Here is a 56,182-nt window from a genome sequence, read left to right as displayed (position 1 = left end):
GGGTTGCCTCTCCTTGGCAACATTCCCAAGACAAACCCGCAAACTAATCTCCGCTTAGAGCGAGTGGTGAAAGGCAATTCAGGACTGTGGCAAGTAACCCAAGTGCTACCTTCTGTAGGGGAAGGGGTCAAATTTCAGGAAGCCTTTCACCATGTGTTTGCCAACCTCCAAGCCGTGGGCTTAGGGCATTCGTTGGCTGTAATTTCAGCCCTACCCGCCGATGGGCGCACCACCATTGCCCTCCATCTTGCCCTAGCTGCCGCCGACACCGGCCAGCGGGTTCTCCTCATTGATGGGGATTTGCGGCGTCCCCAGATTCACCGCTATCTTGGCCTCAACAATGAACAGGGTTTAGCGGATTGGCTCATTCAGCGGCAGCGCTGGTATAGCGTTGCTCAGGCTCGACGAGGTTTGGCAATTTTAACCGCCGGGGAGTTGCGGCAACAGCCGATGCGGCTCCTCAGTCAAGACATGCTTAAGCAGTTCATGGGGTATCTCAAAAACTACTTTGATCTGGTGATTGTGGATACACCCCCTTTGGCCAACTTTGCCGATGCTAAGCTTTGGTCGGGACTGGTGGATCAGACCCTTGTGGTGGTGAATCTGAAGGCAGCCCAAGAGCCTGTGCGATTAGCCTTAGCAGATTACAGTTTAGGGAATGTCGGTGCTTTGGGCGTTGTGGTGAATCTCGCCTGATGAATTATTCCTCAAAAAACCAGAGTTCTTTGTTAATGCTGTCATCCAAGACTTGGGAGGGGCGCAGAACGAGCAGGAGTTGTCCCAGAATCGGAACTGTAGGCGGTTCAGGAAACCAAGCCAGTTGGACAGTGTTGCTAGAGGCAGATGGGATCAGGAGATAGCGATCGCGATCCCACTCTTGAAGCCCACGCTCTACAATCAGGAGAACCTGTTCAATAGGAAGCCCCTCAGGAGTGGGGGGTAATTCCGTGGGTAAGTCTGCCACCGGCCAAAGTACTGCGACAGGATCAACAGCATTCAGGAGAACCTGCCAACTGGGGAGAGCTACCACCGTCATAGGTTGAGAGACAGAGACGAATTGAAAGGCGCCTGTGGAGGTTAACTGGGGCACTTGATGAAACGCTACGGCAGTGAGGGGAGCTGTGCCGGCCACGGGAACTAGGTAGGGTAGATCTTCGGCGGAGTCCAAGCGGTAAAGGGGCAGGCGGGGTTGCCTAACAGCAGGGACAACGGTAAAGTCCGTCAGTAGTTTTTCGAGGGCTTGGCGACCTGTGGCGGATTCCACAAAGCGAAAGCCCTGAGCAATGAGGCGCGATCGCTGGGCGAGATCTCGTTGCTGCCGCGCCAGTTGCCAATAGTAGCGGCCAATGCGATCGCCCACACTCTCACCAAAGCCTTCATTGTCATCCTTTTGATAGCTCACCGCCTTGAGGGCACGACACACCTCATGAACCGCCGTGACATCCAGTTGCTTCTCAACAATCAGCTTGGCAACCGCAAGGCGATCGCCCGCCGACAACACCCGCAGTTCATAGAGCAGATCGCTGCCCTGGGTTTGAAAATAGGCACGTACTGATTCAGGGGCGTCCCGCAAACTCTGACTCACTTGCAAGGCAATAATCAGTTGATTTTGCTGAATCGGCTCGATGCCTGTGGCCTCAAAAATCCCTTGGGGGGATAGTCCTTGTTGTCGCAGTTGTTGGCATCCTGCCCCCCAGTCCTGCCAAGTTCCCTCCTTACGGCGTAGGCGTTGAATCACTTCCGTTGTCAGATCCTCCTGTTCTTGACTCATCAGACCACCTCCTAGGAGCAGGGAAACATAGAATTAATTGACTGTCTAGCGATCGCGCACCGTTGTCCCTTGGCGGTGAATTGCGAGTATCTCCACCCGTGCCTGCACACCAAATGTTGCCCAAGTGTCCTTAAGGGCAGTGGCAATGGCTGAGGCGGTAACGGGATCCCCAAGAGCCAAGAGGGTGGGTCCCGCTCCACTAATGACCAGACCATAGGCACCCGCCTCAAGAGCCGCCTGGTGGAGAGCGGCATAGCCTTTGATCAGACCTTGGCGGTAGGGTTGATGCAGGCGATCACCCAAGGCCAGTTGCAGCCACTCCCGTTGACCCGTTTCCAAACCCCGCAGCAGAGCACCAAGGTGACTGATATTAAAAACCGCATCCGCATAAGTACAGTGGGGTGGCAGCACTTGCCGCGCCGTTGCCGTGGCTAGCTCAAAGTCTGGAATCGCCACAATGGGCACCACATCCTGATCCCAAGGAATCTCTAGCCAATGCCATCCCCCTGCACTCTCTTGGACGGCAAGGCGACAGCCCCCAAGCAAAGCAGGCACCACATTATCGGGGTGGCCTTCCATTTCAATCGCTAATTCCAACACCTCGTGAGGACTGAGGGGAAAGCCCGCCAGCCGATTTGCTCCCACCAAGCCACCAATAATTGCTGTAGCTGAACTGCCCAAGCCTCGCGCGAGAGGAACCCCCAGATCAATTTCTAGATACACGGGTGGCGCTTCACGCCCGAGATATTGATAGAGACGATTGTAGGCGCGATAGGCCAAATTGTCGGAACGACTGCTAACAGTGGCTGCTTCTCTACCCCGCACACTGACATGGGGGCGATCGCTCAGGGAAAAAGTGAACGTATTGGTGAGGGTCAGAGCAGCCCCTAAGCAATCAAACCCTGGCCCCAAGTTCGCTGTTGTCGCCGGCACCGTAACCACTGTCATCATGGGTTATGCTTCCTCCCCAGTACCAAAGGCGCGATCGCCGGCATCTCCCAAGCCGGGCACAATAAAGCCCTGCTCATTCAATTTTTCATCAATGGTGGCGGCATAAACTTGGACAGCGGGAAAATGGGCACCGAGTTTCTGCAACGCTGGGGGAGCTGTGACCACGGAAATAATGCGCACCAAGGCTGGATCAATCCCCCGCTGCACCAATTCTTGCATTGCTGTCATGATAGAACCTCCCGTTGCCAACATCGGCTCACTAATGAGGACACGGGTATGCGGGTCAAACTGGGGGGGCAACTTATTGAGATAGCAACTGGGTTCAAGGGTGGCCTCATCCCGTACAATCCCAAGATGGTATGTTTTTGCTGTGGGTAAGACCCCTTGGGCACCGTCGAGCAAGGCCAAACCCGCCCGTAGAATCGGTACCACCACGACGGGTACTTGGGGATTCACCACCAACGCCCTACAGGAGGCAAGGGGGGTTTCAACCGCTGTTTCCACTGTTGGCAACCATTCCCGTGCCGCCTCATAGGCTAGCCACCGCCCTAACTCCATCATCGCTACCCGGAATAAAGGGGTGGGCGTGTTGCGATCGCGAGCAACCGTTAACCAGTGCTGAATCAGGGGATGGGGGGGGACATAAATGCGCAATTGGGGGGTCACAGTATCGCTCCAATACCTACCCGGCGGGCTTTCCTATTCTCCACCGAAACCGTCCCCTTTAGACACGGCCAAATCGCCGCTGTCGCTGTTGATAATCCCGTAGCGCCTCATGGAAAGCAGCGCGGTCAAAATCTGGCCAGAGGGTCTTGGTGACGTAAATTTCTGAATAGGCCACCTGCCATAGCAAAAAGTTACTGACGCGCATCTCGCCACTGGTGCGAATCAGCAAATCGGGATCCGGAAGGCCACCGGTGTACAAATGCCGCTCAAAGAGCACTTCATCAATATCCGCAGGGTCAAGGAGTCCAGCTTTTACTTGAGCTGCAATCGAACGGCAAGCGTGGATAATTTCCCGCCGTCCACCATAGTTTGTCGCCACCACAAATTTAATTGTTTGATTATTGGCTGTGGCTCTCATTGCCCGCTCAATTTCTGCTTGCAGGGATTTCGGCAAACACGCCAAGTCACCTACGAAGTGAATTTGTACCCCCTCAGCCACCATTTCCTCCAGTTCTCGCCGCAACACCCGCTCAAAGAGGGTCATCAGAAAATCTACCTCTGGCAGGGGGCGCCCCCAATTTTCCGTGGAGAAGGCATAGGCTGTCAGGGCTTCGATGCCCCAATCTTTGCAACAGCGCAACAAATCCTTGAGGGTGTCCACCCCCCGTTGGTGCCCCACCGTACGCGGTAAATTGCGTTGCTTTGCCCAGCGGCCATTCCCATCCATAATCACCGCCACATGGCGAGGTAGGCGATCGCGATCCAAATCATCGGGTAACTCAATGAGTGAATGGGGCTGTTGCGTCATGGACACATCCTACTGGCGGAAATTAGCGCAGTGGCCATACAGTCTTCCAGAACTTTAAGTGGTGCCGACGTGGACAGGGTTGGGAGGTTCCTGTCCCCGGGTTCTGCACATATTGGCGTAACAATTCCCCTAGTTTACTGCTTGTGAGGGGGCGTTGAAGCTCCCCCTTAAAGGCAAGGGAAATTGACCCCGTTTCCTCAGAGACCACCACACAGACACAGTGGCTAATCCGTTCAGTAATCCCTAGGGCAGCGCGATGGCGAGTGCCCAACTGCCAAGGCCCCGTGCGATCCGAGAGGGGCAAGATCAACTTTGCGGCAATCACTTCAGCCCCCCGCACCCAAATCGCCCCATCGTGCAGGGGAGAACTCACCTGAAAAATGGAGGTAATCAATTCTGGCGAAAGGCGGGCATTGAGTGGGATGCCTGCATGGGTAAAATCTTGAGGGCTGAGCTTTGCATGGGTTTCCAGCAGAATGAGTGCCCCCGTGCGATCCTGAGATAACCCCTTCACTGCTGTCACAATTAGATCAACAGCATCATTGGTCAGACTCGACTCGGCCACGGGCTGCATAAAGCCCAAAAACTGCCCCCGTCCCAACTGCTCCAGAAAAATGCGAATTTCCGATTGCAGAATCACAGCTAAGGCCACGGCAGAGCCAATGACTAAGTTGTGAAGAACAAAGCTCAAAAACTGTAGCTCAATGGCACGACTGAGGGAGGTCGCCAAAAGCAGGAAGATAAAGCCCCGTATCATCCAGAGGGTTCGCCGCTCAGCCACAACCCGCAAAATAGCGTAGGTTAGGGTCAAGACCAAAACCACATCCACAACAGTTCGCACCTTGGCCAATGTCTCCGAGGACAGCAGCAGCCATGGTAAATTACCCAAGAGGCTTATCATCCCATCTGTTGTGTCACCTCCTAGGGGGCGGGGGCGCTCAATCGCAGTGGTAACACATCATGGGCTACCAAATCAGCGTAGGTTTCCCGTTGCAATATTAGGTTGGCTTCACCCTCCCAAACCACCACCGCTGCCGGGCGGGGCACGCGATTGTAGTTGGAGGCCATGCTGTAGTTGTAGGCACCTGTGCTGGCCACCACCAAAATATCGTTGGCTTGCAGGGGGGGCAGGGTGACTTGGGGCAGCAGAATATCTCCCGATTCGCAGTGCTTGCCGGCCACCCGTACGGTTTCGGTGGCGGCCGTGGTCAGGCGATTGGCACACAGGGCGGTATATTGCGCCTGATAGGTAATGGGTCGCGGATTATCGGACATGCCGCCGTCCACGGCAATGTAAGTGCGCAGTTCAGGAATCACCTTACGGCTACCCACGGTGTAGGCAGTTACTGCCGCCGGCCCCACAATGGAACGACCCGGCTCGCAAAGCAGCTTTGGCAAGGGAAGATGGCGTTCCTGACAGGCTTGGCTCAGTTGCTGGCTAATAGCCTTTGTCCAGTGGGCGATCGCCGGCGGATGATCCGATTCTACGTAGCGAATACCGAGTCCACCTCCCACATTCAGTTCCCGCATGGGTAGCATCGCCTCACGGGCTTGAGCCAGCCAATCCACGAGGACATCACAGAGGTCTAAATGGGGTTGCTCCTCAAAAATCTGTGAGCCAATGTGGGCATGCAGTCCGACCCAGTCCAGTTCTGGATGCGCCTTGGCAAACTGAAGCAACGCTGGCAACTGTTGCGGGTCAAAGCCAAATTTGCTATCGAGATGCCCGGTGCGGATATATTCGTGGGTGTGGCATTCAATCCCCGGTGTCAGGCGCAACATTACTCGCGGTGGCGTCGCAAGATCATGCTCCTCAACATAGGCAGCAAGGCGTTCTAGTTCTAGCCAGTTATCAGCGACAATCGTGCAATTAACCTCAAGGGCATAGAGGAGTTCTTGGGGAGACTTGTTATTGCCGTGGAAGTAGATGTGGCTGGCAGGGACGCCAGCACTCAAAGCAGTATAGAGTTCGCCGCCGGAGGCCACATCAATGCCTAGGCCTTCGCTGTGGGCAAGGGCGCAGGTGGCCAAGCAGTTCCAAGCCTTAGAGGCGTAGAGCACTAAAAATTCACCGCTATAGGTTTGCTGGAGGGTGTCTTGATATTGACGGCAAGCGGTGCGAAAGGTAAATTCATCAAGGATATAGAGGGGAGAGCCAAACTGTGCCACTAACTCCACCACATCACATCCGCCAATGGTGAGATGGCCACGGTCATTGGTTTCAGCCGTTAAAGGCAGGATTTGTTGATTCACAGCAAGAGGGACAGGGGTGGAGATCATGGGTCAATATCACCAGCAATCAGAGAATAATAAAAAAGAATAATAAGGACAAATCACTATTCTCAATTCTAGGGGGATTTGGCCGATCGCTCCTGTGGATCAGTGGATCGAAGACGCCCTTACCTACTTTTCAGTGCTCCAGTTGAGCAAAAAGGGGGGCAGCCCTTCCTTGCCATTGAGCACAATCACTTGGGGCACTTGGGCACCGCCTTCTCGCCATGCTTCGATTGCTTCCTTTTGCAGGACTAACTGTCCCCCCGGTGCGTTGAGAGTTTCGGCCAGCAGACGTTGGGCTTCCGCTTTCCCCCGGGCACGGTTAATTTCCGCTTGCGCCTGTTGAGCTGCCTCTTGGGCAATATAGACCGCCCGTTGTGCCCGCTGCTCGGCAATTTGCTTATCCTCGACCGCCTTGGAAAATTCCTCCGAAAAGTCAAGGTTAACAACACTGGTATCTAGGACAAGAATGTGGTACTTCGCCAAGCGATCGCCAAGGGCGTGATCAAAATCCTCTTTGAGTTCATCCCGCTTGGTAATCGCCTCCTCTGCGGTACGACGGGCAGCAGCAATTTTGAAGGCCTCTTGGGTCTGAGGAGCAATAATTTTAGCCACAATATTTTCTAGGGTTCCTTGGGTGCGACGCACATCCACGATGGCCATGGGGTCTAGGCGAAAGTTAATGGCAAAACTGGCCTTAATGTCCTGCAAGTCTTTGGTGGCACTTTCCGCCGGCACTTCAAACTTCTGTACGGTTACGTCATAGACATCCACGCTGGCAATAAATGGGGGCTTCCAGTGAATCCCCTCGAGGAGGGGGGTATCCTGAGCTTTGCCCAAAATACTCAGCACCCCTGCTTGGCCGGGATTAATAATCACCACGGCATTCAAAAGGATGATCAGTAGGACAATGGCGACGGCTAGTACCCAAGCGACCAACTGCGAACCGGGTTGTTGACGCATGCCCAAAGAATTTCATCTCCCTCAACGGCTGATTTGATTATAGAGGGTGTCCTCCCCCGATCCCGACGGCAATTCCTTGCTAGAGTACAGATAGTCTGTCATTTGCTGAGCGTCCTATGCGGTTGCCCATTACTGCTGCCCAAGCGGCCTACTATGGCGATGCTTACTATCGCACCCCACCCCCTGATCTCCCTTCACTACTGTTGAAGGAACGGATCGTCTATCTAGGTATGCCTCTGGTGCCAGCGGTCACGGAGCTGATCATTGCGGAACTGCTCTATCTGCAATACGACGATCCCGAAAAACCGATCCGCATTTACATTAACTCGACGGGTACCTCCCGCTACGATGGCGAACCCATTGGCTTTGAAACGGAGGCCTTTGCCATCTGCGACACCATGCGCTACATCAAGCCTCCGGTTCACACGATCTGCATTGGTCAAGCCATGGGGATGGCAGCTATGTTGCTCTCCGCCGGCACAAAGGGGTGTCGCGCCAGCTTACCCCATGCGACGATTGTCCTCCACCAAACCAAAAGCTATGCCCAAGGGCAGGCCACCGATATTCAAATTCGCGCCCGCGAAGTCTTGGCAAACAAAGCCATGATGGTGGAGATTTTGGCGCAAAACACGGGGCAACCCCCTGAGCGTATCACCCGCGATATGGATCGATTGCTCTATATGACGCCACAAATGGCCAAGGAATACGGCATCATTGACCGCATTCTCGCACCCGAGGCTGTGAAGAAGAAACTGCCCGCAACCTTGACCTAGTGCAAGACAGCTGCCCAGTCGCGACCAATGCGAATTGTGATATCCGATGACAGCACACCGGTGGAGTTGGCCGACACTCGTCCCATGCCAAGAACAGAGCGGATCATTTGCGCCGCCCCTAGATCTCCCTGTTGAGCCACGATTTCCGTTTCAGCGGCTTGCTGATACCACTCTTCGCCAATGATCACGTTGGTATAGCCGTGGTGGGCGAGAAAATCGGCCATGTCTTGGGCAGCATCGCGACTTCCGGAGGCATTTTGCAGGGCAATGCGCAGCGTCTCTGTTTCCCTCCATGGATGGTTGACGAGTTTCGAGGGGCGATCGCTAAAATGTTCTGCCACCACCTGCTTAATCCGTTCCTCATCAGGCAGCCAGTAGCTGACCTCATAGCCATCGCCACCAAAACGCCCCGGCAGCAGGATCAAGCGGAGATTGTCCGGTTCAATGCGCAGACTAAACTGGGCGATCGCCATCAGTTCGGCAAAGGTTAAATCCGTATCCACATATTTTTGGAGGACGCTGTAGATTTTCGGCAACTGGGTCAACATGACGGGATTGGTCAGTTTCTTTTGCAAAGCCTTGATCAACATCTGCTGCCGTTGGGCACGGCCAATATCCCCCAATTCATCGTAACGAAAGCGAACAAACCCCTCCGCTTGCTCTCCATTCAGAGTTTGCAGCCCCGGTTGAAGATCAATGTAGAGTTTTTGGGTGTGATCGGTATAAACCATTCGCTTCGGCACATTCACCTCGACGCCGCCCACCAGATCTACCAGTTCCCGAAATGCCCCCGTATCAATGCGAATGTAGCGATCAACGGGGGTATAGTTGAGGGTTTCACTGACCACCCGCACCGTTAGATTGACTGCCCCATAAACATTGGCTGCATTAATTTTGTCAATGCCATATCCGGGAATTTCCACGCGGGTATCACGGGGAATACTCAAGACCGTAATCGTACCATTTTCAGGGTTAAACCGCGCCAGCAGCATTGTATCCGTGCGACCACGGAACCGTTCTGGAGAGCCTTCAGGGGCATCCAAGACTTTATCCACCCCCAGCACGAGGAGATTCACTGGCCGACTCATGCCATACTGGAACCCCCGTGTCATCATTTCTAGCCAAGAGAGACCGCCCTGTCCCCGATGACTCGTCCCTTGAAATGGCGATATTAAAACAAAGGTCATGCCCACAAAGGCCGAGACCAAAGACACAGTGCCAAAAGCAGCAATCCAACCAAGGGTATGCCAAGGAGAGGGGCGCGATCGCTGGATAGTCCTTTTGGGGGTTAGTTTTGGATTACCCTGACGACCCACAGTAGAACTCACCGGTTTACGCTGTTTGACGCCTCGTGCCACAATTCACTCCCACACCAAAAACAAGTCATGGGTTCGCCGGGTGGATGTTCCCCCTGTGTTTAGTGTAGGGGATTCTCTCCTCATCCCGCACTTATACCATTGATCTGCACTTGGTCTGCACTTAAGTAGGGCTATTTCTATTCTATTTTTTAGTTTTCGTTTACTGCCGCAGATTTATGCGCTGCGCATCAGAACTCGTTTGCCTCGCAACTCAATACAGTCGCTCAAGAACATAATCCGTTAACCGGCTAAGGGCTTGGCGCGCTTCTGAAGGGGGAAGCACTTCAAGGGCCGGTAGAGCCGCCTGGGCATATTCCTTAGCTAAGTTACGGGCATCTTCAATGGCACCGCTTTGGCGCACCAAGTTGAGGGCCGTTTCCAGATCCCCTTCTTCACTTAACTCCCGTTCAATGAGGGTCTGGAGGTAGGGAACCTTCGGCAAGGCAAAGAGCACAGGGGCAGTCAGGTTGCCATCGCGTAGATCTGAGCCGGCGGGTTTGCCCAGTTCTGCGGTGGAGCGGGTAAAGTCCAAGATGTCATCCACGATTTGAAAGGCCAACCCCAAATTTTTGCCGTAGGTGTACATGGCTTCGATGGTTTCTGGGGGTGCTTCGCTGAGAACGGCGGCGGCCTTGGCACTGTTGGCAATCAGGGAGGCGGTCTTGTAGTAGGTTTTCAGCAGATAGTCGTCTAGGGTAATGCTGGTGTCAAAACGGTTAAAGCCTTGGCGAATTTCCCCTTCAGCAAAGTCTTTGATCACTTGGGAGAGGAGCTTCACCACTTGCAGGTTATCCAAATCGGCTAAGTACCAAGAGGCTTGGGCAAAGAGAAAGTCTCCTGCTTGAATGGCCACCCGATTGCCAAAGACACTGTTGACGGTGGGCACCCCCCGCCGCAGTTGCGCTTGATCCACCACATCATCATGAAAGAGACTAGCGGTATGAATCATTTCCGTAATTTCTGCCAAGCGGCAGTGCCGGGGGGTAATTCCCTGATCGGGAAGCGTAGCTCGCGACACCAAAAAGACAATGGCGGGTCGGATACGCTTGCCACTGGCGGCAAAAAGATGTTCGGCGGCAGCAGAGAGTACGGCGTGTTGTGCTCCAATCAGTGCCTTCAGGTTCTCTGTCAGTACACAGAGATCTGCTTCGACAGGTGAAAAAAGAGAGGTTACCGAAGTCATGGAGGGGCTGGCCGCAGAAGTTACGAAATTTTACAGAATCCTAGTTGTATTCTAAGCGAACCCACCAATCTTGGGTAAGGGTACCGAGGAATTTTCAGCAAGGCTCAAAATTGAGGGCTGCCCCGGTCGTGGGGTCAAAAAGATAAAGATGACTGACCTGCAAGTAGAGAGGGTCACCCATTTGAGGGACTTGATGACTAGAAGCTAGCCACAGCAGTTCTTGGGTACTATTCATGAGGCGACAGCGAACAATGGCTTCGCGGCCAAGGGGTTCAACGAGAGTGGCGATCGCCCCCAACCCGGTCTCAGCGATCTGCAAATGCTCTGGACGAATTCCCACGGTGAGGGTCTGTTCACCTTTCAGCGGCCAGTGGGGAGTATCAGGACAGAACAAAGGTTGCTGCCCTATCCAAAAGCGGCTGCCATCCCAGCGAGCGGGCAGGAGATTCATCGGTGGGGTGCCGAGAAACCGAGCCACCATCGTATTTGCGGGTCTTTCGTAGAGGTCGGCAGGGGTGCCGATTTGCTGGATTTGACCGCGATCCAGTACCACAATGCGATCGCCGAGGGTCATGGCCTCTACTTGATCGTGGGTGACATAGAGGGTGGTAATCCCCAGCTGTTGATGCAGTTGCTTCAATTCCGCACGGGTTTGCTCCCGCAGTTGGGCATCAAGGTTAGAGAGGGGTTCATCCAGCAGAAAGATCCGGGGCGATCGCGCCAAGGCTCTTCCCAAGGCCACCCGCTGCTGCTGACCGCCAGACAGTTGACGTGGTTTGCGCTGAAGCAAAGACTCAATCCCTAGGAGCTTCGCCACCTGAAGAATCCGTTGCTGCCGTGTGGCCGGATCAACACCGCGCATCTTTAGGCCAAAGCCCAAGTTTTCGGCCACGGTCATGTGCGGATAAAGCGCATAGTTCTGAAAGACCATGGCCACGTCGCGATCGCGCCCACTGAGGCCGTTGACACAGGTATCGCCAATGTAGATTTCCCCCTCGGTAGGCTGCTCTAGGCCGGCAATGAGCCGCAAGAGGGTGGATTTACCACACCCCGACGGTCCGACAATCACCCAAAGCTCCCCGGCCGGTACGGTGAAGGAGAGCGGGCCAATCCCCACCCCCGGCGCAAAGCGCCGCGTGACTCCCGCTAGGCGCAGTGGTGCCGTCACAGCCTATCGCAACCCCAGCCACGTAAAGAAATCTTGGCCGGTGATCCACTCCAGCACTAGCAGCGCAGCAAACCCAATCATGGCAAAGCGGCCGTTGATCAGCTCTGCGTAGCGCGACCAACCGAATTGGGGGGTTAAATCCTCGGGCGTCGGTTCACTCATGGCGTTAGGAATGGAAAACAACTTCTTTAGCTTGGCATAAGGCCTTCATCATTGTCTCCGCGTATCTCCTATTTTAGAGAAGGGCTGTTTGTGCGGTAGGGGGGTGATCCCTGCCTTAATTTGCGCTTGACCTGCCGACTTTTCAAACCGCAGCGAAAACTTGCTGCGCCGCAACAACCGCCAGCCCAAAGGCTCACAACTCCCCTGATGTCTCGAAAGCGATTGCCCACCCCCGTAGGCCAAATGGCCGCCCCCCTTACGAGCTTCAAGAGCACTTGACAATAGCACAGGGGACGGCCTTGATTGCCGGTTGCTGGCCAATGTAGTTTCTAGGTTATAGCAAGCACAAGGGTGATGAAAGTAGCGAAATCCTTACTTTATTTTCTAATCACCGGCCTACTTGAGCTGGGGGGAGCCTATCTTATCTGGCTCTGGCTACGGGAGCACAAAAGTATTTGGCATGCCATCGCAGGGGCAGTCGTACTTTTTATCTATGGGATGGTGCCAACCCTTCAACCTGCCCATTTCGGTCGTGTTCAGGCAGCCTATAGTGGCATCTTCCTACTGGTGGCGCTGTTCTGGGGCTGGGGAATTGATAAAGTGCGCCCCAATAAGTTTGATCTGCTCGGTGCCGGGGTTGCCCTCCTCGGAACGCTCATTATCATGTACGCGCCAAGAAGCCATTGAGCGGGGGCGATCGCCGGCGATAAAACACCGGTTGCCGCCCTTGACAATCCCCCTGCTTATTTCCTAGACTAAGTTACTACTGCGGGTATAGCTCAGTGGTAGAGCGCAACCTTGCCAAGGTTGATGTCGCGCGTTCGAATCGCGTTACCCGCTTTAGTCAATTGCCTGTTAGATTAGGTATTTCCCCTAGGAGAAAGGACAAACCCTTGCCCTAGGGTTCTCCATGCCTATTTCCCAAGAAGTGGTCAAGGGGAAGGATCAAAATCATTGTGAAAGTAGCGGTAAATTTTTTCCGCTAGGCGGGGGCCAACCCCATGCACCTGCGCCAACTGTTCGGGGGTGGCCATGCGGATGGAGTCAATGGAGCGGAAGGTGGCAAGCAGTTCCTTTTGGCGCCGATAGCCCAAGCCCGGAATTTGGTCGAGGTGCGATCGCCGTTGACGTTGGGCGCGTTTTTGGCGGTGGAAGTTGAGGGCAAAGCGGTGAGCCTCATCGCGAACCCGCCGCAGCAATTGTACCCCCGGTTGCTCCGGATCGGTTGGGAGGGGCTGGGATTGATGGGGGAGGAAAATCTCTTCCCGCTGTTTGGCCAAGCTGAGAAGGGTAAGATCGCCCAAGAGAGGCTCCAAAACCTGAACTACGGCGGAGAGTTGTCCCTTGCCGCCATCAATGAGGATCACATCGGGCCAGTCATCGGTTTCTAGGGGGTTACTTTTTCCCTCTAGGTAGGGGGCAAAGCGGCGGTGGAGAATCTCGGCAAGGCTGGCAAAGTCATCGGAGTGGCCGAGTTTCACCGCGGGGTGGCGGATGTTGTAGTGGCGATAGTGCTGCTTGGCGGGCAAACCATCAATAAAGACAACCCGTGCGGCCACCGCATCAGACCCCTGAAGGTGGGAAATGTCGTAGCCCTCAATGCGATGGGGAAGGGTGTCAAGGCCAAGGAGTTGGGCTAAATCTTCAAGGGCAGCTTGGGTGCGATCGCCGGCCTGTTGAATGCGGGCCAGTTCCAGTTCGGCATTGCGCTGCACCATGGCAATCAGTTCGGCTTTGGCCTGCCGTTGGGGAACGGTGAAGGTAACGGCGCGGCCTTTCTTTTCACTTAAGTAGGTGCGCAGCAGGTCTGCCTCAGGCAGAGGATATTGCAGCAAAATTTCACCGGGAATTTCTACATCCTCCACTTGGGCATAGTGTTCTTCGAGCACCCGCTGCAAAATGGTGGCGGGGCTGCCGCTCTGGGCATCGGCAACGAAAGCTAAACGCCCCACCAGGCGACCGCCGCGAATTTGAAAGAGTTGAACGGCCGCATAGCGATCGCCCACAGCTAGGGCAATGGCATCCCGCGACACCGTATCATCGGGGAGGGACACTTTTTGATCAACGCCCAACTGCTCCAAGGCGCGAATTTGATCCCGCAGGCGTGCCGCCAACTCAAAATTAAGCTCCGCTGCCGCTTGTGCCATCTGGGTCTGCAACTGCGCCACCAGTTCCCCCGTGCGCCCCTGAAAGATCATTGCTACCTTCTGCAACGTTTGCCGATACTCCTCGGGTGAAATCAGGCCTTGGCAGACCCCCGGACAGCGCCCAATGTCGTAGTTGAGGCAGGGGCGATCCTTAAAGAGGGGGCGGGGACGTTGCCGCAGCGGAAACAGCCGCTTCACAAGGGCAAGGGTCTGGCGCAGGCGAAAGCTGTCCACATAGGGGCCATAGTAGCGATCCTTAGGAGAATCCCTACCGGTCTCGCCGACATTGCCAAACTGGCGTTTGCGGGTAATGAAAATGCGGGGATAGGGTTCTGACCAAGTAATACAGACGTAGGGATACTTCTTGTCATCCTTGAGGAGAACATTGAAGGGGGGCTGGTGCTGCTTGATTAAATTGGCTTCGAGGGCAAGGGCTTCGGCTTCCGTATCGGTGACGATGAATTCAATGTCCGCCACCTGATAGACCATTAATTCAAGGCGCGGCCCCAGTTGGGCCGGCTCACGAAAGTAGGAGCGCACCCGCGATCGCAGGCGTTTGGACTTGCCGATGTAGAGAATCTGATCCGTCTTGTCCTTGAAGAAATAGACACCGGGGCACAGGGGAAGTTGTCGCAGCATCTGCTCTAGGCGATCGCGATTCTGCAGCAAGGGCTGAAGCACTCCGCCACCTCCCCTAAAGCTGTGCTGCGGTGGCTCCCAACCAGGCTGTTAAATGGGCGCGCTGCGCCGGCGTGGCATCCGCACGGCACTGCACCTGATAGTGGGGTTGTGGTTCTCCTAAAACCAAGGTGCCGGTGTGCAACTGCTGATCGTGGAACCAGGTCAGCTGGATTGTCTCCCCCGCTTGGCACTCCCGCAGGCGCTCTGACCAGTCCTCTGCCCTGATGCGCCAACCGTTGAGGGCAATGATTTCATCCCCGGCCGCCAAGCCTGCCTGTTCAGCAGGGGAGTTGCGCAGAACCGCTTTGACCTGGAGAGAACCATGCTCCTGCTTGAACTGAAGCCCCGTGTAGGGGAGGGCGTCTTGGGGAACCAGCTCCAGACCGACTTTGGCCAGCCACTCCTGAAGGGGGAGTTCCACCGTGCCGTCAATGAACTGCTCGCGCCAGGTTGCCAAGTTTTCATCGGCAACGGTTTCAATTGTCTGCCACAGCTCATCGGGGGTGTAGCCCTGACCTGTCTCACCATAGTGCTGCCACAACCGCCGCAAAACATCGAGGAGCGATCGCCCGTGATTGAAGTTAAGGCGAATCCGCAAATCCAGCAGCAGGGCGACCAACTCCCCTTTGAGGTAGTAGGACATCTGCGAATTAATGCTGTTTTCATCGGGGCGATAGAGCTTAATCCAAGCATCAAAGCTGGCGGCACTCAGGGATTGAACAAACCGACCCGGCGTTTGCCAATAGCGATTGAGGCTCTCACCGAGGAGCTTCAGGTAAACCTTGGCATCAAATAGCCCTGCCCAGAGGGGAATGAGCTGATCGAAGTAACTGGTCACCCCTTCGGCAAACCAGAGACTTGTGGTGTAATTCTCACCGTCGTAGTCAAAAACCTCAAAGGCTTGGGGGCGAATCCGCTTCCCATTCCAGAGGTGGAAAAACTCATGGGCCACCAAACAGAGAAAGCGGCGATACTGCTCCGCTTGCTGAAAGCCAAAGCGGTCAAAAATCAAGGAGCAGCCGTTTAGGTGCTCAAGACCGCCATAGCCCCTGTGGGTGAGGTGCAAGATAAAGACATAGCGCTCGTAGGGCAGACCGCCAAAAAGAGCGGCTTGGGTTTCAACAATTCGTTGAATATCGGCGATCGCCCGCGGGGGATCGAAATTTCCCTTTCCCCACACCGCCAATTCATGGGGTTTGCCCGCCACCTCAAAGGTGTAAACAGGGTGCGTGCCCACCTCAAAGGGGCTATCCACCAACAGATCGTAATTTGCCACCCAAAAGGTGCAGCCATCCTCGCCCAAGGGTTGGAGGGGAGTGGTCACCCGCCAATTGGGAGGGGCTTCAACGGTCACCGTGAGGGGCTGATCGCGATATTCCGGCACATAAAGACACACCGCCGCGGGATTAAAATAGGCGTGGCTGCTGTCAAAATGGTTGGTGCGCACCGAGAGTTCATGGGCATAGACGGCATAGCGCACCTGCAGTGCCAGCGCCGGCGTACAGGCCACCTGCCAGCGGTTTTTGGCACACTTCCACCACTCAAGGGGAGTACCGTCGGCAGCCGTTGCCGTAAAGTTCTCTAGATGCCGTGCATATTCGCGCACAAGGTAGGAGCCGGGCGTCCACACCGGCAAGTGCAGATCAAGAACATCGGTTTGGGGTGCCGTTAGCCGCAGCGTCACCCACAAAAGATGGCTATGCCCCTGCCGGCAGTTAATCCAATAGGCCATGGCAGGGGGCTGCAAAGAAGACTCAGAAGGTGAGGGATGAATAACTGTATGCGTCATATCCCTCAGTGTAGTGAACTTCGGCACCGCTTACAATTTCACTTCAATATCCACCCCCGCCGGCAAGTCCAACTTCATCAGGGCATCAATGGTTTTCGGGGAAGGTTGGTAAATGTCGAGGATGCGACGGTGGGTACGGGTTTCAAAATGCTCCCGCGAGTCCTTATCAATGTGGGGCGATCGCAGGACACAGTAAACTCGTCGCCGCGTCGGCAGAGGAATCGGCCCCACCGGAGAAGCACCGGTTCTTTTTGCGGTTTCCACAATGCGATCGCAGGAAGTATCGAGTAATCGGTGATCAAAGGCTTTAAGGCAAATACGAATTTTCTGTTGTAAAGCAGCCATAGGAATCTTCCTTACTTGTCAAGGTTCAGAGAGAATCAAACAAAAATTCAGACAAAAAAGGCCGCCAACACAACAGAAAGGCTAGCGGCCATCAAGATCAACTACTTGATGATTTTCAAGACAACGCCCGCACCAATCGTACGGCCACCTTCACGAATAGCAAAGCGCATCCCTTGCTCAATAGCAATAGGCTGGATGAGTTCCACAGTCATTTTGATGCGGTCACCAGGCATCACCATTTCAGCAGGGCTACCATCGTCAGCGGTGAAGGAGGTAATCGTACCGGTCACATCGGTGGTACGCACATAGAACTGAGGACGATAACCCGCAAAGAAGGGCGTTTTACGGCCACCCTCTTTTTCAGTGAGCACGTACACTTCACCCTCAAATTGAGTGTGGGGCGTAATGGAGCCGGGTTTGGCAATCACCATCCCCCGTTCCACATCCTCTTTTTTCAGGCCGCGCAGCAGCAATCCAGCATTGTCACCGGCAATCCCCTCTTCGAGACTCTTCTTGAACATTTCAATACCGGTGACCGTTGTTGTCCGAGTTTCCCGCAGGCCCACAAGTTCCACGGTTTCGTTGAGTTTAATGCGACCCCGCTCAATCCGCCCTGTGGCCACCGTACCACGACCGGTAATGGAGAACACGTCTTCTACAGCCATCAGGAAGGGCTTATCCACATCCCGCTCAGGGGTAGGAATGTAGTTGTCCACGGCGTCCATTAGCTCGTAGATTTTATCTACCCACTCATTTTCACCGCGTTGGGTTTTCGGGTTGGCAGTCATCGCTTCAAGGGCTTTCAGGCCCGAACCACGGATGATGGGCACTTCATCACCGGGGAATTCATATTCGCTGAGGAGTTCCCGCAGTTCCAGTTCCACCAGTTCCAACAGTTCTTCGTCGTCCACCATATCCACTTTGTTCAGGAAGACAATGATGCTGGGCACCCCCACCTGACGTGCCAAGAGAATGTGCTCTTTGGTTTGGGGCATGGCACCATCGGTAGCGGCCACCACGAGAATGGCACCGTCCATTTGAGCAGCCCCTGTAATCATGTTTTTCACATAGTCGGCGTGGCCGGGGCAATCCACGTGAGCATAGTGACGTTTCTCGGTCTCATACTCCACGTGAGCCGTGTTGATGGTAATCCCACGGGCTTTTTCCTCAGGTGCAGCGTCAATTTCATCATACCGGCGAGCCTGAGCTTTCCCTTGGGCAGCCAGTGTCATGGTGATGGCTGCGGTCAGTGTGGTTTTACCGTGGTCAACGTGACCAATTGTACCAATGTTAACGTGGGGTTTGGTTCGTTCAAATTTAGCGCGTGCCATGTTGTTCCTCGTATAGACTATGCGTTCCCTTTATTTTTGGCAATGATTGCCTCAGCCACATTCCGGGGGACTTCCTCGTAATGGCTGAATTCCATCGAGAAAATTCCCCGACCTTGGGTATTCGAGCGAATGTCAGTGGCATAGCCAAACATCCGTTCGAGAGGGACTTTTGCAGTTACTTTGGCAATGCCATTTTCCACAGTTTGTCCCTCAATTTGACCGCGACGGGCAATCAAATCTCCCATCACTGTCCCAAGGAATTCTTCTGGAACCTCGACCTCGACCTTCATCATTGGCTCTAGGAGCACAGGGTTCGCTTTCATAACTGCTTCTTTAATTGCCATGGAGCCAGCAATCTTGAAGGCCATTTCTGAGGAGTCCACCTCGTGGTAGGAGCCATCCACTAGGGTAACTTTAAGGTCAATCACGGGGTACCCTGCCAAAATTCCTGATTCACAGGCTTCCTTCATCCCTTGTTCAGCAGGTGGAATGTACTCCTTAGGTACGACACCGCCGACAATTTTGGAGACAAATTCAAACCCTGTACCAGGTTCAGCAGGCTCAACTTCAATCACAACGTGACCATATTGGCCTTTACCCCCACTTTGACGGATGAATTTGCCTTCGGCACGAACGGGTTTGCGAATCGTTTCGCGGTAGGCCACTTGGGGTTGCCCAATATTGGCTTCCACTTTGAACTCCCGCTGCATCCGATCCACAAGAATCTCAAGGTGCAATTCCCCCATGCCCGCAATCACGGTCTGGTTGGTTTCAGGATCAACACTAACGCGGAACGTGGGATCCTCCTCAGAGAGGGCTTGCAGGGCTTTGGAGAGTTTTTCCATGTCCTGCTTGGTTTTGGGTTCCACAGCCACGGAAATGACCGGCTCTGGAATATACAGGGATTCAAGGATCACAGGGGAGTTTTCGTCGCAGAGGGTATCCCCCGTGAAGGTTTCCTTCAGACCTAGAGCAGCACCGAGATCCCCTGCTCGCAGTTCATCCACCTCAATTCGCTCATCCGCTTTGAGCACGATCAGACGAGAGATACGCTCTTTTTTACCTTTGGTGGCATTGAGCACATAGCTGCCTTTTTTCAGAACGCCAGAATACACGCGGACAAAGGTGAGACGACCATAGGGATCCGACATGATCTTAAAAGCTAGTGCCGCAAGTGGTTGATCATCATCGGCAGCCCGCTCTACTCCTGTGCCATCGGGAAGATGACCTTTAATGGCAGGAATATCAATAGGCGAGGGCAGATAGTCCACGACGGCATCAAGGAGCAACTGCACGCCTTTATTTTTGAAGGCGGAGCCACAAAGCATTGGCACAATGCTGCCTGAGATTGTCCCTTTACGTAGGGCGGCGCGGATTTCCTCTTCCGTGAGATCTTCCCCCTCAAAGTATTTTTCCATGAGGGCATCGTCGGTTTCAGCAACGGCCTCAATGAGCTTGGTGCGGTACTCTTCCGCCAGTTCGGTCATCTCGGCAGGAATTTCGGTGTCTTCGATTTCCTTACCAAGGTCGTCTTTGTAGATTTTGGCGCGCATCCGCACGAGATCAACGATGCCTTTGAACTGATCTTCAGCACCAATGGGCAACTGAATCGGCACAGCATTCGCCCGCAGGCGATCGCGAATCTGATCATAGACTTTATAGAAGTTCGCCCCGGTGCGATCCATCTTGTTGACGAAGACAACACGCGGGACGCCGTAGCGATCGGCTTGGCGCCACACAGTTTCTGACTGGGGTTGCACACCACCGACAGAACAAAAGACAGCAATCACGCCATCGAGAACCCGCATGGAACGCTCGACTTCAATCGTGAAGTCCACGTGACCGGGGGTATCAATAATGTTGATCTGGTGATCTTTCCAAGAGGTGCTAATGGCGGCGGCTGTAATGGTGATGCCCCGCTCCCGCTCCTGTTCCATCCAGTCGGTAACCGTGGTACCCTCGTGCACTTCGCCAATTTTGTGCACCACACCGGAATAGAAAAGAATACGCTCAGTTGTGGTTGTTTTACCCGCATCAATATGAGCGGCAATCCCGATGTTTCGCACTCGCTCTAGCGGGGTCGTCCGTGCCACAGCTACCTCCTTGTTTGTTGCATTACGTTAGAATTCTTAAATAATTGTATCCAACTCTTGAACCGTGTGACGGTTTAGTAGCGATAGTGGGCAAAGGCTTTGTTGGCTTCTGCCATTTTGTGGGTTTCTTCTCGTTTACGAATGGTGCTCCCGGTTTCGTTGGCAGCATCCATCAATTCATTGGCCAACTTGGCGGACATCGAACGACCAGACCGTTTGCGGGAAAATTGCACTAACCAGCGCAAGGCCAAGGCAACGCCGCGATCAGGACGCACTTCCATGGGGACTTGATAGGTGGCACCCCCCACACGGCGGGCTTTCACTTCCACTAGAGGCGTTGCATTTTTTACTGCACGCTCAAAAATTTGCAGAGCATCCTCGCCGGTACGCTCCTGTACGGTTTTCATCGCGTCATAGACAATGCGGCTGGCAAGGGATTTTTTGCCGTTGAGCATAATTCGCTGGATCAACATATTCACCAGCACGTTGTTATAGACCGGATCAGGGGCAGTAGGACGTTTTTGAGCGCGATTGCGACGAGACATAGGTGTTTGCTGTTTGCTCTAGTGAAGTTTAGGGTTTCAAGGGTGGACTCAAGGAGATAGGAGATAGGAGAGCGGAAATTATTTTTTCTTGCCAGTAGCAGCAGCCTCACCAGGTTTGGGACGCTTGGCACCGTACTTGGAGCGACCTTGCTTACGGTCTTTGACACCAGCAGTGTCCAGCGTGCCACGAATAATGTGGTAACGCACACCGGGCAAATCTTTAACCCGACCGCCGCGAATCATCACCACGGAATGCTCCTGCAAGTTGTGGCCAATTCCTGGAATATAAGCGGTCACCTCAAAGCCAGAGGTCAGGCGTACCCGTGCCACTTTGCGCAAGGCGGAATTGGGCTTTTTGGGCGTGGTGGTATAAACCCGTGTACAAACCCCACGCCGTTGAGGACAGCCTTTGAGGGCAGGAGATTTTGTTTTCTTTTTCAACAGTTCCCGCTCTTGGCGGATCAGTTGCTGGATGGTGGGCATTGCTGCTTACGTTAATTTCACCGAATTTCCAGTGTACCGAGGTAGCTGTCGCATTGTCAATGCTGTTGTGCAGTTGGACAGTGCCTCTCGCTGTAATGGCTCACTAAGGTCAGGCTGGCGATCGCCGCCGTGACGGCCCTCAGGGTACGCCGACCCAAGGAAAAGGCTTGCCAACCGGCGGCCAAGACCTGCGCCAGTTCTGACTCTGTCCATCCCCCTTCTGGCCCGATCGCCAGATAAATGGGTCGAGACAGATCCATCTGGGGCAAGCAATCCCACAGTAACCGGGAAGCCTGCAAACTGGCGATGTAGCCCTTGGGGGTCAGCTTTACCATGTCGGCAACAGACAGCGGATCGCCGAGGGTGGGCACATACAGCCGCTCGCTTTGCTCGGTGGCCTCTTGGAGAATGCGCTGCCAGCGTCGGTATTTATGGGGACTAGGTTGCAGGAGCGATCGCGCCGTGTGAATCGGAATGATGCGCTTGACCCCCAATTCCGTTGCCTGTTGCAACACTTGCTCGAAGCTGGCCGCCTTCAATAGCGCTAAGCAGAGAATAATCTCGGTGGAAAGTTCCGTCTCAGGGCAATCAGCGCGTAATAGTTTAACGGTGTTTTCCTGAATTTCCCCCAGCCAACGCCGACCCCGACCATCTAGGATCCAGAGTTCATCGCCTGCTTTAAGACGCAACACATGGTACAGATAATGCCGCTGCTCAGCAGTCAAGGTGACGCACCGATCTCGAATTTGGTCGGCTTGCACAATAAGCCGTTGGGGCGATCGCATTCAGTTACTACTGACTAAGACGGCATAGCCACTCCACCAGTGTGCGCACGGGATACCCGGTTCCACAGGGATTATTGTAGCCATCCTCCTTTTCTGCCCAGACGGGGCCGGCAATATCTAGGTGTGCCCAAGGGGTGTGATCGACAAATTGCTGGAGAAAGAGGGCAGCAGTGATTGAGCCTGCCGATCGCGGGCCGGTGTTTTTCATATCCGCCACTTGGGACTTCATGCCCTCAAAGTATTTATTCTCAAGGGGCATCGGCCACAATTTCTCACCGGCGCGATCGCCGGCCTGTTGCAGCGCTTGCGCCAATTCGGAATTATTGCTCCACAGACCGGCAATGTTATCCCCCAAGGCAACAATACAAGCACCTGTCAGGGTTGCCAAATCCACAATGGCATCTACGCCCAGTTTCTCGGCATAGACAAGGGCATCGGCAAGGGTGAGGCGGCCTTCGGCATCGGTATTGTTGACCTCAATGGTTTTACCGTTGGAAGCGGTAAGAATATCCCCCGGATGCAGGGCATGGCCGCTGATCATGTTTTCCGTGGCGGCAATGATAAAGTGAACCTCAATGCCGGGGGGTTTGAGTTGAGCGATGACCTTGGCAGTGCCCAAAACGGCGGCGGCTCCCCCCATGTCCATTTTCATAGTTTCAATGCCCCCTTGGGTCTTGAGGTTGAGGCCGCCCGAATCAAAGGTCAGTCCCTTGCCGACGAGGGCAATTTTCTTCTGTACCGTGCCCGCCGGCGTATAGGTAAGGTGAATAAATTTCGGCGGCAGGTCGGAGCCTTGGGCCACCCCCAAAAAGGCACCCATCCCCAAGGCAGCACATTCCTCGCGCTCCAAAATTTTTGCCGTTAAGCCGTAGGTAGCCGCCAGTTGCTGAGCTGTTTCTGCTAGGGTGACTGGCGTTACTTCATTGGCCGGGGCATTTACCAGCTCCCGCGCAAGAATTACCCCCTCACAGATCTGGCGGGCACGGATCAAGGCGGCAGTTTGCTCCCCTAAACCCAACAGCGTTACGGAGTCGGGATAGGGCAGGAGCTTACGCGCTTCCGGATCCGACTTGAAGCGAACATCACTGTGGAGGGCAAGGAGCGTCCCTTCGGCAATAGCTTGGGCAGCCTCAGCCACATCCCACGTTTCATGGGGCAAGGCCATGCCTAAAGTTTTTGCACGTTCACGGCGAGCAGTACGGGCAATGGTCGCAGCAGTGCGGCGCAGGGTTTCCAGAGTAAATTCGTCACGATTGCCTAAACCCACCAGCAGGAGTTTCCTGATCGGGAAGTTGGGCAGCAGGCGCATGAGCAGGGAGGTACCGGATTTGCCCTGAAATTCTCCCTCGTTGATCAGCTCCTGCAATAGGCCGTTAAGCCGTTGATCAAGGGTCGTGTAGGGGTCGGTGAGGGTGAGGGCGCCCTCCGTTTGAAAGACGGCGATCGCCAGTAAGTCCCCCGACCAATCGGGAATCGCGGTAGTAATCGTTTGCAGTTGCATGCCTATGGACGACCCAACAATTTCTTAACCTCACTTATTTTATCTTTTATCGGCTTTTATCTTTTATCGGCATTGAGGCCTCAGCAGGCACCGAGACACTGCAAAAATTCAAGGGGCAGGCCATCGCAGTCCCGAATAAAAGCGACGTGATAAAGGTGCGAACCAATCACTTGCGGAGTCGGCTTCAACAGTAGCTCAAAGGGCAAACCCTGGGCCTTCAAGGTTTGCGCTACCTGATGGAGCCATGTTTCAAGGGGATCGGGATGCTCGCTCAAATCAAAGGAGAGATGGTAGTAGCCGACGTAGTGCTCGTCGTGAAAAGGATCCGCAAGCGGCTGGGGTTCAGGCACTTGCAGCAGTTCGAGGCGGGTTTGCCAGCCTGTCAGCCAACAGGCAAGGGTATAGCCTGTGGTAAAGCGAACCTCCACCGTGAAGCCCAAACATTCGTAGAAGGCGATCGCCCGCTGAATATTGGCTGTGCGAATGGAAACGTGGTGCAAGCCCATAACTAGTCTTGTTTCGGCCGCAGCCGCGCAGGAAAATCAATAAAGACCCGCTCCCCGGCGTGCACGCCGCTGATGATTTGCGTCTGATCCTGCCAGCTGTTGCCGATGGTAACGGGACGGAATTTTGGCCGTTGGTTTTCTCCCACCACATAAACTCCGGTTTGGCCGCGCTCCACCGCAATTGCCACCGTGGGCACCAAGAGGGCATTTTGAATTTTTTGCCCTAGAAAATCTAAATCCACATTCATGCCGGAGCGCAGTTTGTCCAGTCCTGTAACCAAGGCAACCCGCACCTGAAAGAAGGTAACATTTTGCTCCACAACCGCTTCGGGAGCCACCAGGCGCACTCGCCCTTCAAAGGTTTCTCCCGGATAGGCATCGGCTCGAATTTCAACCGCCTGCCCCACCCGCACTTGGCCGATATCCACTTCCGGTACCTCAGCAAGAATTTCTAAGCCTTCAGCGATCGCCACAATTGAAGTAGAGGTGGCCGAGGTGGTTGCAGAGGCGGTGGTAGTGGGTGTCACAAAGGCTCCCGGATTGGCGTACTTCTGGGTAATAATCCCGCTAAAGGGGGCACGGATCACCGTATCTTCGAGGGCGGCACGGGCAGCTTGTACTTGGGCTTGGGCAGCGGCAACACTTGCTTGGGCTTGGCGGATCTCCTCTGGGCGGGAGCCACGCTGTAGCAGTTGCAGGCGCTTTTGCGCTTCATTGAGGTTGGCGATCGCGCTATCCCGATTTGCTTTGAGTTCGTCAAGGGTGTCGCGGGGAATTGCCCCCTCAGCTGCAAGCAATTCATTGCGTTTTAGGCGTTCTTCGGCCAATTGAACACGGGTTGCTGCGGCCTGCACTTGGGCTACTGCTTGGGCAATTTCCTCAGGCCGGTTCCCCGCCATCAGGCGATCGCGGCGGGCAAGGGCTTCGGCAAGGTTGGCTTGGGCTTGAGCCAGTTGCGCCTGTTCATCGCGGTTGTCCATGCGGGCAATGATTTGACCGGCTTTAACCCGATCGCCTTGCTCGACGTAGAGTGCCGCCAGCAACCCTGCCCGTTTCGGACTAATATTGACTGTTTGAACCGGTACCACTTTGCCGGTGGCCGCAATCCGCGCTACCAAATCGCGACTGTCCTGCACCGGTACGGTGTAGCGATCCAGATCAAGGGGCGTTTGGCGCGATCGCCACCACAGCAGTCCACCACTGCCGATCACACCGACAGCAATCACCCCAATCACGAGCGATCGCCAAGGGGAAGAAGGTTTACCAACAAAGGGAATAAACGCCGCCATGAATCCTTTACAATTCTTGCCCTATTCTAACGTTATGTTACAGTCGCCCACCGAACGAGCGTATCGGCGGTGTCTATTGGTTCCATCTATCCCTCAATAGAAGCGCAGATGCTATCCTAACCAATACTGTCTATGTCCGTTGCCTATGAATCCTGCACTCTCCCAGATTGGCCGACAAATGTCCCAACTGACGGGAGTTCGCGCCATCATGAAGGATATTATCGAGACGCTGCGGCTCAATCGCGGTCAAGACTTGATTAACCTGAGTGCAGGTAACCCTCTTATTGTTCCTGAGGTGGAGCAACTGTGGCGCGACTGTACCCACGAGCTAATGGCCAGCCCCGAATTTGGTCAGGTAGTCTGCCGCTACGGCACCAGCCAAGGGTATGAACCCCTGATTGCCGCTGTGGTCGCTGATTTTAATCGCCGCTATGGTTTGAACCTAACGGAGCGCAACGTTCTTGTGACGCCCGGCAGTCAGGCGATTTACTTTTTTGCAGCCAACGCCTTTAGCGGCTTTAGCGCAAACGGTGAATTAAAGAAAGTTGTTCTTCCCTTGAGTCCAGAATATACCGGTTACGGCGGCGTCAGTCTCACCCCCGATACCGTTGTTGCCTATCGTCCCCGCCTTGAGATTTTTGAAGCAGATCACACCTTTAAGTATCGTCCCAACTTTCAACAATTGCACATTGATGAGACGACAGGGTGTGTCATCTTCTCCCGCCCCTGCAATCCAACGGGGAATGTGCTCACCGATGTGGAAGTGCGGCAAATTGCCGATCTGGCGGTGCCCTACGGCGTGCCGGTGCTGATTGATGCGGCCTATGGCCCCCCCTATCCCAGTTTGAACTTTACGGAACTAGCACCGGTCTTTGGGGGCAATATTGTCCACTGCCTCAGCCTCTCCAAAGCAGGACTACCGGGAGAACGGGTGGGGATTGCCATTGGCGATCGCGAGATTCTAAGTGTGCTTGAAGCCTTTCAAACCAATGCCTGTATTCATGCCTCGCGCTATGGTCAGGCGATCGCGGCCTTAGCCATTGCCAACGGCGCCCTTGCCGAAGTGTCCGTCAATGTCATTCGCCCCTTCTATCAGCGCAAGTTTACCGTTCTTGAAGAAACCCTACGAAGTGCTTTGCCCGACGACCTTCCTTGGTTTTTGCATCGTGGTGAGGGGGCAATTTTCGCATGGCTGTGGCTGCAGGATCTACCCATGACGGATTGGGAATTGTATCAACACCTGAAACGGGCAGGGGTGATTGTCGTCCCCGGCAGTTCCTTTTTCCCCGGCTTGAGCGAGCCGTGGCGGCACAAACAGGAGTGCCTGCGCATTAGTCTCACCGCCGGTGATGAAGAAATTGCCCTTGGCATGCAGCGACTGGCCGCCACCGTTACCCAGGTCTATCGGGAATCTCCCAGCCGCTCCTATTCAGATGTCCTTGCTTAGGTGCCCCCCTGTGGAGGCCACTGCTTTAGTAAAGACTTGCAAACAAGCGTGAAGGAGGCTCAAGAATCCTGATACAACAATTGATGGAGTTGCAGCCGAACGTCAACCGATTCCTATGAATATTGCTGTCATTGGCTTGAGTCACAAAACCGCCCCCGTGGATGTGCGCGAGAAATTAAGTGTGCCGGAGGAGGTGCGGGAGCGGGCACTGCAACATCTATGCGGCTACGCCCATATTCAGGAAGCCACCATCCTCAGCACCTGTAACCGCTTAGAAATTTACATTGTTACCAGTGACACTGAGGTGGGTGTGCGGGAAGTGCATCAGTTTCTCAGTGAGTGGAGCCACATTCCCCTACCCCAACTGCGTCCCTACCTCTTTATCCTGCTGCATCAGGATGCGGTGATGCACCTCATGCGCGTGGCGTCGGGGCTAGATAGCTTGGTGATCGGCGAGGGGCAAATTCTCTCCCAAGTGAAACGCTGTCATCAGTTGGGGCAGCAGTACAAGTCCATTGGTTCAATTCTCAATCGCCTCTTTACGGGGGCGATCGCTGCCGGTAAGCGGGTACGCACAGAAACCAGTATTGGCACAGGCGCAGTCTCCATTAGTTCAGCAGCGGTGGAACTGGCAGATCTGCGGCTGCAAAATCTCCAAAACTGCCGCATTGCCATTGTCGGTGCGGGTAAAATGTCCCGCTTGGTGGTGCAACACCTGATTGCTCGGGGAGTCAAGGAGATGAGTATTATCAACCGCTCCTTAGAACGAGCACAGGAACTGGCGCAGCAATTTCCCGAAGTCCGCTTTGAACTCTTTACGATGACAGATTTACTGCCGATTGTGGCCGCGATGGATTTGGTCTTTACGGGCACAGCAGCGACGCAACCCCTGTTGGATCGGGAGAACTTAAGCTCCGTGCTCACGGGCGATCGCCCTCTATCGATCATTGATATTTCCGTGCCCCGCAATGTCCATGCCAACGTGGCAGAACTGTCCTGCGTTCAACTCTTTAATGTGGATGATCTCGAAGCGGTGGTTGCCCAAAACCAAGAGGCACGACGCCAGTTGGCTCAAGAGGCTGAGGGCATCCTTGAGGAAGAATTAGAGACCTTCTTGGCGTGGTGGCACGCTCTCGAAACGATTCCAACTATCCGCAGTCTGCGCCAAAAAATGGAAGCAATTCGTACCCAAGAACTGGAAAAAGCCCTCTCCCGCCTCGGCAGTGAGTTTGCTGATAAGCATCAAGGGGTGATTGAGGCAATGACGCGCACAATTATCAACAAGATTCTCCATGATCCCACCGTGCAACTGCAATCGCAGCGGGATTTAGAGAGTCGCCAGCGCGCCATGCAGACCCTCCAAGACTTGTTTAATCTCGAACCTATTGAAGCTTAGTGCCGATGCGCCACGTGGGCGATCGCGGGGAAGCGGTGGTTACGGCGTGGCTGCAAACCCAGCAGTGTCAAATTTTAGCTCAGAACTGGTTTTGCCCTTGGGGTGAGCTGGACATTGTCGCCTGTGATCTGCAAGGAGTGGTGCGCTTTGTGGAAGTGAAAACCCGCCGTTCCCGCAACTGGGATAGTGATGGCCTCGGCGCTATTTCCCCCAGCAAGCAGCGCAAACTCATTTTGGCCGCCCAAGCATTCCTAGAATCTCAACCGCAGTGGCAGGATCATCCCTGTCGTTTTGATGTAGCTCTAGTGCGATACCAAGCAGGTGCCTATCGGCTGCACCGATACTTGGAGCACGCCTTTACCCTAGATTGCACCCCTTGAGGAGACTTACCAATTGAGCAGCTTTTGCAGGCGATCGCGAATCCAGCTGATGGGGCGACTTTGATCTTGCTCTTGACGACTCAGCTGCTGAAGCTCCCGTTGATGCTGCGCCAGCACATCCTGACGACGGGCGATCGCCACCGCAATATCCTCGGCAAGGGAAGGGTGTTCCTTGAGCAACTGTTCAAATCCCTCCCGTGGTAGGACAAACAATACCGTATCCGTCATGGCCATCATCGTGGTTGGGCAGGCCACTCCCAGCATCAGCGGTAGCTCGCCAAAGTGATCCCCCGGATTAAACGTCATCATTGGCTTGAGTTCCCCATTCTCCTCATAAACTGCTGCTACCTGACCCTGCAACACGATGTAGAAGTTACTGACCGGCTCCTGAGCACGGAACAAAATCTCCCTCGCTGCCAAGTGCTTGCGGTAGCCTGCTTCAATCAGAAAGCGTAATTGTAGGTCATTCATGCACTGAAAATAGCTTACCTGCTGAAGCAGCGACTTTAAGGAGGGTGTTGCCGGCGCCAAGGATATCCCTACGGCTTCTGTCGGCTCGGCAGGGGAAGAGAGTGCCGACGCATTGCGGATCCAAATGTCCCGCTGGGGGAAAGGAATAGCGATATTGTGCTGCCGAAAATAGTAGTCAATCTTGAAATTCAGACTACTTTTGATGAACACGCGCCGCTCAATGGCATCCGTCCATACCCAGAGTTCAAACTGAAGGGCAGAATCACCAAATTCACGGAAAATCACGCGAGGGGCTGGCTCCCTGAGAACCTCCGGCTCAGAATGGGCGATATTGAGCAAGACTTCCGTCACCAAAACCGGATCCGTTCCATAAGCCACCCCAATCGGAATATCAATGCGACCGCGATGGGTTTCATAGTACCAATTCAGTACCGGACTATCGGCAAGGTAGGTATTGGGCACGACCACATTGGAACCGTTAAAGGTTTGAATCACCGTAGCGCGCATGGAAACTTCCTGAACGTAGCCACTGATGTTTTCAATTTCCACAAAGTCGCCGACACGAACTTTGCGCTCAATGAGAAGGGTCAGACCACTGATGAGATTGCGAGTGACATCCTGCAAACCAAAACCAATCCCCACCCCCAAGCCACCGAGAATCACCGCTAGGGAATCCAGATTAATTCCCACTGCTTGCAAAACAATGATGTAGCCCAGTGCCCCCCCCGGCACCACTAATCACAGTGGAAATGGCCTCGCGGTTGCCTAGGTCTAAGCCAAGGCGGGGTAGGAGTTGATTTTTCAGCACTCCCTTAAAAAAGCGCGCCAGAATTGCAACGAGGATGAGGAGTAGCACCACTTGAAACAGCCAACGCAGGGAAATAGTTTCCCGCCCAAGGCGAAACAAAGGGGCATCGGCAATACTAATGAACGAAGACCACAGTTCAATGACTTGGGATGGCATTCTCCACAGTCTCCTCAGCTGTCCATAAACCTAGACGGTGCCCAAAATAATTAACCTGCTTAAGCTAACCCCCTCACTTTAGCAGGGGGCAACCATCAACTGAAGGAACTTTCTCGCTCCATACCTTGAGTGGCGATTCTTTCAGTGATCAAAGGCTTGGGTGCAACATATCCCACAATAGCCAAAGGGCGATCGCTAGGAGACTAGTGCCCGTCAGTGTTTGTAATCGCTGTTCTGAGAGATACTGTGACAACCAGCGACCAATCAATACCCCAATCAAACTAGTCGTCACTAAGGCTAAAGCGGCTCCAAAGAATACGAGCCAAGGAGAAGCAGCGCGGGCAGCCATGAAAAATACAGCAATTTGAGTTTTGTCCGCAAATTCCGCCAGAAAAACGGTTAAAAATGCAACCCCAAACTCTCGCCATGGCAACGCGCGCTTAATCATCGACTGGCCTCTAGGCGTCCGTCATTTCCTCAACAGTCTCGGTTGTCTTGGTTTCTGGGCGGTTTTCTGTATTGAGACGACGGTAGCGACCCGAAGAACGCTTGCGAAACTTACGGGCATAGGCTTGGTTGCGAAGGGCTTTTTCTTTCTTGGGATTGCGGCGTTTGGCCATGCTTACCTCGGTGGTAGGGGTGGTCTCAGCATTCAGCAAAAATTAAGCATAGAGATATTATCGTATCGGAATTTCTCATCCAACACAAGAACTTCTTATCGAGCAATCTCTGAGCCTACCGCAGTGACAGACTCCCGATGCTCACCTACGGTAGGGTGCGGGGCTTCCCGCCTAGTAGCTAAAAGAAACGAAAACCCCCTAAGCCTTGGCCTAGGGGGAAGAGCAGCTTGTGGCAAAAAGCTGTAGATTGAGACTATTTAGTTTCCGAGAACTCAGCGTCAATCACTTCGTCATCACCACCACTACCACTGCTGCCGCTGCTGCTGGCGCCAGTCCCATCAGTGGATTGAGCACTTTGATAAACACTAGAGCCGACCCTGTAGAGGGTTTGTTGCAGATCCTGCATCAGCGATTTCACCCGTTCAAAGTCAATGGACTCAATGGGTTTCTTCTCAGCTTCGGTGCCAATTTCCGAACGTAGGTTGGCAATGAGAGAAGTAAGGCGGTCTTTATCACTGCTGGAGACTTTATCCCTCAACTCGTTCAACTGTTTCTCGGCTTGATAGCAGAGCTGCTCTGCTTGGTTCTTAGTCTCGATTTTCTCGCGTTTGGCCTTGTCGGCAGCAGCGTTCATTTCTGCTTCGCGCACCATGCGCTCCACTTCATCCTTGGGCAGCGTTGAGGCGCCGGTGATGCTAATGGACTGCTGTTTACCGGTGCCTGTGTCGCGCGCGGTCACGTTGAGGATACCGTTGGCATCAATATCAAATGTCACTTCGATTTGGGGAACGCCACGGGGTGCTGGAGGAATACCGTCCAAACGGAAGGTACCGAGGCTCTTGTTGTCGGCGGCCATTTCCCGCTCCCCTTGCAGGACGTGGATTTCCACATTGGTTTGACCGTCAACCGCAGTGGAGAAGACCTCGGATTTCTTCGTTGGGATCGTGGTGTTGCGGGGAATGATTTTGGTCATCACACCGCCAAGGGTTTCCACCCCCAAGGACAGAGGCGTGACATCGAGGAGGAGAATGTCTTTCACTTCCCCTGCCAAGACCCCCGCTTGAATGGCAGCACCCACTGCCACGACTTCATCGGGGTTCACACTTTGGTTGGGTTCTTTGCCCAGCAACCGTTTAACCAGTTCTTGGATGGCGGGAATACGGGTGGAACCTCCTACCAGCACCACTTCATCAATCTGCTCTTTGCTGAGTTTGGCATCCTTGAGGGCTTGCTCAACGGGAACACGGCAACGATCAATGAGGTCAGAGCAGAGTTCCTCAAACTTAGCGCGGGTGAGGGTCATGTCAAGGTGCTTAGGACCATCCTGCGTTGCGGTGATAAAGGGCAGGTTGATTTCCGTTTGCATGACGCTGGAGAGTTCAATCTTCGCTTTTTCTGCCGCTTCCGTGAGCCGTTGCAGTGCCTGTTTGTCTTTGCGGAGGTCAATACCTTCTTGGGCACGGAAGGACTCGGCCAAGTAGTCCACAATTTTTTTATCGAAGTCGTCACCGCCAAGGTGGGTGTCCCCAGAGGTGGCGAGCACTTCAAAAACGCCGTCCCCCACTTCAAGGATGGATACGTCGAAGGTACCCCCGCCAAGGTCAAATACGAGGATGGTTTCGTTGGCTTTTTTATCTAATCCATAGGCCAAGGAGGCAGCGGTGGGTTCGTTGATGATCCGCAGCACTTCGAGACCCGCAATTTTGCCGGCGTCTTTGGTGGCTTGGCGCTGCGAGTCGTTGAAATAGGCAGGTACGGTAATCACCGCTTGGGTGACTTCCTCGCCAAGGTATTTGCTGGCGTCCTCTTTCAGTTTGCGCAGGACTTGAGCCGAAATTTCTTCGGGGGCAAACTGTTTGCCAAGGGCGGGGCAATCCAGCTTGACATTGCCATTGACGTTCAAAACTTTATAGGAGACCTCGGTGGCTTCGTGGGTTACCTCGTCAAAGCGACGGCCAATAAAGCGCTTTACAGAATAGAAAGTATTTTCGGGGTTCATCACTGCTTGCCGTTTGGCAATTTGACCCACGAGGCGATCGCCATTTTTGGTGTAGGCAACAACGGAGGGCGTTGTCCGAAACCCTTCAGCATTGGCAATAACCGTGGGCTTGCCCCCTTCCATGACGGCCACACAGGAGTTGGTGGTTCCCAGATCAATTCCAACAACTTTTGCCATAGCGACGAAAACTCCCTTTGCAGGCTAACTTTGATGCGGGGCACAGCACCCATATTGGGCTTAACCCTCTCTTCTTCCTATCTATAGTGCGATCGCTCCTGCTATGAGCAAAAGGGGGATTTACCGAACCTAGAGCGGGGGGTGAACCGCGTAGGGCAAAGGATCCACAAGCCCCAGTTCGGCAAAGGCCGCCAAACGCAACCGACAGGCATCACAGCGACCACAGGCCGCTTCGCCCTCGCTGTAACAGGACCAGGTTTTTTCCCAGGGAACGCCGTATTCATTCCCCAGACGAATAATGTCTTTTTTGCGCAGCTCAAGAAGGGGGGTGACAATTTCAATGGGCTGGCCTTCGCGTCCCTGCTTGGTGCCGAGGCGATAGACCTCCTGCATGGCGGCAATATAGTCGGGGCGACAGTCGGGATAGCCGGAGTAATCGAGGGCATTGACACCAATGTGCACGGTTTGCGCCCCGCGGGCTTCGGCATAGGCAAGAGCAATACTCAAGAAAATCGTATTGCGAGCCGGAACATAGGTGGTGGGAATCTCTTGAGGCATGGTCGCTAGGTCGCGATCGCGGGGCAGGTCTATTGTCGAATCTGTCAGTGCCGAGCCACCCCACAATTGCAAATTTAGGGAGAGGATTTGATGCTCAAGGACTCCTGCTGCGCCGGCAATGGCAATCGCGGCCTCTAATTCCCGCCGATGGCGCTGCCCATAGTCGAAGGAAAGGGCATAGCAGGCATAGCTAAGGGCTTTAGCGCGAAATAACACGGTGCTGGAGTCTAAGCCCCCTGAGAGCAACACAACGGCCTTCTGTGTCGTCATCCTAACCTGTCTATCAAAAACTTTACATTTGGCAATGCTGTGGTAGCATCTTTCTGAAAATCTTCACCCTGTGAGTATTTACTTACGGCGGGCGATCGCCAACACCAAATCTTTCCCCGGTTGCGTAGAGGAGTGAAATACCGAGACATGAGTTCTACCGTCCGTCCCCAGCCTGAACCACTGCGCATTGGCGTTATCGGTGTTGGCAACATGGGTCAGCACCACACCCGTGTTTTGAGTTTACTCAAAGATGTCGAACTTGTGGGCATCTCTGATGTGAATCTGGAGCGGGGCATTGATACCGCCAGCAAATATCGGGTGAAATTTTTTGAAAATTATGTGGATTTGCTGCCCCACGTGGAGGCAGTGTGTATTGCGGTGCCCACCCGTCTCCACCACGAAGTGGGCATTACCTGCTTGCGCCACGGGGTGCATGTCTTGGTGGAAAAACCCATTGCCGCCAGTATTAGCGAAGCAGAATCCTTGGTAAATGCGGCAGCGGAGTGCCAGTGCATCCTCCAAGTGGGGCATATTGAGCGATTTAACCCCGCGTTTCAAGAACTGAGCAAAGTCCTGCGCACCGAAGAAATCCTTGCCCTTGAAGCCGATCGCATGAGTCCCTACTCGGATCGCGCCAATGATGTTTCAGTGGTTCTTGACTTAATGATCCACGACATTGACCTATTGCTGGAACTCACCAATTCCCCTGTGGTGCGCCTAACGGCAGCGGGCAGTCGCTCTGCCAATTCTGGATACCTCGACTACGTGACAGCCACCTTGGGCTTTGCCAACGGCATTATTGCCACCCTCACTGCCAGCAAAGTCACCCACCGCAAGCAACGGCGCATTGCCGCCCACTGCAAAAATTCCCTCACGGAGGCAGATTTCCTGAAAAACGAGATTCTCATTCACCGCAAAACCACCGCCTCGTGCAGTGCCGATCACGGCCAAGTTCTCTACCGTCAAGATGGTCTGATTGAGAAGGTCTATACCAGCAATATTGAACCACTGCATGCGGAGTTGGAGCACTTCGTCAACTGTGTCCGTGGCGGTCACCCCCCCTCGGTGGGTGGAGAGCAAGCCCTCAAAGCATTGCGCTTGGCCAGTCTCATTGAGCAATTGGCCCTTGATGGCCATGGTTGGGGACAGTTGGATGCCTCCTTGGCGGCACTAATTCGTTAGCACCGCTCACCCTCGTTTCCTTGCGCTAGGGTAGTAAGTACAGCAGCGAGGGTGGTGTCAATGACAGATTTGGAAGGCTGTGCTTTTTTGGCCGCCCAAGCCAAGGTGAAGTCCTATCTCGCCTACTGGTTTCAGTTGGGCAAGCGGCTTTGTATTTGGGGCGGGAAGCATACTGTGCTGCCGCAACCGGTTCTGCAGGGCGATCGCTACAGCCAAGCCTTTGAAGCCTGCTGGGCCTATGTGATCTCCGGTCAGGCAGGAGACTGTTTTCTTGAAGACACAACTGAGACCCTTAGCCAACTTTTGAGTGATTGTTGGGACATTACCCCCTGTGCCCGCTGCCAAATGCCGGTGCCTCTGCCCTGTTATGGGCTGCCCCCCGTGCACTGTCCCTGTGCAAGTCTCCCCAATTGGCCCAACTTTGAGTTACCACTGCCTCGCAGTCCTGTTAACCCCCGTACCCACTTGCTATCGCTAAAAAAACGCCTCAGTCTTTAAAATGTGTGGGATTTCCCCTTACCCCCAATTGTTGCCCCTCAATGGCAGACACCACACCCCGATGTCACCCTAGATTCCCATGCCCTGCATCTTTGGTGGTTAACACTTTCCCCTAATGTGCCCCGCGAGGTTGTCCTGCGCACCTATTTACGTTGCTATCAGCCTAACCTAGGGGAAGAGCCTCTACCACGTGCTACCCGAGGTAAGCCCTATTTGGATGGGTTGGAATTTAACTGGAGCCATAGTGGTAACTTAGCAGTCTTGGCCGTGAGTGGCAGGGCGGCTGTGGGTGTAGATGTGGAAATTTTGCGCCCCTGTTCTCAGTGCTCAGCAATTAGTCGGCGTTTTTTTGGGGCGGCACTGCAACAAAGGATATTAGAGGGGGGCGATCGCTCCTTTCTGCAAGCTTGGACATACTATGAAGCGTGGCTCAAGGCCCAGGGGATAGGGGTATGGCAGCGGACAGCAGCTCAGCCTTTGGAACATTGGGCAGCCAGTTTTCCCGTGGGCGATCGCGCTATTGCCAGCATTGTTGTGCTAACGCCAACTGTTCCCCAGTGTTTCTTTTTTCGGCCAGAAGCGATGGAATAAACTACTGCTCAGGGAGGGGTCATTTCATTTTAGGGGGGTAACAGCAGTAACCGATAAATTAACCAAAATTAAACAAACTTATACTTTTATGGTGTATAATCACTCTTATGAGCAAACCATCAATTTCTCAAGCGGCGCAATGAAAGGGTGTGTCCACCCCAACCCTGCGGCAGTGGGAGGCTCCATCTGTTAAAATTTGCTAAGTACCCCAAGCTCTGGGGGAATTGAAGCCTGTGAAGAAGTAACACCCCTTGAGAGCGTCGCTCTTGAGACTTCGATGAAGCAGGAAGTCAGCAGCAAATCTAAACAATGGAGTCTATGAGTCTATTTGACTTGACTGGATAGATTTGTATAAGTCTTACAGAGCGGAGCAAGCAATTTCTATTTTCAGATTTTTTATAAATCCTCTTAGGAAGGTTTTCTGTTAGGTGAGGTCATGGGGAGCTGTTAAAGGCTGAAGATAGGTCTGTACCAATGTCTGATAAAAGCCCAAGACACGCTTATCTTTGAAGACCGCAGGGACACGGGCAAAGGCAGCACGGGAAATAATGGCATATTCAGGGATGGCAAATACACTTGTGTTATTGGCTTGATACTGTGGCCAAAAGTAGGGGGTGAGGTGGGGGAGTTTCTGGAGAATCCGTTCAATTTCTGCTTGAGCAACGGCCATCGCCTTATCGGTTGTAGGAGCACCGTTAAAGAAAATGGGCAAAGGAAGCGGCCCACCTTCGCGGCGAAAGGTGTGAATTTCATTAAAGAGAAATTGGTCAATGACCTGAGCCGCATTATTGAGGGAAGAGAGATCGGTGTGTCGGGTAGGAATCAAAACGGCATCACTGGCATATACGGCACTTTTACTTAAAAAAAGCCACGCGCTGGGGCAGTCAATAAGAATGTAGTCATAGCGATCGCGCAAGGGGGCGAGGAGTTCCCGCAGGCGGGTAATCGGTGGATTTTGGGTTTGCATCGCCTGAATCAGAATGCTTTGCAAGTCAGAGGCAGCGGGGATGACATCAAAGATATGGGCAGATTTAATGCTGCTGCTGGTGCGGATGCGCAGGTTAAAGGGGCGAATGGTATGCGCAATTTCCTCTTCAGGGTTTTGCAGGCAACTGGCGAGTGTTGTATTAGTGGGCGTTAATTCTAGTGCACGAGTGAGATCCCCTTGGGGATCGCAATCTATGAGCAACACAGCAGCATCGGCCACAGCAAGGGTGGCTCCCAAGTTAATCGTGGTTGTGGTTTTGCCCACTCCCCCCTTGTGGTTATAGATACAGAGGGTGGTGGCGCGGGGGCGCGATCGCAAGCAGGTTTTGAGGTCTGCAACAATGTCCTCAAGGCGATCGGCGGTCAGTTCATAGTTGGGTGTGGCAGGATAGACCAAGTGGCCATGGCGTTGAAAAAGCTGTAGATGGCGGGCGTTCGTGATCAATCCCCAAGCGGTTCCTTGGCAATGGCAACCCCTGAGAAGTTGCCGTAGTTGTTGTAGAGCACGGCTACGATGGGCAGAACCGTTTTCAAGGTTCAAGACCACGGTTTGACTGGGGGTATTGCGGGAGCGACGGGCAGGGGTTTTAATCTCAACAATTAAATCGGGGTCAACTTGAGTTTGGCAAAAAGGAGGCTGATTCTCGCGGGGAAAACGTGCCGCCACATCGGCAATGCCCGCACCTGTGTCAAAGGAAGATTGGCGATCGCGATCGCCAAAGCCCAATACACTCAGCAGCGGTTGTACAAAGTACTGCTCAATAACGGCTTCACAGGTCTCGTCACCGTGAATTTGTTGCCATTGCGATCGCAAGCAGGAAATATCCAACGTTAAGCACCACCCAGCCGTCTTGAATCCTTCAGAATAGGTTGGCCACCCTCGAGCGTCAAGATCACGACGCTACTAAATCGCTGCGGATTGGGCTTTCCAAAGGCCTTGTTAATTGGTTATGATAATAAGTCTGCAAATCTTTCACATTCGTCCCCTTGGGTGTCCTCACCGGATGATGGACGGATGGTTGTTTAACCCATAGGAGTACAACTCAATGGCCGTTCTTAGCCTTGCCCAAATGCTAGAGGCAGGGGTTCACTTTGGTCACCAAGCCCGCCGCTGGAACCCCCGCATGGCACCCTACATCTTCACCGTTCGCAATGGGGTGCACATCATTGACCTCGTGCAAACCGCTCAACTAGTGGATGAAGCCTACAACTACATCCGCAATGCTGCCGAAAAAGGCAAACGCTTTTTGTTTATCGGTACCAAGCGCCAAGCCGCCGGCATTGTCGAACAGGAAGCCCTCCGCTGTGGCAGCTACTACGTCAACCAGCGCTGGCTGGGGGGGATGCTCACCAACTGGAATACAATCAAAACCCGTGTCGATCGCCTCAAAGAATTAGAAAGCATGGAGGAAAATGGCCTCATTGATCTGCGGCCGAAACAGGAGGCCTCAGCACTGCGGCGGGAGTTGGCACGTTTGCAAAAATACCTTGGCGGAATCAAACAAATGCGGCGGCTCCCCGATGTCGCAATTATTGTTGATGTCAAGCGGGAATACAACGCCGTTGCCGAGTGTCACAAATTGGGGATTCCCATCGTGGCATTGCTGGATACCAACTGTGACCCTACCCAAGTGGATATTCCCATCCCAGCTAACGATGATGCCATCCGTTCGATTAAGCTGATTGTGGGTAAACTAGCCGATGCCATTTACGAAGGCCGCCATGGTCAGCTGGACGAACCGGAAGCGGATCTCGCTGATGAGGACGACGATGGGATGACTGCCGGCGACGATGGTGATGCTGAAGCCCTAGATATTCCAGATGACTCTGACGCTTAATCCTTGAGGAACAGATCATGGCAGAGATTTCAGCCAAACTCGTCAAAGAACTGCGGGACAAAACCGGTGCCGGCATGATGGACTGCAAGAAAGCCTTGCAGGAGTCTAACGGCGATATGGAAGCCGCCATTGCTTGGTTGCGGCAAAAGGGTTTAGCCTCTGCGGGTAAAAAGGCCGGTCGCGTGACCAGTGAAGGTCTGGTGGATAGCTACATTCACACCGGTGGGCGCATTGGCGTACTGGTGGAGGTGAACTGTGAGACCGACTTTGTCGCTCGCAATGAAAAATTCAAAGCCCTTGTCCAAGACATTGCCAAGCAAATTGCCGCTTGCCCCAATGTGGAATTTGTTTCAGTGGATGATATTCCCGCTGAGTACAAAGAAAAAGAACGCCAGATTGCCCTTGGCTCCGATGCTCTAAAGGGAAAACCTCCTGAAGTCAAGGAGAAAATTGTTGCCGGCAAACTGGAGAAGACCCTTAAAGAGCTATGCCTGCTCAACCAGCCCTTTATCCGCGATCAGTCCAAAACTGTCGAAGAGTTGGTCAAAGAGCATATTGCTGAACTGGGGGAAAATATCCAGATTCGCCGCTTTCAACGCTTTGTCCTCGGTGAGGGGATTGAGAAGCAAGAAACCAACCTTGCCGAAGAGGTGGCCGCCCAAACCCAAGCCATGAGTGCCGCTGCAAAAACTGCCGAAGCACCGGCGGAGGTGGCCGAAACCGCGACCCCTGAAGTGAGTGCCCCTGAACCAGCAGGGGAAACGACGACTGAAGAGCCAACTCCAGCTTCTGAGCAGACGGCGGAACCCGTCGCTGAGCCTGCTACTAAAAGCCCTGAACCCGTCGCTGAGCCTGCGGCTGAAAGCAAAGGATTTGGTGCCACTGCCAAAAAATCCGGTGGCAAGTCTCGCACCGCCAAGAAGAAAAAATAATGTCCCTAGGCGTAGCCATGGGTTTGGAGAAACGCGAGGTCAATTTCCACTGCGGTTGAGGAGTCTGGAGGTAGGAGAAACTTGCGGGTATATTTGCCCAACAAATCCGCCTCTAGGTTCACACCCTCACCCACCCTAAGAAACTGCAACGTCGTTTCTGCATAGGTATGGGGGATGACGGCAATGCTGAATTCATCCCCTTTTTCATTGCAACGGGCAACGGTGAGGCTAATGCCATTGATGGCAATGCTCCCTTTGGGGATGATGTATGTCGCGACTGCTTCAGGGGCAGAGAATGTGAACTCCCAACTGCTGCCGGTGGGGGCGATCGCCAGTACGCTGCCAACCCCATCCACATGGCCGGTGACGAAATGCCCCCCCAGCTGATCCCCGACGCGCAAGGCGGGTTCGAGGTTCACCTTTGCCCCCGCTGCGGCCTTGGCCGCCAATGTAGTGCGCCGTAGCGTTTCCGGGGAGACACTGACCGTAAAGCCTGTGGCATCAAAGGTTTCCACCGTCAGACAAACGCCGTCAACGGCAATACTATCGCCAACGGCCACCTCCTGAAGAAAAGGGGTATCGGCAGCCTGAATCCTCAACTGCGACTCGGAGCATTGCCGCAGGACACCCATTGCCCGAATAATGCCGGTAAACATGACTCTCTAGCCTTTGAGTAAATGCCTTTGATAAAACTGCAATTCTGCCGCAAGGGCGGTGGCGATCGTGCTGCTTTGGCGGAAGCCGTGCCCCTCTTCGGCAAAGGTGTAGTATTCGACGGGAACCCCTCTGGCTTGGAGGGCAGCCACCATCTGTTCCGCTTGGGTGGGGGGAACGACGACATCCTTGAGTCCTTGAAAGAAAATCACCGGACGGGTGAGACGCTCCACATGGTAGAGGGGCGATCGCCGGCGGTAGAGGTCTGCCCCTTCGGGATAGGGGGCAATCAGTTGATCAAAATAATGGGCTTCAAAGGCATGGGTCTCCTTAAGCAGGCTAATGAGATCGCCAATGCCGTAGTAACTTGCCCCCCCATGGAAGGTGGTGGTAAACGTCAGCGCACAAAGGGCGGTATAGCCCCCGGCACTGCTGCCGCGAATGAGCAAGGGATTGCCCGCTACCCGTCCTTGCGCCACCAGATACTGGGCGGCGGCACTACAGTCTGCCACATCCACTACGCCCCACTGTCCCCGCAGGGCATTGCGATAGGCGCGACCATAGCCGCTGCTGCCGCGATAGTTGACATCCAACACGGCAAAGCCGCGAGTTGTCCAAAACTGCGTGCGCAAATCTAGACCGCTGCCACTGGCTGCCGTTGGCCCCCCATGACATCTTACGATTAGGGGTGGGCGTGAGCTTGGGGGGGGCTGCACCTGTGGATTGTGGGGCGGGTAGAAAAAGCCATAGGCGGTTGCACCGTCAGCGGTGGGAAATTCAAGCACTTCCGGCTGCGAAATCCACGCCGGCGGCAGGGGAGCAGCAATGGGGTGCAGCGGTGTGGTGGTGCCGTCCTCAAGATCAAACTGCACAATATGGGGGGGCAACAGGGGCGAACTGCCGATAAAGGCAACGGCGCGATCGCTCACCCGCACGAGGCTATGAATCTCGCTGTAGTCCGTGGGAATTGGTTGCCATTCCCCGCTCCTCAAGGAAACCACCGCCAGCCGCCACAGCCCGCGATCGCTATAGGTGAGCACCGCCGTTTCAGGGGTCACAAGGGCATAGGTGGATTGACCAAAGACCCACAGGGGCACGCCGGCATCATAGGGAGCTTGCCAAACGGGTTCGTGGCGACCGTTGCGGTAACGATAGAGATTCCACCAACCAGAGCGATCGCTGATGTAGTAGAGGCTCTCTCCCTGCCATTGGGGTTGCTGCACAGATTCTGCGTTGCTGCCGGCAATGCGGTAAGGCGTTCCTAGGGTCCCCTCGCCCTTGACCGTTGCCCCCCACAGTTCACAGCCATCCCAGGGCATCTGCGGTGCAGACCATTGCAGCCAGACAAGGGTATCCCCCTTGGGACTCAGGCGCGGCGCGGCATAAAAGCCGGCACCCGTGACAAGGGCAGTCCGTTCCCCTGCAAGGGAAATGGCCACCAAGGACTGCTGCGATCCCCCCTCTGGCAGCTGCACTTCTTCGACACAGAGGAGGCGATCGCGCCCCGCATCAACGCAGCCATCGGCAAAGCGGCAATTATCAGCCCGATAGATCAGCCGGGGGATAGCCTTGCCCAGAGCATAGATCCCCTGATCGGCATCATTGACAAAGTAAATTTGATCACCGTGGTACCAGTAGGCACCGCCGCCGTACTCATTCACGCGGGATCGGACACTCAAGGGAGCTGCCAACAGTTCTTGTCCTTGACGTACCAGCACCACCCGCCCCTTTTCTTGGGGACGCCGCTCTAACCACACCAGCCCAAGGGCCGTGGAGCGCAGTTCACTAAGAGCGGGGGCAGCCGCACTCACTGCCGCAGCCGAGAGAATAGAAGGCCACCAACCGTAGTCCGGACTCATTGGGGAATTTGCTCAAGCACCAACTTTTGCCGTTTTACCGGCTCCGGGATACTGATCGGGTACTTGCCCGTAAAACAGGCGGAACAGAAGCGATCGCCGCTGTCGTAGGTGGCGGCAATCATCCCCTGCCAACTTAGGTAACTCAGGGAATCCACGCCAATCTGCGCCGCAATCTCGGCCACAGACTTAGTGGCGGCAATCAGTTGATCTTGGCTGTCGGTGTCAATGCCATAAAAGCAGGGATGGGTGACAGGGGGCGAAGAAATGCGCATATGGACTTCTACCGCGCCGGCATCCCGCAGGGCTTTGACAATTTTGCGGCTGGTGGTGCCCCGCACAATCGAGTCATCCACAATCACTACCCGCTGACCCATCAGCACATCCCGCAGTGGATTCAGTTTCATGCGAATTCCCGACTCGCGCATGGACTGGGTGGGTTGAATAAACGTGCGCCCCACATAGCGATTTTTAATCAGGCCTTCGGCATAGGGCACTCCCGTTGCTTGGGAAAAGCCAATGGCCGCGGGCACACCAGAGTCTGGAACAGCAATTACCACATCGGCATCGGCGGGGGCTTCACGACCCAACTGCTGCCCGAGGCGCTGGCGGTAGCTATAGAGACTTTCCCCTTGCATGACACTGTCGGGACGGGCAAAGTAAATCATCTCAAAGATGCACAGCTTCCGTTGCGGCTTTGCCCATTGCACACTGCCAATCCCTGCGGCAGTAATGTGGACGAGTTCCCCTGGTTCAACATCCCGCACATAGTCCGCGCCGATAATATCGAGGGCACAGGTCTCCGAGGCAAGGACATAGTGGGGCGTTCCCGCTGTCGGGAGGCGACCAATCACCAAGGGACGAATGCCGTGGGCATCCCGCAGTCCAAACAATCCCGCCGGGGTACCCAACACCAGACTAAAAGCGCCTTGGCACTGTTGGGCTGCGGTGATCATCCCCTCTGACCAGGATTGCCCCTGCCCCACCGCTTGGGCGATCGCCCAGGCAATCAGTTCCGAATCCGTTGTACTGGCAAGCACCGCCGTCGGCGCCTCACAGGCCAGCACCTGTTCCCGCAGGGCATAGGTATTCACCAAGTTGCCGTTGTGAGCCAGGGCCAAAGACCCTAGGCGAGTTTCCACAATCACCGGTTGGGCGTTGACAATGCGACTGGAACCGGTGGTCGAGTAGCGGTTGTGACCGACCGCCCAGTCTCCCACCAGCCGTCCTAGGATCTCTTCATCAAAAACTTGGGAAACCAAGCCCATGGCCTTGTGGCAGTGCACCCTGTCCCCGGCAAATGTGGCAATGCCCGCCGATTCCTGACCGCGGTGTTGCAGGGCAAAAAGACCAAAGTAGGCGAGGCGCGCCACCTCTGCGCCAGGGGCATAGACCCCAAATACCCCACAGGCTTCTTCCGGCTTATCGGCAAATTGGTGTTCTGTCATCTAGTCCAAATACTTCGGCAGGGGCGATCGCCATGCAAGTTCTAACTCTTCCATCGTAACCTTGATGAGTGTGGAATGGTCAGCGGTCTCAACCCACAGTTCTGTATCTTCACCATTGACAACCCCTAGGCGCGTCCACGCATCGGGCAGTTGCGCCTGCACATAGGCCTCCCACGCCGTCTGTTCTGGGGGTGGCACCGACACCAGAATCCGCGCTCCTCCCTCTGCAAACAGTAGCGCATCCCACCGTGGATAGGTGCCCGCCGGCAATTGAATCTTTGCCCCTCGCCGACCGCTGAGACAGCTTTCCGCCAAGGCCACGGCTAGACCCCCCTCACTTAGATCGTGGGCACTGGCAACCCACCCCTGCTGAATGCCATAGCGGCAGGCCGATTGCACCCGCTGCTCTAGGTCTAAATCAATCTGGGGCGGACGACCCGCCACCAGGCCATGAATCTGGGCAAGGTATTCTGAACCGCCGAGGCTAATGCGCGGATCACTCAGAGGGGTCGTCAGAGGCAAGCCCAGGAGGTAAATGACATCTCCCCCTGCCCGAAAGCCCTGACCCACCACCCGCTGCACATCGGGAATCAGGCCCACCATCCCCACCACCGGCGTGGGATAAATGGGGCGCGGCCGGCCGTTGCTCTCAATCGTTTCGTTGTAGAGGGAGACGTTGCCACCGGTGACCGGCGTTTGGAGGGCACGACAGGCCTCGGCAAGCCCTCGGCAGGCATTGGCCAACTGCCAGTAACCCACGGGTGTTTCTGGGCTGCCAAAGTTGAGGTTATCGGTGACGGCCAGGGGTTCCGCCCCGACACAGCTGAGATTGCGGGCGGCCTCCGCCACAGCTGCTTTGCCCCCTTCATAGGGATCCAGATACACATAGCGACTGGGACAATCCACCGTAGCTGCAATCCCTTTTGCAGTGCCCCGCAGGCGAATCACGGCGGCATCGGCATCGCCGGGAAAGACGAGGGTATTGTTTTGCACTTCGTGATCGTACTGGCGATAGACCCATGCCTTGGAGGCAATACTGGGGGTGGCTAAGAGGGTGAGCAAGATCTCCGAGGGCGATCGCGCCGGTAGTGCCAATTGATCCACCGACCATTGCCGCGCCTGTTGCACATAGAGGGGTGGCTCACTGGGGCACTGTCGCTCATACACAGGCGTGTCTTCGGCCAGGGCACGGGCAGGGACTTCTGCGGCCACCTCGCCCCGGTACAGCACCCGCACCACCGGTTCGGCAATCACCCGCCCCACCACCACCGCCTGCAAGCCCCAGCGCCGGAAAATCGCAATCAGTTCTGCGTCCCGCCCCTGAGCAGCCACCAGGAGCATCCGCTCTTGGGACTCCGAGAGCAGAAACTCGTAGGGCACCATCCCTTCTTCGCGGGCGGGCACTTTGTCAAGATCGAGTTCAATACCGACCCCCCCTTTGGCAGCCATTTCCGAGGTCGAACAGGTCAAGCCCGCTGCCCCCATGTCTTGGGCGGCCACCACTGCTCCGGTTTGAAAGGCTTCAAGACAGGCTTCAATGAGGCATTTTTCCGTAAAGGGATCCCCCACTTGGACGGCGGGGCGATCGCCTGCGGATTCATCGCTTAACTCCGCACTGGCAAAGCTGGCGCCCCCCATGCCATCCCGCCCCGTGGTAGAGCCGACATACAGCACAGGATTGCCGATGCCACTCGCCCCTGATTTGACAATGGCGGGGGTTTCCATGAGACCCAAGGCCATGACGTTCACCAAGGGATTCCCCGCATAGCAGGGGTCAAAATAGACCTCCCCCCCCACCGTGGGCACACCGACACAGTTGCCGTAGTGGGCAATCCCTGCCACCACCCCCTTGACTAGTTGTTGGGTTCTTGGTTCCTTGAGATCACCAAAGCGCAGGGCATTGAGCAGGGCAATGGGACGCGCCCCCATCGTGAAAATATCCCGCAGAATTCCCCCTACCCCGGTCGCTGCCCCCTGAAAGGGTTCAATGGCGGAGGGATGGTTGTGGGACTCAATCTTAAAGGCAAGGCGCAAACCCTCCCCTAAGTCCACCACGCCGGCATTCTCACCGGGGCCTACCAGTACCCGTGACCCTTGGGTGGGAAACTGCTGGAGCAGCGGACGGGAGTTTTTGTAGCAACAGTGCTCTGACCACATCACCCCAAACATCCCCAATTCAGCGCGGTTGGGATGGCGGCCAAGGCGACGGACAATTTCGGCGTATTCTTGGGGCTTGAGACCTTCAGCAGCAATCTCAGCCTCACTGACGAGGGGCGTTTGACTCATGGCAAAGGATCATTCGGCTATGTTACTGATTATCGGGTCTAGCGGGAATTGGGGTACCAAAACATCCCCTTAATCCCCTCAGGATCCGGACGAAAGCCCAACTGACGGTAAAAGTCCACCACATGGGGATCGGCAAAGAGGGTAATGTTGCTGATGTCCTCACTGCGGAGTTCTTTGATAATCTGCCGCATAAGTTCTTTGCCCAACCCCCGCCCCTGAAATTCGGGATGCACCACCACATCCCAGATCGTGGCATTGAAGGCATGGTCGGAGGTGGCACGGGAAAAGCCAATAAGACGACGATAGGCTCCCCGCTGCTCCCACATCGAGATTACCAAAAAGCTATGCTGAATGGCTTTTTTCACCTTGCGAATGGGACGGCGCGCCCAGCCCACCGCATCACAGAGTTCTTCTAGTTCATAGACATCAATATCTTTTTCTTTGCTAAAAATAATTTGGCTTTCGCTGCCACTGTCTCGCCCGCCCTCAGACCCTAAACTAGGAGACGTGGTGGTGGCGCCGGCAGTTGATTGCGAATTGAACAGCGATTTCCAGAAGCTCATGCAAGTATGCTGGAGATGGGGAAACGACCAAGTGTAACCCGGCCTAGGCTATAGTATAGCGACTCTCACCGATGGTTTCTGATTTTCAACTGCGCAACCTTGATGTCCTGAAGCGGTTTAATCGCTCTTTTCCGGACTTTTATGAGCAATTTGTGGGTCGGGATGTCCAATTGCAGAACTTGAAACTGGCCTTTCAAATTCACAAAACCAATCAGGCGGTGATTCAGATTGTCCCGGAGGGCGATCGCTCCGTTCTCCACTTTGCCCACCGCAATCGCTCCTACCTGCTCAGCGATCTCTTTGGGGTGATGGCTGCCTACCGGCTGACGATTCACAATGTGTCCCTCTATGGCCATGTGCGACCACCGATGCTGGTCTTTGTCAAGCTGGTGCTCTCAGAGCAGGGCAAGCCCCTGACGAAAAAACGCAGTGAAAGCGTGCGCCGTGCCCTGCAGCAGACCCTCAGTGGGGAGTTTGCCGTTGAGGAAATGCTGGCCATGGAGTTTAACCTCAATGAAGGCCTGCCGCAAATTAGCACCAGTTTTTATCAGGATCAGGTCTTTCATCTGCCGGCCCTCTTGGTAGAGTCCACGAATCATCCTGCATTGCTTTACAAGGTAATGCACGCCATTTGGCAAGAGGAGTTGCTGGTGGTGAATATCAACTTTATGCTTTGGCAGGGGCGGGTGCGATTGTTGCTTTATCTGCTAGGGCCCAATGGCAGTGTCATTCCCGATTATTTAGGCTCACGGATTGCCGCCAAAATTAAGGATCATTTAACAGGAAATACAGCTATTTTCTGAAATAGGAGATACCCGCTTTCAGCGTTTTGAGTGTGTTCTATCCTCGTGAAAAAAGTTGTAGTTAGGGTACGATAAGGTGTGTTTGTCCCCTTCATGACAAGTCCCATGACGGCCGAACAACATCTCCACCTGTGGCGAGCGGTGAACCTCAGCGATCGCATTCTGGCGGCAATTGATGTCGGGACAAACTCAATTCACATGGTGGTGGTACAAATTCAGCCCAGTTTACCCAGCTTCAAAATCATTGCTGCCGAAAAGGACATGGTGCGTTTAGGGGAACGCTGCCAAATTACGGGACAACTGACGGAAGAGGCCATGAAGCGGGCGATCGCCACCCTACGCCGCTGTCGGGAACTGGCCATCGGTCTTAAGGCCGAAGAGATCATCGGTGTTGCCACCAGTGCCGTGCGCGAAGCCCCCAACGGTCGCGAGTTTTTAGAGCGGGTCAAGGCAGAAACCGGTCTGACAATTGATCTGATTTCCGGCGAAGAGGAAGCGCGGCGCATCTACTTAGGCGTACTCTCCGGGCTGGAATTTAATGGCAAGCCCCACATCATTATTGACATTGGCGGTGGATCCACAGAGTTAATCCTTGGCGATGGCCATGAACCCCGCTATCTCAGCAGTACCAAGGTGGGGGCAGTGCGCCTAACGGATTTATTGGTCAAAAGTGACCCCATTAGTGATCAGGACTATGCCGCCCTGCGCGCCTATGTGCGGGGAATGTTGGATCGTCCCGTGGAAGAGCTGCGGCAGCATCTCGACCCCCATGAAAAACCGCAGTTGGTGGGCACCTCAGGCACGATTGAAAGCTTGATGATGATTCACACCTGCGATCGCCTTGGCGCTTGCCCTCCCTCCCTACGGGGCTATGAACTCACGCTAGCGGACTTAAAAGCCCTTGTGGCCAAATTGCGGCGGCTGAACTTTAACCAGCGCTGTCAACTTTTGGGGATGTCGGAGCGGCGCGCAGAAATTATTGTTGCCGGGGCAGTGATTCTTGCTGAAGCGATGGAAATGCTGGGCCAAACCAGCCTGATCACCTGCGATCGCGCCCTGCGGGAAGGCATCATTGTGGACTGGATGCTCACCCACGGCCTAATTGAAGACCGCCTTCGCTATCAAAGCTCCGTCCGCCAGCGCAGTATCTACAGTTTGGCGCAAAAATTCCACGTCAACCTTGCCAGCAGTGAACGGGTGGCCGATTTTGCCCTGACGCTATTTGATCGCACCCAAGGGATTCTGCACCACTGGACCGACGCCGAACGCGAACTCCTCTGGGCAGCGGCCATTCTCCACAATGCCGGTCATTATGTCAGCCATTCAGCCCACCACAAACATTCCTACTACCTTGTGCGCCACGGTGGCCTACTCGGCTACACCGATACGGAAATTGAGATCATTGCTAACCTCTGTCGCTATCACCGCAAGAGTCCCCCCAAGAAAAAGCATGAGAACTTCCGCCAATTGGTGGGACGGCGGGAACGGCAAATTGTCGAGCAACTCAGTGCAATTCTACGCCTAGCCTCGGCCTTAGATCGGCGGCAAATCGGTGCCGTGGATCACATTAGCTGTGAGTGGCATGCTCCGCAGCGGGAGTTTTGGGTGCAGGTGCATCCGGCGGATCCTTGCGATCGCTGTGAGTTGGAAATTTGGAGTGTCAACTACAAAAAAGAACCCTTTGAAACCCAATTTGGCGTCAGCTTGAAGTTGGAATTAGTGCCCGCCAGTAGTACGGTTCTAGCTACAGCAGTAAATTACTGATTGAGTAGCCTTAGACTTTTTCAACTGGAGGCTGACCCAGCAGCCCCTGGGGTCGCACCAACAGCACAAGAAAGAGAATTGCAAAGGCAGCAGCATCCCGAAACCCCGAAGCAGAAGCAGGCACCATTGCCTCCACCAGTCCTAGCAAAAAGCCCGCCAGCATGGTGCCTGGTAAGCTCCCTAGACCCCCCAGAACAATCACCGCTAACCCCTTAAGACCAAAGATCACCCCAAACTGCGGTCCTGTAATCCCGACACTCAAAGCAACGAGGGTGCCGGCAACGGCAGCCAAGGCACTGCTGACAAAAAAGGTCACTTGAATAATGCGATCGCTATCAATCCCCAGTAATGTAGCGGCGGTGGGATTTTCGGCCACCGCTTGCAATCCTTTGCCCATCCGCGTCCCTTTCACCCAATAGGTCAAGCCGATCATCAAGACCACGGCCACGGCAAAGATGACAAATTGGCTGGTGCGCACCGTAATCTCCCCCAGTTGCAGGGTAAGGGGCAACCCACCCCAGAGTTGATCGGGATAGGTATAGACTTCGGCACCCACCAAATACTGGATCAAGTTGGTGAGGAGAACCGCAGCCCCAAGGCTTGCCACGACGGTCAGGAGGGTATCGGTGGGCTGCTGTCGCAAGGGTCGGAAGATAAACCCATCAATGGCCACCCCCAATAGACCGCAGCCAATGGCACTCAGAACTAAGGCCGGCACAAAGGGCAAGGCAACGGGAAGCTGTGCATTAGCCAACAGACCATTAAAGCCAAAGCGTCCTCCCAAGAGGGCATAGGTGAAGTAAGCACCAATGGCAAAAACAGCACCGTGGGCAAAGTTGATGATGCCCAAAATTGAGAAGACAAGGGTGTAGCCGAGGGCAAAAATGGCATAAACACTACCTGTAGCCAGTCCATCCACAAGGACTTGCAGGGCACTCGTTGCCACCTAAGCGCCTTCCACAAGGGCACGATAATCGGCTGCTGAGAGGAGTCCTGTCGGGGGGGTATTGACCTGTACTTTTACCAGCCATCCCTCCCCATAGGGATCCGCAGCAATTTGCTCGGGGTTATCAATGACCCCTTGATTGACGGCAATCACAGTTCCCGCTAAGGGCGCATAGAGATCCTCAACGGCCTTGACGGATTCAATTGTGCCAAAGCGCTCGCCAGGTTCTAGGGTGTCGCCAACGGCAGGCAACTCGACAAAGACAATATCCCCCAGTTGATCGACGGCAAAGGCACTAATGCCGAGGGTGGCTGTCTCGCCCTCAAGGCGCAGATACTCATGGGTGTCGAGATAGTGCAGATCTTCAGGGTAGGTGAGTGTCATAGCAGACTCCAATCCTCAGGAGCGATCGCTGGCACGGGCAAGGCGCACGGCCGTCACAAAGGCCGCTAAACCTAGGGGCACACTGAGAAGCAGAATTACGGTGGTCGGTATGGTTCCCAACTGGGCTTCCCCAGAACTGAGTTCAAAAACACAACCCACAGTGGCGATCGCTGCCACACAGGCACCCAGTAGGTATAGATAACTCTTGGCCACAGACGATGATCCTCAGAGTTTCCTAGGCAGCAATGGGACGCACGGCACTGGCAGTAAACCCATGCTCCTTGAGTTCATGGCGCAGCAGCGCTTGGTTTTCCACGCGATCGACAAACATTACTCCCGTGAGGTGATCAATTTCATGCTGAATCGCTCGGGCAAGCAACCCACCCGCCATGATGACTTGGGGACGCCCCCACTCATCTTTGTAGGCCACCTCCACCATGGCTGGACGACGCACCTCTAAGTACACCCCTGGAATACTCAGGCACCCCTCTTGGCACACCTCCAGCTCTTCACTGAAGTCCTTGATGACCGGGTTAATCATCACCAGCGGCTCTGCGGCGGGGTCGTCGGGATGAATGTCAATTACCAAAATTTGCTTGTTGATGCCCACTTGGGGGGCGGCCAAGCCAATGCCATCGGCACTGTACATGGTTTGTAACATTTTCCGCACAATATCACGGATACTGTCATCCACTTTGCTGACCCGTTTGGCGGCTTGACGCAGCACGCGATCGCCCAGATAGTGCAATTGTAGGGGCGGATTTTTTAACTTTTTCTTTTCAACAGCCAGAGATGCAGCCATAGGACACGCCGAGTTAGCAAACAGTAACAAAATTAATCACTTCCTAGCCTAACGAATTTTTGAGGCGCTAGACTACTTTTCTGTCGAGGCACTGCTGACACTCGGCAGAAGGCGCTGTTGTTCCTCTAGGGCAGCTTTGTAGCGCTCTACATCCTGCTCAAGATGGGCAATTTGCTCATCACGGGCTTCCATTTCCACCCGAATGGTAAAGATGTGCTGTACCTGTACCCAGACGTTAAAGACCCAAGCAAAGACGGCACCAATGCCCATGGCCACAATGAGTTCAATGCACAATGGGGCTTGAATCACTTTCCCTTCAAAAAACTTAATACTAACGGGATCCGTATTTTGAATGCTAAAGAGAACTAAGCCCAAGCCAATGACAAATATCATCAAGAAGTTCAGTTGTCGCATAGGGCATCCTGTAATAAATCTAATCATAGATAGACAGAGATTGTCGCAGCGGGCATGTTGCCAGCGACCAACCATCTTGGGCTAATCATACCATTGTGGCTAGTCCTCAATCACTGAGTGACTGACTTCTACGGCTTGGACATCAATGGTGCCGGGGGGAGCCAATCGTTGAAACTGGCGATCGCGCACCCTCAGGACTTCACCACAGGCGGGACATTGGGTTTGAGTATTGTTCAAACTGCTAAATTCAAAGCCACACACCGGGCAGGCCGCCGTCACCAGCTTCCAGCGCAACCAAAGCTGCAACCCTGCAAAAAGCAGCACAGGGGTCAACATCAAGATTAAAAACAGCACTAGAAAGGATTGCACTAACCAGCCCAGCCCTAGGAGCCCCAGTAACCAAGTTACCAGCAACACACTGAACCAAAAACGTAGGGTGGGGTTTAGGGTAAATCTTAGGGACATCGGCCTCCCTCCAAGGGCATTGCCGCTATTTTAGCGTAGTCACAGGTGTATCCTAAAAAGCAAGCGCACCATCGAGCTATGGTAATGCCCTATACTCTCCACGCCGAACGTACTCGCGTCGAAGTGATTCCAGAGCGCGGTGGCCTGATTAGCCGCTGGCAGTGGCGAGGGCATGAGTTGCTGTACTTAGATCGAGAGCGCTTTGCCAACCCGCAGTTGAGCGTGCGCGGCGGTATTCCCCTTCTCTTTCCCATCTGTGGCAATCTGCCCGAGGATACATTTCACTATAATGGCCAAGCCTATCGGCTTAGGCAGCATGGCTTTGCGCGGGATTTGCCATGGCAGGTGTTGGATCAGCAGGAACATCTTTTGAAACTGGGACTGCAAGACACGCCAGCCACGCGCCAAGTGTATCCCTTTGCCTTTCACCTGACATTAACCTACACCCTCGCTGCTGATTCTTTGGCGATCGCCCTTGAGGTGGCCAACCCCGGTGACACACCACTGCCCTTTAGCTTTGGTCTGCACCCCTACTTTGCGGTTGCTAACAAACACCAATTGCAGTTTGATTTGCCAATCCATGGCATGGTGGATCAAAAAACGCAGCAACCCCTCACCTTTAGCGGCACGTTTGACTGGAGTGCGGTAGAGCTGGATTTGGCCTGTCGTCCCCTCACAGGTCAAGTGGCTCGCGTCTGTGACCTGCAACAACAGTATTGTCTAACATTGCGCTACGATACAGCATTTACAACCCTCGTTTTTTGGACCGTGCAGGGCAAGCCCTACTATTGTCTAGAGCCTTGGACAGCTCCCCGCAATGCCTTGAATACAGGGGTGGATCTACTGCATGTACCGCCCCAGAAGCACCTCACCCTTGGCGTCGAGATTGCTGTTGCCCCCCTTTAGGGAGAGAATAGAAAAGTTTTCACGCACGCGACCATGTATCCCGATTTTCAGACCTTTTGTCAGCTTGCTGAGCAGGGGAACTTCATCCCCATCTATCAGGAGTGGGTGGCGGATATGGATACCCCCGTATCGGCTTGGTATCGGGTTTGTCGCGATCGCCCCTACAACTTTTTGCTGGAGTCCGTCGAGGGGGGAGAACAACTGGCTCGCTATAGTCTCCTTAGTTGTGATCCCCTGTGGGTGCTGGAAACGCGGGGCAACCAAACCACCCAAACCCACCGCGATGGCTCTGTAACCACATTTACCGGCAATCCCTTCACCATTTTGGCCAATTGCCTTGCCCCCTATCAGCCTGTGAGGCTACCCCAACTGCCGGGGGGAATTGGCGGTCTTTTTGGCTTTTGGGGCTATGAACTGATTCAGTGGATTGAGCCACGGGTTCCTATTCATCCTCCTAGCAACCGAGATTTGCCCGATGGCGTCTGGATGCAGGTGGATCAAATCCTGATTTTTGATCAGGTGAAGCGGAAAATTTGGGCGGTGGTCTATGCCGACACCCGGGCAACGGACTTGAAAACGGCCTACACCCACGCCAGCGATCGCCTAGAGCGGCTTTTGAGCAAACTGCAAACCCGTATTCCTGCTGAGGCCACTCAACTCCACTGGCAACCCAGTCGTCAGACCCCCAGTTACACCAGCAACATTACTCCCGAAGTCTTCCGTGCCAATGTGGAGCGAGCCAAGGACTACATTTGTGCGGGCGATATTTTCCAGGTCGTCCTCTCCCAACGCCTCAGCGCCACCTACAGCGGCGATCCCTTTGCCCTCTATCGCTCCTTGCGCCTGATTAACCCCTCTCCCTACATGGCCTACTTTCAGTTTGGCACGTGGCAGATCATTGGCTCTAGTCCCGAAGTCATGGTCAAAGCCCAACACCATCCTGAAAAAGCCGGCTCTCTCCTTGCCACCGTGCGTCCTATTGCCGGCACCCGCAGACGGGGACAGACCTACGCCGAGGATCAGCAACTCGCCGCAGAACTCCTTGCCGACAGCAAAGAAGTGGCTGAACACGTCATGCTGGTGGATTTGGGGCGCAATGACTTGGGGCGTGTGTGTCGTCAGGGAACTGTCACCGTTGAAGAGTTCATGGTGATTGAACGCTACTCCCATGTCATGCACATTGTCAGTAATGTGGTGGGGGAGCTATTGCCCGATAAAACGGCATGGGATCTACTGCAAGCCTGTTTCCCTGCCGGCACCGTCAGTGGTGCCCCCAAAATTCGTGCCATGGAAATCATCTATGAATTGGAGGGTTGCCGCCGTGGCCCCTACTCGGGTGCCTATGGTTACTATGACTTTGAAGGTCAACTCAATACAGCCATTGCCATTCGCACAATGGTGGTGCAACCTCTAACCGAGGATCAACATCTGATTCATGTGCAAGCGGGAGCTGGTATTGTGGCTGACTCGGATCCACAGCGGGAATACGAAGAAACTCTGAACAAAGCACGCGGGTTGCTGGAGGCAATCTCTGCACTGGCGATGAAACCTTAACCCAATCTTGAAGGGTGGATTATCTTGTCTTTACGTTTGTCTCCTAAGGTAGAAGGCAGTTTCCGCTGACGTTACCTAGAACACAAGGACTGGGAGTGTTGGAGAAACTACCTATCTCTGGAACAGGAACCTAGAGGTTGGTTTCTTTGCTTGAGGTTCTGCTGCCATGGCAAATCTCTCTGCCCCTACACTTACTGCCCCTGTGGATGCACGCTGGCGTTCTTCGGCGCGAGTCCACACATTTAGCATTGGGGACAGCATTTGGATGGAGCCAGAGCGCATTTGGCTAGTGAGCCGTGGTGTCGTCCTCTTGAATCTTCTGCACCCCGATGGCGAAGAAGTGGTGGTGGGACTGGCCACACCAGGGACTGCCTTTGGTTTACCCTTGACCCGTTTAACCGCCTACCAAGCCAAGGCACTGTCCAAAGTGGAGCTGATGCTCTTTACCCTGATGGAAGTGGAATCCTCCCCCAACTTGACCCAAAGTCTGGTGCGCGGTCTTGCCCGCCGCTTGTCTCAAGCAGAAGGTCTCCTAGGAATTACCAGCCATCGCCGCATTGAGGAGCGATTACGTCATTTACTGTTGCTGTTGAAGCAAGAAATTGGTCAATCCCATCCCTTGGGCACACGCTACAGTGTGCGCCTCACCCATCAGCAACTGGCAACAGCTATCGGTACAACTCGGGTGACGATGACTCGCCTTTTAGGCAAACTCAAAGAGGAGCAGTGGCTCACCTACGATCGCGATCGCCACATCATTCTTACCAACACCGCTGCAATTTGAGCGCATCCCAACTTCAGGAAGTCCCTCTAGAACAATAGGGGCAAGTTTTTGGTGTAAATTTTTGTAACCAATTGCATTCATAGTGGCAAAACTGTTAAATTGGCTACAGAAATAAATTGTTTATATTCACTATACACCGAAGCAACCGATAGTAACTGATGTGGTTGCAAAATATCGGGATTGAAATTAGCACTGCACCCATGCAATGAATCCCCCGGCTCAACCTGTGCAGAATTTAATTTATCGGGGTGTTGCCTACCGCACGGAGCAAGCGGAAGCCATGAATACGACGGCAACCACTACTGCCAACACAGCCAATGAAGTGAATTTACAAAATTCAACAGGTGAACACACCCTTTAATTTCGCCGCTTGAGAAATTGATAGTTTGCTCATAACAGCGACTATAACACGATAATAGTATAAGTTTGTGCAATTTTTTGTGTAATTTATCGGTTACTGCTGTTACCCCTTGCATTGGAGTCATCTTTAGTGCGAGCTTTTACTTGACCCCGCTGTAGTATCTTTGCCGAAGTTAGCCAGCGGCTCTCATCAAAGTGAAGGTCAAATTCTGCTAAATCTTCTGGATCAATCAAGTCCTGCTTTAATTGCTCAAGGCTTGGTTTGAACGGAGGAAATTGGGAGCGCCACTTTGATTCCCCATGATTTCTCC

The 56,182-nt window shown here is 54.3% G+C and carries 58 protein-coding genes and 1 tRNA gene (1 of these 59 cut by a window edge); 18 read left to right on the top strand and 41 right to left on the bottom strand.

What is annotated here, in order from left to right; translation table 11 throughout:
• A protein-coding gene (locus ACK4IR_RS04620; RefSeq protein WP_409872919.1) for a GumC family protein crosses the window boundary here: on the top strand, positions 1 to 696 show its final stretch. The gene continues 1,548 nt to the left of window position 1, outside the view; 696 of the gene's 2,244 nt are visible here — the last part of the coding sequence; the start codon falls outside the window, past its left edge; it ends in the stop codon at positions 694 to 696.
• 4 nt (positions 697 to 700) lie between these two features.
• Here ACK4IR_RS04620 and ACK4IR_RS04615 read toward each other — a convergent pair whose 3' ends face one another.
• From ACK4IR_RS04615 to ACK4IR_RS04585, 7 genes are all read right to left on the bottom strand, one after another.
• Positions 701 to 1,771 (bottom strand): RuBisCO accumulation factor 1, encoded by a 1,071-nt coding sequence (locus tag ACK4IR_RS04615; RefSeq protein ID WP_409872918.1) that lies wholly within the window; start codon positions 1,769 to 1,771, stop codon positions 701 to 703.
• Between the two features lie 45 nt (positions 1,772 to 1,816).
• Positions 1,817 to 2,722: a homoserine kinase gene (gene thrB, locus ACK4IR_RS04610; RefSeq protein WP_409872916.1), complete on the bottom strand. Its 906-nt coding sequence runs from the start codon at positions 2,720 to 2,722 to the stop codon at positions 1,817 to 1,819.
• Positions 2,723 to 2,725: 3 nt separating this feature from the next.
• Positions 2,726 to 3,388: a uracil phosphoribosyltransferase gene (gene upp / locus ACK4IR_RS04605; protein ID WP_409872914.1), complete on the bottom strand. Its 663-nt coding sequence runs from the start codon at positions 3,386 to 3,388 to the stop codon at positions 2,726 to 2,728.
• A gap of 58 nt (positions 3,389 to 3,446) precedes the next feature.
• Positions 3,447 to 4,196 (bottom strand): polyprenyl diphosphate synthase, encoded by a 750-nt coding sequence (gene uppS, locus ACK4IR_RS04600; protein WP_409872912.1) that lies wholly within the window; start codon positions 4,194 to 4,196, stop codon positions 3,447 to 3,449.
• A 22-nt stretch (positions 4,197 to 4,218) separates the two neighbouring features.
• Positions 4,219 to 5,097, bottom strand: a complete 879-nt coding sequence (gene cdaA, locus ACK4IR_RS04595; RefSeq protein WP_409872910.1) for a diadenylate cyclase CdaA — start codon at positions 5,095 to 5,097, stop codon at positions 4,219 to 4,221.
• A 20-nt stretch (positions 5,098 to 5,117) separates the two neighbouring features.
• Positions 5,118 to 6,476 (bottom strand): diaminopimelate decarboxylase, encoded by a 1,359-nt coding sequence (gene lysA, locus ACK4IR_RS04590; protein ID WP_409872908.1) that lies wholly within the window; start codon positions 6,474 to 6,476, stop codon positions 5,118 to 5,120.
• 123 nt (positions 6,477 to 6,599) lie between these two features.
• Positions 6,600 to 7,433, bottom strand: coding sequence for a prohibitin family protein (locus ACK4IR_RS04585; protein WP_409872907.1), 834 nt, complete (start codon positions 7,431 to 7,433; stop codon positions 6,600 to 6,602).
• 116 nt (positions 7,434 to 7,549) lie between these two features.
• Between ACK4IR_RS04585 and ACK4IR_RS04580 the strand changes: the two genes are divergently transcribed.
• The gene (locus tag ACK4IR_RS04580) at positions 7,550 to 8,206 is read left to right on the top strand and encodes an ATP-dependent Clp protease proteolytic subunit (protein WP_409872905.1); all 657 of its coding nucleotides are present in this window, start codon (positions 7,550 to 7,552) and stop codon (positions 8,204 to 8,206) included.
• Here the strand turns inward: ACK4IR_RS04580 and ACK4IR_RS04575 are convergent.
• The 4 genes from ACK4IR_RS04575 to ACK4IR_RS04560 all read right to left on the bottom strand — a co-directional run bounded on the left by ACK4IR_RS04575 (position 8,203) and on the right by ACK4IR_RS04560 (position 12,077).
• The gene (locus tag ACK4IR_RS04575; RefSeq protein ID WP_409872904.1) at positions 8,203 to 9,564 is read right to left on the bottom strand and encodes an LCP family protein; all 1,362 of its coding nucleotides are present in this window, start codon (positions 9,562 to 9,564) and stop codon (positions 8,203 to 8,205) included. The genes ACK4IR_RS04580 and ACK4IR_RS04575 overlap by 4 nt on opposite strands.
• Positions 9,565 to 9,775: 211 nt before the next feature.
• Positions 9,776 to 10,747, bottom strand: coding sequence for a solanesyl diphosphate synthase (sds, locus tag ACK4IR_RS04570; RefSeq protein ID WP_409872902.1), 972 nt, complete (start codon positions 10,745 to 10,747; stop codon positions 9,776 to 9,778).
• A gap of 94 nt (positions 10,748 to 10,841) precedes the next feature.
• On the bottom strand, positions 10,842 to 11,915 hold the full coding sequence (locus ACK4IR_RS04565) for an ABC transporter ATP-binding protein (RefSeq protein WP_409872901.1): 1,074 nt from the start codon (positions 11,913 to 11,915) through the stop codon (positions 10,842 to 10,844).
• 3 nt (positions 11,916 to 11,918) lie between these two features.
• Positions 11,919 to 12,077, bottom strand: a complete 159-nt coding sequence (locus ACK4IR_RS04560; protein WP_409873004.1) for a chlorophyll a/b-binding protein — start codon at positions 12,075 to 12,077, stop codon at positions 11,919 to 11,921.
• 354 nt (positions 12,078 to 12,431) lie between these two features.
• Here ACK4IR_RS04560 and ACK4IR_RS04555 point away from each other — a divergent pair, with 354 nt between their 5' ends.
• Together ACK4IR_RS04555 and ACK4IR_RS04550 are read left to right on the top strand one after the other, a co-directional pair.
• A complete protein-coding gene (locus tag ACK4IR_RS04555; protein WP_409873002.1) occupies positions 12,432 to 12,764 on the top strand; it encodes a YnfA family protein in 333 nt (110 codons plus the stop codon).
• Between the two features lie 81 nt (positions 12,765 to 12,845).
• Positions 12,846 to 12,917, top strand: a tRNA-Gly gene (locus ACK4IR_RS04550).
• Positions 12,918 to 13,009: 92 nt separating this feature from the next.
• On the opposite strand, the gene uvrC is transcribed toward ACK4IR_RS04550, so the two are convergent.
• The 11 genes from uvrC to ACK4IR_RS04495 all read right to left on the bottom strand — a co-directional run bounded on the left by uvrC (position 13,010) and on the right by ACK4IR_RS04495 (position 25,572).
• Positions 13,010 to 14,863 (bottom strand): excinuclease ABC subunit UvrC, encoded by a 1,854-nt coding sequence (gene uvrC, locus ACK4IR_RS04545; protein ID WP_409873000.1) that lies wholly within the window; start codon positions 14,861 to 14,863, stop codon positions 13,010 to 13,012.
• A gap of 55 nt (positions 14,864 to 14,918) precedes the next feature.
• On the bottom strand, positions 14,919 to 16,694 hold the full coding sequence (locus ACK4IR_RS04540) for a M61 family metallopeptidase (protein ID WP_409872899.1): 1,776 nt from the start codon (positions 16,692 to 16,694) through the stop codon (positions 14,919 to 14,921).
• 30 nt (positions 16,695 to 16,724) lie between these two features.
• On the bottom strand, positions 16,725 to 17,039 hold the full coding sequence (gene rpsJ / locus ACK4IR_RS04535) for a 30S ribosomal protein S10 (RefSeq protein ID WP_409872897.1): 315 nt from the start codon (positions 17,037 to 17,039) through the stop codon (positions 16,725 to 16,727).
• 101 nt (positions 17,040 to 17,140) lie between these two features.
• Positions 17,141 to 18,370, bottom strand: coding sequence for an elongation factor Tu (tuf, locus tag ACK4IR_RS04530; RefSeq protein ID WP_409872896.1), 1,230 nt, complete (start codon positions 18,368 to 18,370; stop codon positions 17,141 to 17,143).
• A 17-nt stretch (positions 18,371 to 18,387) separates the two neighbouring features.
• A complete protein-coding gene (gene fusA / locus ACK4IR_RS04525) occupies positions 18,388 to 20,463 on the bottom strand; it encodes an elongation factor G (RefSeq protein ID WP_409872894.1) in 2,076 nt (691 codons plus the stop codon).
• A gap of 74 nt (positions 20,464 to 20,537) precedes the next feature.
• A complete protein-coding gene (gene rpsG / locus ACK4IR_RS04520) occupies positions 20,538 to 21,008 on the bottom strand; it encodes a 30S ribosomal protein S7 (RefSeq protein ID WP_409872892.1) in 471 nt (156 codons plus the stop codon).
• 78 nt (positions 21,009 to 21,086) lie between these two features.
• The gene (gene rpsL, locus ACK4IR_RS04515) at positions 21,087 to 21,491 is read right to left on the bottom strand and encodes a 30S ribosomal protein S12 (protein ID WP_409872891.1); all 405 of its coding nucleotides are present in this window, start codon (positions 21,489 to 21,491) and stop codon (positions 21,087 to 21,089) included.
• Positions 21,492 to 21,547: 56 nt separating this feature from the next.
• Positions 21,548 to 22,276, bottom strand: a complete 729-nt coding sequence (locus ACK4IR_RS04510) for an RsmE family RNA methyltransferase (protein ID WP_409872889.1) — start codon at positions 22,274 to 22,276, stop codon at positions 21,548 to 21,550.
• A gap of 7 nt (positions 22,277 to 22,283) precedes the next feature.
• Positions 22,284 to 23,777: a leucyl aminopeptidase gene (locus ACK4IR_RS04505; RefSeq protein WP_409872887.1), complete on the bottom strand. Its 1,494-nt coding sequence runs from the start codon at positions 23,775 to 23,777 to the stop codon at positions 22,284 to 22,286.
• 80 nt (positions 23,778 to 23,857) lie between these two features.
• Positions 23,858 to 24,277, bottom strand: coding sequence for a VOC family protein (locus ACK4IR_RS04500; protein WP_409872998.1), 420 nt, complete (start codon positions 24,275 to 24,277; stop codon positions 23,858 to 23,860).
• 8 nt (positions 24,278 to 24,285) lie between these two features.
• Entirely contained in the window at positions 24,286 to 25,572 is a 1,287-nt protein-coding gene (locus ACK4IR_RS04495) for an efflux RND transporter periplasmic adaptor subunit (protein WP_409872885.1), read from the bottom strand.
• A 145-nt stretch (positions 25,573 to 25,717) separates the two neighbouring features.
• Between ACK4IR_RS04495 and ACK4IR_RS04490 the strand changes: the two genes are divergently transcribed.
• The 3 genes from ACK4IR_RS04490 (at position 25,718) to ACK4IR_RS04480 (ending at position 28,795) form a co-directional block, all read left to right on the top strand.
• The gene (locus ACK4IR_RS04490; RefSeq protein WP_409872883.1) at positions 25,718 to 27,019 is read left to right on the top strand and encodes a valine--pyruvate transaminase; all 1,302 of its coding nucleotides are present in this window, start codon (positions 25,718 to 25,720) and stop codon (positions 27,017 to 27,019) included.
• 115 nt (positions 27,020 to 27,134) lie between these two features.
• The gene (locus ACK4IR_RS04485; protein ID WP_409872881.1) at positions 27,135 to 28,415 is read left to right on the top strand and encodes a glutamyl-tRNA reductase; all 1,281 of its coding nucleotides are present in this window, start codon (positions 27,135 to 27,137) and stop codon (positions 28,413 to 28,415) included.
• A gap of 5 nt (positions 28,416 to 28,420) precedes the next feature.
• Positions 28,421 to 28,795, top strand: coding sequence for a YraN family protein (locus ACK4IR_RS04480; protein ID WP_409872997.1), 375 nt, complete (start codon positions 28,421 to 28,423; stop codon positions 28,793 to 28,795).
• Positions 28,796 to 28,801: 6 nt separating this feature from the next.
• Here the strand turns inward: ACK4IR_RS04480 and ACK4IR_RS04475 are convergent, their stop codons facing one another.
• The 6 genes from ACK4IR_RS04475 to queC form a co-directional block, all read right to left on the bottom strand.
• Positions 28,802 to 29,998, bottom strand: a complete 1,197-nt coding sequence (locus tag ACK4IR_RS04475; RefSeq protein WP_409872880.1) for a mechanosensitive ion channel domain-containing protein — start codon at positions 29,996 to 29,998, stop codon at positions 28,802 to 28,804.
• Positions 29,946 to 30,230 (bottom strand): hypothetical protein, encoded by a 285-nt coding sequence (locus tag ACK4IR_RS04470; protein WP_409872878.1) that lies wholly within the window; start codon positions 30,228 to 30,230, stop codon positions 29,946 to 29,948. Before ACK4IR_RS04470 ends, ACK4IR_RS04475 begins: the two co-directional genes overlap by 53 nt.
• Positions 30,231 to 30,378: 148 nt before the next feature.
• On the bottom strand, positions 30,379 to 30,678 hold the full coding sequence (locus ACK4IR_RS04465; RefSeq protein WP_409872876.1) for a TMEM165/GDT1 family protein: 300 nt from the start codon (positions 30,676 to 30,678) through the stop codon (positions 30,379 to 30,381).
• A gap of 10 nt (positions 30,679 to 30,688) precedes the next feature.
• Positions 30,689 to 30,850 (bottom strand): hypothetical protein, encoded by a 162-nt coding sequence (locus tag ACK4IR_RS04460; protein WP_409872874.1) that lies wholly within the window; start codon positions 30,848 to 30,850, stop codon positions 30,689 to 30,691.
• Between the two features lie 253 nt (positions 30,851 to 31,103).
• Positions 31,104 to 33,026 carry a molecular chaperone DnaK gene (dnaK, locus tag ACK4IR_RS04455; protein ID WP_409872872.1) on the bottom strand — a complete coding sequence of 641 codons (1,923 nt, stop codon included), beginning with the start codon at positions 33,024 to 33,026 and terminating at the stop codon, positions 31,104 to 31,106.
• Positions 33,027 to 33,155: 129 nt separating this feature from the next.
• Positions 33,156 to 33,854 (bottom strand): 7-cyano-7-deazaguanine synthase QueC, encoded by a 699-nt coding sequence (gene queC, locus ACK4IR_RS04450; protein WP_409872871.1) that lies wholly within the window; start codon positions 33,852 to 33,854, stop codon positions 33,156 to 33,158.
• A gap of 147 nt (positions 33,855 to 34,001) precedes the next feature.
• On the opposite strand from queC, the gene ACK4IR_RS04445 reads away from it, so the two are divergent.
• Genes ACK4IR_RS04445 through ACK4IR_RS04435 form a run of 3 tightly spaced genes read left to right on the top strand, consistent with a single transcriptional unit; the run spans position 34,002 to position 36,125 of the window.
• On the top strand, positions 34,002 to 35,036 hold the full coding sequence (locus tag ACK4IR_RS04445; RefSeq protein WP_409872869.1) for a Gfo/Idh/MocA family oxidoreductase: 1,035 nt from the start codon (positions 34,002 to 34,004) through the stop codon (positions 35,034 to 35,036).
• A gap of 60 nt (positions 35,037 to 35,096) precedes the next feature.
• Entirely contained in the window at positions 35,097 to 35,534 is a 438-nt protein-coding gene (locus tag ACK4IR_RS04440; protein ID WP_409872867.1) for a hypothetical protein, read from the top strand.
• A gap of 3 nt (positions 35,535 to 35,537) precedes the next feature.
• Positions 35,538 to 36,125, top strand: coding sequence for a 4'-phosphopantetheinyl transferase family protein (locus tag ACK4IR_RS04435; RefSeq protein ID WP_409872866.1), 588 nt, complete (start codon positions 35,538 to 35,540; stop codon positions 36,123 to 36,125).
• 424 nt (positions 36,126 to 36,549) lie between these two features.
• Here the strand turns inward: ACK4IR_RS04435 and ACK4IR_RS04430 are convergent, their stop codons facing one another.
• Positions 36,550 to 37,941, bottom strand: coding sequence for an AAA family ATPase (locus ACK4IR_RS04430; RefSeq protein ID WP_409872864.1), 1,392 nt, complete (start codon positions 37,939 to 37,941; stop codon positions 36,550 to 36,552).
• A gap of 217 nt (positions 37,942 to 38,158) precedes the next feature.
• Here ACK4IR_RS04430 and rpsB point away from each other — a divergent pair, with 217 nt between their 5' ends.
• Both rpsB and tsf read left to right on the top strand, forming a co-directional pair.
• On the top strand, positions 38,159 to 38,950 hold the full coding sequence (gene rpsB / locus ACK4IR_RS04425; protein ID WP_409872863.1) for a 30S ribosomal protein S2: 792 nt from the start codon (positions 38,159 to 38,161) through the stop codon (positions 38,948 to 38,950).
• Positions 38,951 to 38,967: 17 nt separating this feature from the next.
• The gene (gene tsf, locus ACK4IR_RS04420) at positions 38,968 to 39,882 is read left to right on the top strand and encodes a translation elongation factor Ts (protein WP_409872861.1); all 915 of its coding nucleotides are present in this window, start codon (positions 38,968 to 38,970) and stop codon (positions 39,880 to 39,882) included.
• A 5-nt stretch (positions 39,883 to 39,887) separates the two neighbouring features.
• Here the strand turns inward: tsf and ACK4IR_RS04415 are convergent, their stop codons facing one another.
• The 5 genes from ACK4IR_RS04415 to ACK4IR_RS04395 are packed head-to-tail and all read right to left on the bottom strand — an operon-like array spanning position 39,888 to position 46,689.
• Positions 39,888 to 40,538: a riboflavin synthase gene (locus tag ACK4IR_RS04415; protein ID WP_409872859.1), complete on the bottom strand. Its 651-nt coding sequence runs from the start codon at positions 40,536 to 40,538 to the stop codon at positions 39,888 to 39,890.
• A 6-nt stretch (positions 40,539 to 40,544) separates the two neighbouring features.
• The gene (locus tag ACK4IR_RS04410) at positions 40,545 to 42,395 is read right to left on the bottom strand and encodes a prolyl oligopeptidase family serine peptidase (protein ID WP_409872858.1); all 1,851 of its coding nucleotides are present in this window, start codon (positions 42,393 to 42,395) and stop codon (positions 40,545 to 40,547) included.
• A complete protein-coding gene (gene purF / locus ACK4IR_RS04405) occupies positions 42,392 to 43,840 on the bottom strand; it encodes an amidophosphoribosyltransferase (RefSeq protein WP_409872856.1) in 1,449 nt (482 codons plus the stop codon). Before purF ends, ACK4IR_RS04410 begins: the two co-directional genes overlap by 4 nt.
• The gene (gene purL, locus ACK4IR_RS04400) at positions 43,841 to 46,126 is read right to left on the bottom strand and encodes a phosphoribosylformylglycinamidine synthase subunit PurL (RefSeq protein WP_409872854.1); all 2,286 of its coding nucleotides are present in this window, start codon (positions 46,124 to 46,126) and stop codon (positions 43,841 to 43,843) included.
• Positions 46,127 to 46,164: 38 nt separating this feature from the next.
• Positions 46,165 to 46,689 carry a GNAT family N-acetyltransferase gene (locus ACK4IR_RS04395; protein WP_409872853.1) on the bottom strand — a complete coding sequence of 175 codons (525 nt, stop codon included), beginning with the start codon at positions 46,687 to 46,689 and terminating at the stop codon, positions 46,165 to 46,167.
• Positions 46,690 to 46,760: 71 nt separating this feature from the next.
• Between ACK4IR_RS04395 and ACK4IR_RS04390 the strand changes: the two genes are divergently transcribed.
• Together ACK4IR_RS04390 and ACK4IR_RS04385 are read left to right on the top strand one after the other, a co-directional pair.
• Entirely contained in the window at positions 46,761 to 47,492 is a 732-nt protein-coding gene (locus ACK4IR_RS04390; RefSeq protein WP_409872851.1) for a hypothetical protein, read from the top strand.
• A gap of 93 nt (positions 47,493 to 47,585) precedes the next feature.
• Positions 47,586 to 49,256 carry an HD domain-containing protein gene (locus ACK4IR_RS04385; RefSeq protein ID WP_409872849.1) on the top strand — a complete coding sequence of 557 codons (1,671 nt, stop codon included), beginning with the start codon at positions 47,586 to 47,588 and terminating at the stop codon, positions 49,254 to 49,256.
• 10 nt (positions 49,257 to 49,266) lie between these two features.
• On the opposite strand, the gene ACK4IR_RS04380 is transcribed toward ACK4IR_RS04385, so the two are convergent.
• The 6 genes from ACK4IR_RS04380 to ACK4IR_RS04355 all read right to left on the bottom strand — a co-directional run bounded on the left by ACK4IR_RS04380 (position 49,267) and on the right by ACK4IR_RS04355 (position 52,267).
• A complete protein-coding gene (locus ACK4IR_RS04380) occupies positions 49,267 to 50,202 on the bottom strand; it encodes a branched-chain amino acid ABC transporter permease (protein WP_409872848.1) in 936 nt (311 codons plus the stop codon).
• On the bottom strand, positions 50,203 to 50,586 hold the full coding sequence (gene gcvH / locus ACK4IR_RS04375; RefSeq protein WP_409872846.1) for a glycine cleavage system protein GcvH: 384 nt from the start codon (positions 50,584 to 50,586) through the stop codon (positions 50,203 to 50,205).
• Between the two features lie 15 nt (positions 50,587 to 50,601).
• Positions 50,602 to 50,799, bottom strand: a complete 198-nt coding sequence (locus ACK4IR_RS04370; protein WP_409872844.1) for a hypothetical protein — start codon at positions 50,797 to 50,799, stop codon at positions 50,602 to 50,604.
• A 22-nt stretch (positions 50,800 to 50,821) separates the two neighbouring features.
• Positions 50,822 to 51,388: a peptide deformylase gene (gene def, locus ACK4IR_RS04365; RefSeq protein WP_409872842.1), complete on the bottom strand. Its 567-nt coding sequence runs from the start codon at positions 51,386 to 51,388 to the stop codon at positions 50,822 to 50,824.
• 72 nt (positions 51,389 to 51,460) lie between these two features.
• On the bottom strand, positions 51,461 to 51,802 hold the full coding sequence (locus ACK4IR_RS04360; RefSeq protein WP_409872840.1) for a LapA family protein: 342 nt from the start codon (positions 51,800 to 51,802) through the stop codon (positions 51,461 to 51,463).
• 99 nt (positions 51,803 to 51,901) lie between these two features.
• Positions 51,902 to 52,267, bottom strand: coding sequence for a hypothetical protein (locus tag ACK4IR_RS04355; RefSeq protein ID WP_409872838.1), 366 nt, complete (start codon positions 52,265 to 52,267; stop codon positions 51,902 to 51,904).
• An 84-nt stretch (positions 52,268 to 52,351) separates the two neighbouring features.
• Here ACK4IR_RS04355 and ACK4IR_RS04350 point away from each other — a divergent pair, with 84 nt between their 5' ends.
• The 4 genes from ACK4IR_RS04350 to ACK4IR_RS04335 all read left to right on the top strand — a co-directional run bounded on the left by ACK4IR_RS04350 (position 52,352) and on the right by ACK4IR_RS04335 (position 55,872).
• Entirely contained in the window at positions 52,352 to 53,173 is an 822-nt protein-coding gene (locus ACK4IR_RS04350) for an aldose epimerase (protein ID WP_409872836.1), read from the top strand.
• Between the two features lie 33 nt (positions 53,174 to 53,206).
• Entirely contained in the window at positions 53,207 to 54,727 is a 1,521-nt protein-coding gene (gene trpE, locus ACK4IR_RS04345) for an anthranilate synthase component I (protein WP_409872834.1), read from the top strand.
• Between the two features lie 166 nt (positions 54,728 to 54,893).
• On the top strand, positions 54,894 to 55,511 hold the full coding sequence (locus ACK4IR_RS04340) for a Crp/Fnr family transcriptional regulator (protein WP_409872832.1): 618 nt from the start codon (positions 54,894 to 54,896) through the stop codon (positions 55,509 to 55,511).
• 205 nt (positions 55,512 to 55,716) lie between these two features.
• Entirely contained in the window at positions 55,717 to 55,872 is a 156-nt protein-coding gene (locus ACK4IR_RS04335; RefSeq protein WP_409872830.1) for a hypothetical protein, read from the top strand.
• Between the two features lie 86 nt (positions 55,873 to 55,958).
• On the opposite strand, the gene ACK4IR_RS04330 is transcribed toward ACK4IR_RS04335, so the two are convergent.
• Positions 55,959 to 56,182 (bottom strand): hypothetical protein (locus ACK4IR_RS04330; RefSeq protein ID WP_409872828.1); only part of this gene is annotated, 224 nt, incomplete at its 5' end.

The sequence above is a fragment of the Thermosynechococcus sp. genome (assembly GCF_046299635.1).
Taxonomy (GTDB): domain Bacteria; phylum Cyanobacteriota; class Cyanobacteriia; order Thermosynechococcales; family Thermosynechococcaceae; genus Thermosynechococcus.
This window is presented reverse-complemented; position numbering and strand designations above follow the sequence as displayed.

Bases quoted from the DNA above. Each gene is read 5' to 3' on its own strand.
- ACK4IR_RS04615 (WP_409872918.1), bottom strand. From the start codon at position 1,771: ATGAGTCAAGAACAGGAGGATCTGACAACGGAAGTGATTCAACGCCTA.
- thrB (WP_409872916.1), bottom strand. From the start codon at position 2,722: ATGATGACAGTGGTTACGGTGCCGGCGACAACAGCGAACTTGGGGCCA.
- uppS (WP_409872912.1), bottom strand. From the start codon at position 4,196: ATGACGCAACAGCCCCATTCACTCATTGAGTTACCCGATGATTTGGAT.
- cdaA (WP_409872910.1), bottom strand. From the start codon at position 5,097: ATGATAAGCCTCTTGGGTAATTTACCATGGCTGCTGCTGTCCTCGGAG.
- lysA (WP_409872908.1), bottom strand. From the start codon at position 6,476: ATGATCTCCACCCCTGTCCCTCTTGCTGTGAATCAACAAATCCTGCCT.
- ACK4IR_RS04585 (WP_409872907.1), bottom strand. From the start codon at position 7,433: ATGCGTCAACAACCCGGTTCGCAGTTGGTCGCTTGGGTACTAGCCGTC.
- ACK4IR_RS04580 (WP_409872905.1), top strand. From the start codon at position 7,550: ATGCGGTTGCCCATTACTGCTGCCCAAGCGGCCTACTATGGCGATGCT.
- sds (WP_409872902.1), bottom strand. From the start codon at position 10,747: ATGACTTCGGTAACCTCTCTTTTTTCACCTGTCGAAGCAGATCTCTGT.
- ACK4IR_RS04560 (WP_409873004.1), bottom strand. From the start codon at position 12,077: ATGAGTGAACCGACGCCCGAGGATTTAACCCCCCAATTCGGTTGGTCG.
- ACK4IR_RS04555 (WP_409873002.1), top strand. From the start codon at position 12,432: ATGAAAGTAGCGAAATCCTTACTTTATTTTCTAATCACCGGCCTACTT.
- uvrC (WP_409873000.1), bottom strand. From the start codon at position 14,863: ATGCTGCGACAACTTCCCCTGTGCCCCGGTGTCTATTTCTTCAAGGAC.
- ACK4IR_RS04540 (WP_409872899.1), bottom strand. From the start codon at position 16,694: ATGACGCATACAGTTATTCATCCCTCACCTTCTGAGTCTTCTTTGCAG.
- rpsJ (WP_409872897.1), bottom strand. From the start codon at position 17,039: ATGGCTGCTTTACAACAGAAAATTCGTATTTGCCTTAAAGCCTTTGAT.
- tuf (WP_409872896.1), bottom strand. From the start codon at position 18,370: ATGGCACGCGCTAAATTTGAACGAACCAAACCCCACGTTAACATTGGT.
- rpsG (WP_409872892.1), bottom strand. From the start codon at position 21,008: ATGTCTCGTCGCAATCGCGCTCAAAAACGTCCTACTGCCCCTGATCCG.
- rpsL (WP_409872891.1), bottom strand. From the start codon at position 21,491: ATGCCCACCATCCAGCAACTGATCCGCCAAGAGCGGGAACTGTTGAAA.
- ACK4IR_RS04510 (WP_409872889.1), bottom strand. From the start codon at position 22,276: ATGCGATCGCCCCAACGGCTTATTGTGCAAGCCGACCAAATTCGAGAT.
- ACK4IR_RS04505 (WP_409872887.1), bottom strand. From the start codon at position 23,777: ATGCAACTGCAAACGATTACTACCGCGATTCCCGATTGGTCGGGGGAC.
- ACK4IR_RS04495 (WP_409872885.1), bottom strand. From the start codon at position 25,572: ATGGCGGCGTTTATTCCCTTTGTTGGTAAACCTTCTTCCCCTTGGCGA.
- ACK4IR_RS04490 (WP_409872883.1), top strand. From the start codon at position 25,718: ATGAATCCTGCACTCTCCCAGATTGGCCGACAAATGTCCCAACTGACG.
- ACK4IR_RS04485 (WP_409872881.1), top strand. From the start codon at position 27,135: ATGAATATTGCTGTCATTGGCTTGAGTCACAAAACCGCCCCCGTGGAT.
- ACK4IR_RS04480 (WP_409872997.1), top strand. From the start codon at position 28,421: ATGCGCCACGTGGGCGATCGCGGGGAAGCGGTGGTTACGGCGTGGCTG.
- ACK4IR_RS04470 (WP_409872878.1), bottom strand. From the start codon at position 30,230: ATGCCATCCCAAGTCATTGAACTGTGGTCTTCGTTCATTAGTATTGCC.
- ACK4IR_RS04465 (WP_409872876.1), bottom strand. From the start codon at position 30,678: ATGATTAAGCGCGCGTTGCCATGGCGAGAGTTTGGGGTTGCATTTTTA.
- ACK4IR_RS04460 (WP_409872874.1), bottom strand. From the start codon at position 30,850: ATGGCCAAACGCCGCAATCCCAAGAAAGAAAAAGCCCTTCGCAACCAA.
- dnaK (WP_409872872.1), bottom strand. From the start codon at position 33,026: ATGGCAAAAGTTGTTGGAATTGATCTGGGAACCACCAACTCCTGTGTG.
- queC (WP_409872871.1), bottom strand. From the start codon at position 33,854: ATGACGACACAGAAGGCCGTTGTGTTGCTCTCAGGGGGCTTAGACTCC.
- ACK4IR_RS04445 (WP_409872869.1), top strand. From the start codon at position 34,002: ATGAGTTCTACCGTCCGTCCCCAGCCTGAACCACTGCGCATTGGCGTT.
- ACK4IR_RS04440 (WP_409872867.1), top strand. From the start codon at position 35,097: ATGACAGATTTGGAAGGCTGTGCTTTTTTGGCCGCCCAAGCCAAGGTG.
- rpsB (WP_409872863.1), top strand. From the start codon at position 38,159: ATGGCCGTTCTTAGCCTTGCCCAAATGCTAGAGGCAGGGGTTCACTTT.
- tsf (WP_409872861.1), top strand. From the start codon at position 38,968: ATGGCAGAGATTTCAGCCAAACTCGTCAAAGAACTGCGGGACAAAACC.
- ACK4IR_RS04415 (WP_409872859.1), bottom strand. From the start codon at position 40,538: ATGTTTACCGGCATTATTCGGGCAATGGGTGTCCTGCGGCAATGCTCC.
- ACK4IR_RS04410 (WP_409872858.1), bottom strand. From the start codon at position 42,395: ATGAGTCCGGACTACGGTTGGTGGCCTTCTATTCTCTCGGCTGCGGCA.
- purF (WP_409872856.1), bottom strand. From the start codon at position 43,840: ATGACAGAACACCAATTTGCCGATAAGCCGGAAGAAGCCTGTGGGGTA.
- purL (WP_409872854.1), bottom strand. From the start codon at position 46,126: ATGAGTCAAACGCCCCTCGTCAGTGAGGCTGAGATTGCTGCTGAAGGT.
- ACK4IR_RS04395 (WP_409872853.1), bottom strand. From the start codon at position 46,689: ATGAGCTTCTGGAAATCGCTGTTCAATTCGCAATCAACTGCCGGCGCC.
- ACK4IR_RS04390 (WP_409872851.1), top strand. From the start codon at position 46,761: ATGGTTTCTGATTTTCAACTGCGCAACCTTGATGTCCTGAAGCGGTTT.
- ACK4IR_RS04385 (WP_409872849.1), top strand. From the start codon at position 47,586: ATGACAAGTCCCATGACGGCCGAACAACATCTCCACCTGTGGCGAGCG.
- gcvH (WP_409872846.1), bottom strand. From the start codon at position 50,586: ATGACACTCACCTACCCTGAAGATCTGCACTATCTCGACACCCATGAG.
- def (WP_409872842.1), bottom strand. From the start codon at position 51,388: ATGGCTGCATCTCTGGCTGTTGAAAAGAAAAAGTTAAAAAATCCGCCC.
- ACK4IR_RS04360 (WP_409872840.1), bottom strand. From the start codon at position 51,802: ATGCGACAACTGAACTTCTTGATGATATTTGTCATTGGCTTGGGCTTA.
- ACK4IR_RS04355 (WP_409872838.1), bottom strand. From the start codon at position 52,267: ATGTCCCTAAGATTTACCCTAAACCCCACCCTACGTTTTTGGTTCAGT.
- ACK4IR_RS04350 (WP_409872836.1), top strand. From the start codon at position 52,352: ATGCCCTATACTCTCCACGCCGAACGTACTCGCGTCGAAGTGATTCCA.
- trpE (WP_409872834.1), top strand. From the start codon at position 53,207: ATGTATCCCGATTTTCAGACCTTTTGTCAGCTTGCTGAGCAGGGGAAC.
- ACK4IR_RS04340 (WP_409872832.1), top strand. From the start codon at position 54,894: ATGGCAAATCTCTCTGCCCCTACACTTACTGCCCCTGTGGATGCACGC.
- ACK4IR_RS04335 (WP_409872830.1), top strand. From the start codon at position 55,717: ATGAATCCCCCGGCTCAACCTGTGCAGAATTTAATTTATCGGGGTGTT.